The sequence below is a fragment of the Profundibacter sp. genome, assembly GCF_965277155.1.
Taxonomy (GTDB): domain Bacteria; phylum Pseudomonadota; class Alphaproteobacteria; order Rhodobacterales; family Rhodobacteraceae; genus Profundibacter.
Window position 1 is genome coordinate 865,222 of sequence record NZ_CBDIBV010000013.1, and the last position, 57,471, is coordinate 922,692.

Annotated in this window: 54 protein-coding genes and 3 pseudogenes (1 of these 57 only partly in view); 25 read left to right on the forward strand and 32 right to left on the reverse strand. The window is 57.7% G+C overall.

Annotated elements, in window-relative coordinates; all coding sequences use genetic code 11:
* On the reverse strand, positions 1-62 hold the start of the coding sequence (locus ACQY4M_RS19580; RefSeq protein ID WP_428547670.1) for a phosphate acyltransferase. It extends 790 nt beyond the left edge of the window; the window shows 62 of its 852 coding nt (coding positions 1-62); the start codon lies at positions 60-62; its stop codon lies off the left edge, out of view.
* Between the two features lie 39 nt (positions 63-101).
* Between ACQY4M_RS19580 and ACQY4M_RS19585 the strand changes: the two genes are divergently transcribed.
* From ACQY4M_RS19585 to ACQY4M_RS19600, 4 genes are all read left to right on the forward strand, one after another.
* Positions 102-1,235: a citrate/2-methylcitrate synthase gene (locus tag ACQY4M_RS19585; protein ID WP_428547673.1), complete on the forward strand. Its 1,134-nt coding sequence runs from the start codon at positions 102-104 to the stop codon at positions 1,233-1,235.
* A 113-nt stretch (positions 1,236-1,348) separates the two neighbouring features.
* On the forward strand, positions 1,349-4,174 hold the full coding sequence (locus ACQY4M_RS19590; RefSeq protein WP_428547676.1) for a molybdopterin oxidoreductase family protein: 2,826 nt from the start codon (positions 1,349-1,351) through the stop codon (positions 4,172-4,174).
* On the forward strand, positions 4,171-4,920 hold the full coding sequence (locus tag ACQY4M_RS19595) for a 4Fe-4S dicluster domain-containing protein (protein WP_428547679.1): 750 nt from the start codon (positions 4,171-4,173) through the stop codon (positions 4,918-4,920). The genes ACQY4M_RS19590 and ACQY4M_RS19595 overlap by 4 nt, the downstream gene beginning before the upstream one ends.
* 1 nt (position 4,921) lies before the next feature.
* Positions 4,922-5,797: a dimethyl sulfoxide reductase anchor subunit family protein gene (locus ACQY4M_RS19600; protein WP_428547682.1), complete on the forward strand. Its 876-nt coding sequence runs from the start codon at positions 4,922-4,924 to the stop codon at positions 5,795-5,797.
* A 90-nt stretch (positions 5,798-5,887) separates the two neighbouring features.
* Here the strand turns inward: ACQY4M_RS19600 and ACQY4M_RS19605 are convergent, their stop codons facing one another.
* The 4 genes from ACQY4M_RS19605 to ACQY4M_RS19620 form a co-directional block, all read right to left on the reverse strand.
* Positions 5,888-6,658, reverse strand: a complete 771-nt coding sequence (locus tag ACQY4M_RS19605) for a metal ABC transporter permease (RefSeq protein ID WP_428547685.1) — start codon at positions 6,656-6,658, stop codon at positions 5,888-5,890.
* Positions 6,659-6,665: 7 nt separating this feature from the next.
* The gene (locus ACQY4M_RS19610) at positions 6,666-7,406 is read right to left on the reverse strand and encodes a metal ABC transporter ATP-binding protein (RefSeq protein ID WP_428547688.1); all 741 of its coding nucleotides are present in this window, start codon (positions 7,404-7,406) and stop codon (positions 6,666-6,668) included.
* Entirely contained in the window at positions 7,403-7,885 is a 483-nt protein-coding gene (locus tag ACQY4M_RS19615) for a Fur family transcriptional regulator (RefSeq protein ID WP_428547691.1), read from the reverse strand. The genes ACQY4M_RS19610 and ACQY4M_RS19615 overlap by 4 nt, the downstream gene beginning before the upstream one ends.
* Before the next feature lie 69 nt (positions 7,886-7,954).
* The gene (locus ACQY4M_RS19620) at positions 7,955-9,178 is read right to left on the reverse strand and encodes a urate hydroxylase PuuD (protein ID WP_428547694.1); all 1,224 of its coding nucleotides are present in this window, start codon (positions 9,176-9,178) and stop codon (positions 7,955-7,957) included.
* Between the two features lie 102 nt (positions 9,179-9,280).
* Between ACQY4M_RS19620 and ACQY4M_RS19625 the strand changes: the two genes are divergently transcribed.
* Entirely contained in the window at positions 9,281-10,195 is a 915-nt protein-coding gene (locus ACQY4M_RS19625; RefSeq protein ID WP_428547697.1) for a LysR substrate-binding domain-containing protein, read from the forward strand.
* 91 nt (positions 10,196-10,286) lie between these two features.
* On the opposite strand, the gene uraH is transcribed toward ACQY4M_RS19625, so the two are convergent.
* Positions 10,287-10,646, reverse strand: a complete 360-nt coding sequence (uraH, locus tag ACQY4M_RS19630; protein WP_428547700.1) for a hydroxyisourate hydrolase — start codon at positions 10,644-10,646, stop codon at positions 10,287-10,289.
* Between the two features lie 145 nt (positions 10,647-10,791).
* Here uraH and puuE point away from each other — a divergent pair, with 145 nt between their 5' ends.
* From puuE to ACQY4M_RS19645, 3 genes are read left to right on the forward strand one after another with little or no spacing between them, the layout of a single operon-like run.
* Positions 10,792-12,210 (forward strand): allantoinase PuuE, encoded by a 1,419-nt coding sequence (puuE, locus tag ACQY4M_RS19635; protein WP_428548320.1) that lies wholly within the window; start codon positions 10,792-10,794, stop codon positions 12,208-12,210.
* The gene (locus ACQY4M_RS19640) at positions 12,207-13,031 is read left to right on the forward strand and encodes a bifunctional allantoicase/(S)-ureidoglycine aminohydrolase (RefSeq protein WP_428547703.1); all 825 of its coding nucleotides are present in this window, start codon (positions 12,207-12,209) and stop codon (positions 13,029-13,031) included. Before puuE ends, ACQY4M_RS19640 begins: the two co-directional genes overlap by 4 nt.
* On the forward strand, positions 13,022-13,507 hold the full coding sequence (locus ACQY4M_RS19645; protein ID WP_428547706.1) for an ureidoglycolate lyase: 486 nt from the start codon (positions 13,022-13,024) through the stop codon (positions 13,505-13,507). Before ACQY4M_RS19640 ends, ACQY4M_RS19645 begins: the two co-directional genes overlap by 10 nt.
* Positions 13,508-13,549: 42 nt before the next feature.
* On the opposite strand, the gene ACQY4M_RS19650 is transcribed toward ACQY4M_RS19645, so the two are convergent.
* A complete protein-coding gene (locus ACQY4M_RS19650; RefSeq protein ID WP_428539609.1) occupies positions 13,550-14,206 on the reverse strand; it encodes an IS1595 family transposase in 657 nt (218 codons plus the stop codon).
* 80 nt (positions 14,207-14,286) lie between these two features.
* On the opposite strand from ACQY4M_RS19650, the gene ACQY4M_RS19655 reads away from it, so the two are divergent.
* The gene (locus tag ACQY4M_RS19655) at positions 14,287-15,666 is read left to right on the forward strand and encodes a uracil-xanthine permease family protein (RefSeq protein WP_428547709.1); all 1,380 of its coding nucleotides are present in this window, start codon (positions 14,287-14,289) and stop codon (positions 15,664-15,666) included.
* A 174-nt stretch (positions 15,667-15,840) separates the two neighbouring features.
* Here the strand turns inward: ACQY4M_RS19655 and ACQY4M_RS19660 are convergent, their stop codons facing one another.
* The 6 genes from ACQY4M_RS19660 to ACQY4M_RS19685 form a co-directional block, all read right to left on the reverse strand.
* Entirely contained in the window at positions 15,841-19,434 is a 3,594-nt protein-coding gene (locus tag ACQY4M_RS19660) for a hydantoinase B/oxoprolinase family protein (protein ID WP_428547712.1), read from the reverse strand.
* A 57-nt stretch (positions 19,435-19,491) separates the two neighbouring features.
* On the reverse strand, positions 19,492-20,169 hold the full coding sequence (pth, locus tag ACQY4M_RS19665; RefSeq protein WP_428547715.1) for an aminoacyl-tRNA hydrolase: 678 nt from the start codon (positions 20,167-20,169) through the stop codon (positions 19,492-19,494).
* Positions 20,170-20,285: 116 nt separating this feature from the next.
* A complete protein-coding gene (locus tag ACQY4M_RS19670) occupies positions 20,286-20,963 on the reverse strand; it encodes a 50S ribosomal protein L25/general stress protein Ctc (protein ID WP_428547718.1) in 678 nt (225 codons plus the stop codon).
* Between the two features lie 193 nt (positions 20,964-21,156).
* Positions 21,157-22,320, reverse strand: coding sequence for an alpha-hydroxy acid oxidase (locus ACQY4M_RS19675; protein ID WP_428547721.1), 1,164 nt, complete (start codon positions 22,318-22,320; stop codon positions 21,157-21,159).
* Between the two features lie 199 nt (positions 22,321-22,519).
* Entirely contained in the window at positions 22,520-24,073 is a 1,554-nt protein-coding gene (locus ACQY4M_RS19680; protein ID WP_428547724.1) for a trimethylamine methyltransferase family protein, read from the reverse strand.
* Positions 24,074-24,196: 123 nt separating this feature from the next.
* Entirely contained in the window at positions 24,197-24,616 is a 420-nt protein-coding gene (locus ACQY4M_RS19685; RefSeq protein WP_428547727.1) for a MerR family transcriptional regulator, read from the reverse strand.
* 73 nt (positions 24,617-24,689) lie between these two features.
* On the opposite strand from ACQY4M_RS19685, the gene ACQY4M_RS19690 reads away from it, so the two are divergent.
* From ACQY4M_RS19690 to merA, 4 genes are read left to right on the forward strand one after another with little or no spacing between them, the layout of a single operon-like run.
* Entirely contained in the window at positions 24,690-25,094 is a 405-nt protein-coding gene (locus ACQY4M_RS19690; protein ID WP_428547730.1) for a mercuric transporter MerT family protein, read from the forward strand.
* Between the two features lie 11 nt (positions 25,095-25,105).
* Positions 25,106-25,396, forward strand: a complete 291-nt coding sequence (locus ACQY4M_RS19695) for a cation transporter (RefSeq protein WP_428547733.1) — start codon at positions 25,106-25,108, stop codon at positions 25,394-25,396.
* A gap of 4 nt (positions 25,397-25,400) precedes the next feature.
* Positions 25,401-25,619: a mercury resistance system transport protein MerF gene (gene merF / locus ACQY4M_RS19700; protein ID WP_428547736.1), complete on the forward strand. Its 219-nt coding sequence runs from the start codon at positions 25,401-25,403 to the stop codon at positions 25,617-25,619.
* An 11-nt stretch (positions 25,620-25,630) separates the two neighbouring features.
* Positions 25,631-27,061, forward strand: a complete 1,431-nt coding sequence (merA, locus tag ACQY4M_RS19705) for a mercury(II) reductase (RefSeq protein ID WP_428547739.1) — start codon at positions 25,631-25,633, stop codon at positions 27,059-27,061.
* 7 nt (positions 27,062-27,068) lie between these two features.
* On the opposite strand, the gene ACQY4M_RS19710 is transcribed toward merA, so the two are convergent.
* From ACQY4M_RS19710 to ACQY4M_RS19730, 5 genes and pseudogenes are all read right to left on the reverse strand, one after another.
* Positions 27,069-28,160 carry a phosphagen kinase gene (locus ACQY4M_RS19710; protein WP_428547742.1) on the reverse strand — a complete coding sequence of 364 codons (1,092 nt, stop codon included), beginning with the start codon at positions 28,158-28,160 and terminating at the stop codon, positions 27,069-27,071.
* A gap of 206 nt (positions 28,161-28,366) precedes the next feature.
* Entirely contained in the window at positions 28,367-29,158 is a 792-nt protein-coding gene (gene trpA / locus ACQY4M_RS19715; RefSeq protein ID WP_428547745.1) for a tryptophan synthase subunit alpha, read from the reverse strand.
* Positions 29,159-29,248: 90 nt separating this feature from the next.
* Positions 29,249-29,737: an acyloxyacyl hydrolase gene (locus ACQY4M_RS19720; protein ID WP_428547748.1), complete on the reverse strand. Its 489-nt coding sequence runs from the start codon at positions 29,735-29,737 to the stop codon at positions 29,249-29,251.
* Between the two features lie 305 nt (positions 29,738-30,042).
* Positions 30,043-31,269: pseudogene (locus tag ACQY4M_RS19725) on the reverse strand (IS256 family transposase).
* Between the two features lie 853 nt (positions 31,270-32,122).
* A protein-coding gene (locus ACQY4M_RS19730) for an IS3 family transposase (protein ID WP_428539245.1) occupies positions 32,123-33,255 on the reverse strand; the annotation gives its coding sequence in 2 pieces (ribosomal slippage) (positions 32,123-33,003 and positions 33,003-33,255; 1,134 coding nt in all).
* Positions 33,256-33,828: 573 nt separating this feature from the next.
* Here ACQY4M_RS19730 and ychF point away from each other — a divergent pair.
* The 3 genes from ychF (at position 33,829) to ACQY4M_RS19745 (ending at position 35,857) form a co-directional block, all read left to right on the forward strand.
* Positions 33,829-34,926 (forward strand): redox-regulated ATPase YchF, encoded by a 1,098-nt coding sequence (gene ychF, locus ACQY4M_RS19735; RefSeq protein ID WP_428547751.1) that lies wholly within the window; start codon positions 33,829-33,831, stop codon positions 34,924-34,926.
* A gap of 110 nt (positions 34,927-35,036) precedes the next feature.
* Positions 35,037-35,567: an adenine phosphoribosyltransferase gene (locus ACQY4M_RS19740; protein ID WP_428547754.1), complete on the forward strand. Its 531-nt coding sequence runs from the start codon at positions 35,037-35,039 to the stop codon at positions 35,565-35,567.
* A gap of 101 nt (positions 35,568-35,668) precedes the next feature.
* A complete protein-coding gene (locus tag ACQY4M_RS19745) occupies positions 35,669-35,857 on the forward strand; it encodes a TetR family transcriptional regulator (protein ID WP_428547757.1) in 189 nt (62 codons plus the stop codon).
* 12 nt (positions 35,858-35,869) lie between these two features.
* Here ACQY4M_RS19745 and ACQY4M_RS19750 read toward each other — a convergent pair whose 3' ends face one another.
* Positions 35,870-37,096, reverse strand: a complete 1,227-nt coding sequence (locus ACQY4M_RS19750) for an IS256 family transposase (RefSeq protein WP_428542083.1) — start codon at positions 37,094-37,096, stop codon at positions 35,870-35,872.
* 45 nt (positions 37,097-37,141) lie between these two features.
* Between ACQY4M_RS19750 and ACQY4M_RS19755 the strand changes: the two genes are divergently transcribed.
* From ACQY4M_RS19755 to ACQY4M_RS19775, 5 genes are all read left to right on the forward strand, one after another.
* A complete protein-coding gene (locus tag ACQY4M_RS19755) occupies positions 37,142-37,297 on the forward strand; it encodes a TetR/AcrR family transcriptional regulator (protein ID WP_428545565.1) in 156 nt (51 codons plus the stop codon).
* Between the two features lie 88 nt (positions 37,298-37,385).
* Positions 37,386-38,636: an IS256 family transposase gene (locus tag ACQY4M_RS19760; RefSeq protein ID WP_428539230.1), complete on the forward strand. Its 1,251-nt coding sequence runs from the start codon at positions 37,386-37,388 to the stop codon at positions 38,634-38,636.
* A 73-nt stretch (positions 38,637-38,709) separates the two neighbouring features.
* Positions 38,710-39,069 (forward strand): hypothetical protein, encoded by a 360-nt coding sequence (locus tag ACQY4M_RS19765; RefSeq protein ID WP_428547760.1) that lies wholly within the window; start codon positions 38,710-38,712, stop codon positions 39,067-39,069.
* 48 nt (positions 39,070-39,117) lie between these two features.
* Entirely contained in the window at positions 39,118-39,795 is a 678-nt protein-coding gene (locus ACQY4M_RS19770; protein ID WP_428547763.1) for a hypothetical protein, read from the forward strand.
* Between the two features lie 236 nt (positions 39,796-40,031).
* Positions 40,032-40,613, forward strand: coding sequence for a hypothetical protein (locus tag ACQY4M_RS19775; protein ID WP_428547766.1), 582 nt, complete (start codon positions 40,032-40,034; stop codon positions 40,611-40,613).
* A 38-nt stretch (positions 40,614-40,651) separates the two neighbouring features.
* Here the strand turns inward: ACQY4M_RS19775 and ACQY4M_RS19780 are convergent, their stop codons facing one another.
* The 10 genes from ACQY4M_RS19780 to coxB all read right to left on the reverse strand — a co-directional run bounded on the left by ACQY4M_RS19780 (position 40,652) and on the right by coxB (position 49,632).
* Positions 40,652-42,058 carry an FAD-binding oxidoreductase gene (locus tag ACQY4M_RS19780; RefSeq protein ID WP_428547769.1) on the reverse strand — a complete coding sequence of 469 codons (1,407 nt, stop codon included), beginning with the start codon at positions 42,056-42,058 and terminating at the stop codon, positions 40,652-40,654.
* A gap of 74 nt (positions 42,059-42,132) precedes the next feature.
* Complete coding sequence (locus ACQY4M_RS19785; protein WP_428547772.1) at positions 42,133-42,717, reverse strand: GNAT family N-acetyltransferase; 585 nt, start codon at positions 42,715-42,717, stop codon at positions 42,133-42,135.
* On the reverse strand, positions 42,717-43,979 hold the full coding sequence (locus ACQY4M_RS19790) for a M16 family metallopeptidase (RefSeq protein WP_428547775.1): 1,263 nt from the start codon (positions 43,977-43,979) through the stop codon (positions 42,717-42,719). The genes ACQY4M_RS19785 and ACQY4M_RS19790 overlap by 1 nt, the downstream gene beginning before the upstream one ends.
* Positions 43,976-45,364, reverse strand: coding sequence for a threonine synthase (gene thrC / locus ACQY4M_RS19795; RefSeq protein WP_428547778.1), 1,389 nt, complete (start codon positions 45,362-45,364; stop codon positions 43,976-43,978). The genes ACQY4M_RS19790 and thrC overlap by 4 nt, the downstream gene beginning before the upstream one ends.
* A gap of 12 nt (positions 45,365-45,376) precedes the next feature.
* Positions 45,377-46,054, reverse strand: coding sequence for an SURF1 family protein (locus tag ACQY4M_RS19800; protein ID WP_428547781.1), 678 nt, complete (start codon positions 46,052-46,054; stop codon positions 45,377-45,379).
* A gap of 110 nt (positions 46,055-46,164) precedes the next feature.
* Positions 46,165-46,965 carry a cytochrome c oxidase subunit 3 gene (locus ACQY4M_RS19805; RefSeq protein ID WP_428547783.1) on the reverse strand — a complete coding sequence of 267 codons (801 nt, stop codon included), beginning with the start codon at positions 46,963-46,965 and terminating at the stop codon, positions 46,165-46,167.
* Positions 46,966-46,995: 30 nt separating this feature from the next.
* Positions 46,996-47,568, reverse strand: coding sequence for a cytochrome c oxidase assembly protein (locus tag ACQY4M_RS19810; RefSeq protein ID WP_428547785.1), 573 nt, complete (start codon positions 47,566-47,568; stop codon positions 46,996-46,998).
* Positions 47,565-47,756, reverse strand: coding sequence for a hypothetical protein (locus tag ACQY4M_RS19815; protein WP_428547788.1), 192 nt, complete (start codon positions 47,754-47,756; stop codon positions 47,565-47,567). Before ACQY4M_RS19815 ends, ACQY4M_RS19810 begins: the two co-directional genes overlap by 4 nt.
* Before the next feature lies 1 nt (position 47,757).
* Positions 47,758-48,696 carry a heme o synthase gene (cyoE, locus tag ACQY4M_RS19820; RefSeq protein ID WP_428547791.1) on the reverse strand — a complete coding sequence of 313 codons (939 nt, stop codon included), beginning with the start codon at positions 48,694-48,696 and terminating at the stop codon, positions 47,758-47,760.
* Between the two features lie 75 nt (positions 48,697-48,771).
* Positions 48,772-49,632 (reverse strand): cytochrome c oxidase subunit II, encoded by an 861-nt coding sequence (gene coxB, locus ACQY4M_RS19825; protein ID WP_428547794.1) that lies wholly within the window; start codon positions 49,630-49,632, stop codon positions 48,772-48,774.
* A 182-nt stretch (positions 49,633-49,814) separates the two neighbouring features.
* Between coxB and tldD the strand changes: the two genes are divergently transcribed.
* Complete coding sequence (gene tldD / locus ACQY4M_RS19830; protein ID WP_428547797.1) at positions 49,815-51,233, forward strand: metalloprotease TldD; 1,419 nt, start codon at positions 49,815-49,817, stop codon at positions 51,231-51,233.
* 384 nt (positions 51,234-51,617) lie between these two features.
* Here the strand turns inward: tldD and ACQY4M_RS19835 are convergent, their stop codons facing one another.
* The 3 genes from ACQY4M_RS19835 to ACQY4M_RS19845 all read right to left on the reverse strand — a co-directional run bounded on the left by ACQY4M_RS19835 (position 51,618) and on the right by ACQY4M_RS19845 (position 54,290).
* Entirely contained in the window at positions 51,618-52,868 is a 1,251-nt protein-coding gene (locus ACQY4M_RS19835; RefSeq protein WP_428539230.1) for an IS256 family transposase, read from the reverse strand.
* Positions 52,869-52,939: 71 nt separating this feature from the next.
* Positions 52,940-53,101 carry a hypothetical protein gene (locus tag ACQY4M_RS19840; RefSeq protein ID WP_428547800.1) on the reverse strand — a complete coding sequence of 54 codons (162 nt, stop codon included), beginning with the start codon at positions 53,099-53,101 and terminating at the stop codon, positions 52,940-52,942.
* 118 nt (positions 53,102-53,219) lie between these two features.
* A complete protein-coding gene (locus ACQY4M_RS19845; RefSeq protein WP_428547803.1) occupies positions 53,220-54,290 on the reverse strand; it encodes a pentapeptide repeat-containing protein in 1,071 nt (356 codons plus the stop codon).
* On the opposite strand from ACQY4M_RS19845, the pseudogene ACQY4M_RS19850 reads away from it, so the two are divergent.
* From ACQY4M_RS19850 to ACQY4M_RS19860, 3 genes and pseudogenes are all read left to right on the forward strand, one after another.
* Positions 54,267-54,908 (forward strand): annotated as a pseudogene (locus ACQY4M_RS19850) (IS1595 family transposase); the annotation flags it as partial. The gene ACQY4M_RS19845 and the pseudogene ACQY4M_RS19850 sit on opposite strands and share 24 nt — an antisense overlap.
* Before the next feature lie 75 nt (positions 54,909-54,983).
* Complete coding sequence (locus ACQY4M_RS19855) at positions 54,984-56,210, forward strand: IS256 family transposase (protein ID WP_428539582.1); 1,227 nt, start codon at positions 54,984-54,986, stop codon at positions 56,208-56,210.
* 310 nt (positions 56,211-56,520) lie between these two features.
* A pseudogene (locus ACQY4M_RS19860) lies at positions 56,521-57,120 on the forward strand (IS5 family transposase); the annotation flags it as partial.
* Between the last annotated feature and the right edge of the window lie 351 nt (positions 57,121-57,471).

Consider the following 57,471-nt stretch of genomic DNA (forward strand, 5'->3'; position numbering starts at 1 on the left):
GGGAATACCACCCGCAGGTTCCGCGCCTTCGCCACAGCATATGCATTTTCCAATACCGGCATTTTTGCCACTCCTTCTATTCCCCATGAAAGGACACCGATATGAGCGATACCGTCAAGATCAATCGCGGCCTGAAAGGCATCTATTTCGAACGCTCCGCCAGCAGCCACATCGACGGCGCAAAGGGCGAGCTGTCCTACTGCGGATATTCGATCCACGATCTGGCCACCCGGTCCACTTTCGAGGAAGTCGCCTATCTGCTGATCCACGGTGAATTGCCCAATGAAACCGAATTGGCCGATTTCGATGCCCGCCTGAAAGCGGCCCGCCACCTGCCCGATGAAATCTACACCGTGATCGAACAGATCAAGGGCGGGCACCCCATGGACGTGCTGCGCACCGCCACCTCGGCCCTTGCGGCGCTGGACGAGGGCAGCAGCGACATTTCCGAGGAAGGCTTCATCCGCAACGGCATCAACCTGACCGCGCAGGTGCCGATGATCGTCGCCGCCCATCACGCCATCCGTAACGGACGCACGCCGGTCGCGCCCGATCCCGCCCTTGGTCACGCCGCCAACTGGCTGTGGATGCTAAAGGGGGAAAAGCCCAGCGCGGACGCCGCCCGTCTGGCCGATGTCGATTTCATCCTGCACGCCGAACATGGCTCCAATGCCTCCAGCTTTGCCGCGCGGGTGACCATCGGCACCGATGCCAACCTGCACGGCGCCATCGTGACCGCCCTGTCTACCCTTGCCGGTCCGGCCCACGGCGGGGCGGCCGAGGACGTGATGAAAATGGTGGCCGAAATCGGCAGCGCTGATAACGCCGCCGCTTACGTCAAAGCCAAGCGCAAAAACCGCGAGCCCGTCACCGGCTTTGGCCACCGCGTTTACCGCGCCGAAGACCCGCGCGCGCGCCACATGCGCGACGGGGTGAAAAAGCTGTCACAGGAAATGGGGCAACCGGAGTGGTATGACATCCTGCAAGCGGTGGTTGACGCAATGCACCCCTATGCGCGCCACGGCCTGAACGTGAATGTCGATTTCTATTCCGGCGTGATTTACCAGTTGCATGGTATTCCGATGGACCTTTATGTGCCAATTTTCGCCATCGGGCGCGTGCCCGGCTGGGTGATTCAATGCCTTGAGCAACGGCGCAGCAATATCCTGATCCGGCCCCTGACCCTGTATAACGGCCCCGAAATGCGCCCTTATGTGCCGATAAAGGAACGATGAATCCGCAACATTCGTATCAATACATACAAATTATTGCATGTTAGGCGCGGATTTTGTAAACCGGCTGGAATAACACCGGAGCCGAATCCGGCCCACAAACAACAGGGACGCGCATGACGCATCATCAGCCTGCGATTGAGACATCGCCAAAGGTCTCGGACGAAATCCGCAAAACGACGTGCTATATGTGCGCCTGCCGCTGCGGCATCAACGTGCATATGAAGGACGGTAAGGTCGCCTATATCGAAGGCAACCGCGACCACCCGGTGAACAAGGGTGTTCTCTGCGCCAAAGGCTCCTCCGGCATCATGCAGGTCAACGCGCCTTCGCGTCTGAAAAATCCGATGCTGCGGGTCGGCCCGCGCGGGTCGGGCGAATTCAAGGATATCAGCTGGGAAGAGGCGTTGACGATCGCCACCGACTGGATGAAGCCGCTGCGCGAAACCGCGCCGGAAAAGCTGGCGTTTTTCACCGGCCGCGACCAATCCCAAAGTTTTACCGGCATGTGGGCGCAGGCCTATGGCACCCCGAACTATGCGGCCCACGGCGGGTTCTGCTCGGTCAACATGGCCGCTGGCGGCATCTACACCATGGGCGGTGCGTTCTGGGAATTCGGTCAACCCGACTGGGACCGCGCCAAACTGTTCATGATTTTCGGCGTTGCCGAAGACCACGATTCAAACCCGATCAAGATGGGCATTGGGCGGCTAAAGGCGAATGGCGGCAAAATTTATGGCGTGAACCCGATCCGCTCGGGCTATAACGCGGTGGCGGACGAATGGGTCGGCATCACACCGGGGACTGATGGTCTGTTCATCCTTGCGCTGGTGCATGAACTGCTGAAGGCAGGCAAGGTTGATCTGAATTATCTGGCGCAATTCACCAATTCGCCGGTGCTGGTCAATGACGATCCGAAATCGGACGACTACGGCCTGTTCCTGCGCAACAAATCCGGCAAGATGCAGGTGATCGACCGCAAAACCGGCAAGCTGGCCGCGTTTGACAAAAAGGGCGTAAAGCCCGATCTGGCTGCCACGCATAAGGTTGGCAAAACCCCCTACCGCACTGTATTCCAGTTGATGGCGGAAAAATATCTGTCCGACGAATACACCCCCGATGCCGTGGCCGAACGTTGCGGAATTTCCGCCGGTCGCATCCGCGCCATCGCCGCCGACATCGCCCACGCGGCATTTGATGAAGCGTTTGAACTGGACATCCCATGGACCGATTTTCGCGGTGACAAACACAAGACGATGCAGGGGCGCCCCGTCGCGTTCCACTCGATGCGCGGTATTTCGGCCCATGCAAACGGTTTCCAGACCGCCCGCGCGTTGCACATGCTGCAAATCATCCTTGGAAGTGTCGAGGCACCGGGTGGCTTCCGCTTTAAACCGCCCTACCCGAAACCCGTCGAAGGCCACCCGAAACCCCATTTCGGCGTCACCCCCGGTAAGCCGCTGAACGGCCCGCATCTGGGCTATCCGCAAGGGCCCGAGGATCTGGGCCTGAAAGAAGACGGCACCGCGGTTCGTATCGACAAGGCGTTCACATGGGAAAACCCGCTGTCGGCCCACGGGTTGATGCATATGGTGATTTCCAACGCCCATGCGGGTGACCCCTATAAAATCGACACACTGTTCATGTTCATGGCAAACATGTCGTGGAATTCCTCGATGAACGCTTCTGGCGTGATGGATATGCTGACCGACAAAGACGAGGATGGCGAATATGTGATCCCGCGGATCATCTATTCCGATGCCTATTCCTCCGAAATGGTCGCCTATGCCGACCTGATCCTGCCCGACACCACATACCTTGAGCGGCACGACTGTATCAGCCTGCTGGATCGCCCGATCTGCGAGGCCGATGCGATGGCCGACAGCATCCGCTGGCCGGTGATCGAGCCTGACCGTGATGTGCGTGGCTTCCAGTCCGTGCTGATTGATCTGGGCGTGCGCCTTGGCCTGCCCGGTTTTGTCGACGAAAACGGCGATGCGGTCTACAAGGACTACGCCGATTACATCGTCAACCACCAGCGCCGCCCCGGCGTCGGTCCGCTGGCGGGTTTTCGTGGCAAAGATGGCAAAGGGGTTGGCCGTGGTGAGCCGAACCCGAACCAGTTGCAGGCCTATATCGACAACGGCGGGTTCTTTGAATCGCACATCCCCGAGGATGCGTCTTATTTCAAACCGTGGAATGCCGCCTATCAGAAATGGGCGGTCGAGGTGGGTCTGTTCGACCATGAACAACCCTATCTGTTCTCGATCTATTCGGAACCGCTGCGCAAATTCCAGCGCGCCGCCGAAGGGATTGGCGAACATCAGCCGCCCGAACACCTGCGCGAACAGCTAAAGGTATCCATGGACCCGCTGCCGGTCTGGTATTCTCCGAATGTCGAGGAAAACGAGGCGGGCGGCGAATATACCGTCACCGCCCTGACCCAGCGGCCAATGGCGATGTATCACAGCTGGGGCACGCAAAACGCATGGCTGCGCCAGTTGCACGGCCTTAACCCGCTGTATGTCCCGACCAAAATCTGGGAGGCGCAAGGGTTCAAGGATGGCGACTGGGCCAAAGTTTCCTCGCCACACGGGTCTATCACCGTGCCGGTGTCCCATCAGGCAGGCCTGAACGACAACACTGTCTGGACATGGAACGCCATTGGCAAACGCAAGGGCACATGGGCGCTGGACGAAGGCGCGCCCGAGGCGACCAAAGGGTTCCTGCTGAATCACATTATCCACGAACTGCTGCCCAGCAAAGGCGACGGGTTACGCTGGAACAATTCCGATCCCGTCACAGGACAGGCCGCGTGGTTCGACCTGAAGGTGAAAATCGAAAAGGTCGCACCGCCGGATGAAGTGCAGCCAAACTTCCCGCCGATAAAATCCCCCGTTGGCAAAGGGCCGAAAAATCTGGCATGGAAGGTGGGCAAATGACACAGCTACCACAATCTACCGACAAAAAACTGGGCCTTGTGATTGATCTGGACACTTGCGTGGGCTGTCATGCCTGCGTGATTTCCTGCAAGGGCTGGAACACTGAAAACTATGGCGCACCGCTATCGGATGTCGATGCCTACGGGTCTGACCCGCACGGCACCTTCCTGAACCGCGTGCACAGTTTCGAGGTCCAGCCCGATACCGGCGGCTGTTCGCAAACCATCCACTTTCCCAAATCATGCCTGCATTGCGAGGACGCGCCCTGCGTCACCGTTTGCCCCACCGGCGCCAGCTATAAGCGGGTCGAGGACGGCATCGTTCTGGTGAACGAAGACGACTGCATTGGTTGCGGTTTGTGCGCATGGGCCTGCCCATATGGCGCACGCGAACTGGACCAACTGGCAGGTGTGATGAAGAAATGCACCCTGTGCATCGACCGCATCTACAACGAAAACCTGCCCGAAGTGGACCGCATCCCGTCCTGCGTGCGCACCTGCCCTGCCGGCGCGCGGCACTTTGGTGATTTCGCGGACCCGGACAGTAATGTTTCCAAACTGGTCGCGGAACGCGGCGGGATTGACCTGATGCCAGAACAAGGCACCAAACCGGTCAACAAATACCTGCCGCCGCGCCCCAAGGATACGCTGGAAGATGTAGATGCCTCTGCACCGGCCATGAAACCCGTTGCCGATACGCCCAAGGGCTTTCTCGGTTGGCTCGATAAAGCACTGGAGGCCCTGTAAGATGCATCCCGCACCATCCGTAATCTTTTTCACCGTCTTTTCCGGCCTTGGCTTTGGCTTTCTGGCCTGGCTGGGCATCGCCATTCCCAACCCGCAGGGCTGGGCGGCTTTCCCTTACTTCTTTATCGCCTATCTGCTGGCGGTGGGCGGGCTGATTGCCTCGACCTTCCACCTTGGCAATCCAAAGAACGCGATCAAGGCGTTCACCCAATGGCGCACCAGTTGGCTGTCGCGCGAGGCATGGATGGCCGTTGGCACCCTGTCGGTGATGGGCATTTTCGCAGCCGCCAATATATTCCTGAATATCCGGATGCCCCCCTTGGGCTGGCTGGGCGCGATCATGGCGCTTGTCACGGTCTACACCACCTCGATGATGTATGCACAGTTGAAAACCGTGCCGCGCTGGAACCACTGGTCCACTTCGGCGCTGTTTATCCTGCTGGCACTGGGGGGCGGCGCGATCCTTGCCGGTGATACATTGGGCACGCTGATCTTTCTGACACTGGCCCTTGTGGTGCAGCTTTATGTCTGGATTGCGGGTGATCAACGCTTTGCCGCCCGTGGCCATACGCTGGAAACGGCAACCGGCCTTGGCACCATCGGCAAGGTGCGCCTGTATGAGCCACCACACACCGGCACCAACTATCTGCTGAACGAAATGGTGCATATTGTGGCGCGTAAACATATTCTGAAGCTGCGCCTGATTGCCTTGCTGATGGGGTATCTGTTGCCGCTGCTGCTGGCAGGCCTTTCCGGTCGATTGTTCGATCTGCAAATCACTGCACTGGTTTCGCACATTATTGGCATCCTGACACAACGCTGGTTGTTATTTGCCGAGGCCGAACATGTTGTGGGCCTCTATTACGACAAACGCTAAAATCTACGGGCTGGCGAAAACAAAATCGCCAGCCCGTCAAACGCTCGGCGCTCCCTTGCGGGCGCTTCTCGCTTTTTGCGAAGAAAGCCGTCAGGCTTGATGAGCACGCCCGAATATTACACTTCCTGCAAAACCCAAAACGGCGGCCACCACAATCCCCGGTCCTGCCGGTATCCCCCATTGCACCGCAGCCAATATCCCGCCGCTGCCCGCCAGCACACCGACCAGCACAGCCACCAGCGCCATACCCTCGGGGGTGCGCACAAATCCGCGGGCCGCTGCCGCCGGTATCAGCAACATCGCCCCGATCAGCAACGCGCCGACCACCTTGATCCCTGCCGCCACGACCACTGCCAAGGCCAGCGTCAGCACCAGTTGTTCGCGCTTGGGGTTCAGACCCGAGGCCACCGCCAGATCCTCGTTCAGGGTGGCCGTCAACAGCGGCGACCAACGCCAGACCAGACCGGCCACCACCGCCAGGGCACCGCCCCAAATTACGGCAACATCACCGCCGGTTACCGCCATGATGTCCCCGAACAGGAAATCATGGAGTTCCAGATCGGGCTGATCCGTCAACGAAATAGCCACCAGCCCCAGCGACAACCCGCCATAGGCCATCACGCCCAGCGTGGAATCCATCGTATGCCCGCGCCCGAACAGCGCGCTGACCACCAGCGCCATCACCAGCGCCACCACGAAAACCGCTAGATACAGCGGCAGCGAAAACCCGATTGCCAACGCCACGCCCAGAATACTGGCGTGCGCCGTTGCATCCCCGAAATAGGCCATCCGTCGCCAGATCACAAAAGACCCCAGCGGCCCCGTGGCCAGTGCCAGACCGGTTGCCGCCAATATTGGCATCCACAGATTATCCATGATCGTGCCCTCCGCTGTGGTCGTGGTCACATTCCCCGGCATGGGCATGCTGATACAGGGCCATCGTGCCATGCGTGCCTGCGCCAAACAGGGCGCGGTATTCGGGGGCCTCGGACACCACATTCGGGGTGCCCTGACAGCAGATATGCCCGTTCAGGCAAATCACCATGTCCGAGGTGCTCATCACCACATGCAGATCGTGGCTGACCAGCAGCACCGCGCAACCCATGCTTTGGCGCACATCCTCAAGCAGTTGGTAGAATGATGCGATCCCCGGTTGGTCCAGCCCCTGCGTTGGCTCGTCCAACATCAGGATTTCGGGATTGCCCAACAGCGCGCGCGCCAGCAAAGCCCGCTGGAATTGCCCGCCCGACAGATCGGCCAATTGCCGATCACCAAAACCGGCCACGCCAACGCGTTCCAGCATCTCGCTTGCCTCGGCATCGGAATGGCGCGCGGGCAGTGACAGGAAGCGGCGCACGGTCAGCGGCATATGGCCCTCGACCATCAGTCGCTGTGGCACATAGCCGACCCGCAGGCCCGCTTTGCGCATGATCTGCCCTGTGGCCGGTTGTTTGGCCCCGATCAGGGCGCGCAACAGGGTGGATTTGCCCGAGCCGTTCGGGCCGATCACCGTCACGATCTCGCCCGGCTCGATGCTGAAATCCACATGCTCCAGAATGGGCGTGGCGCCATATTTCAGAGTAACATCTTTGGCTGTGATCAGGCTCATACCGCGCCCTCCCGACAATTTGGGCACAGGCCCAGAACTTCGACATTCACCCGTTCAACCGCGAACCCTGCCGCATCTGCCACTGCACGCACCGCGCCGCGCACATTTGGCGCGGGGGCTTCGGCCATGGCATCGCAACTGCGGCAGATCATGAACAGTGGTGCGTGGTCGGTTTCGGGGTGCATACAGGCGGCATAGGCGTTCAGGCGGCGGATGCGATGGGCCAGTCCGTTCTCCACCAGAAAATCCAGCGCGCGGTAGGCCACCGGCGGCTGATCGCCAAACCCGTCCGCCGCCAGCCGTTCCAGCACGTCATAGGCCCCCATCGCACGGTGGTTTTCCAGCAGGATTTCCAGCGCTCGGCGGCGCACCGGTGTCAGACGCAGACCCCCCTCGCGGGCGCGTGTATCGGCAAAGGTCATCACATCACCGGCACAATGGCTGTGGTCATGGGTGTGAAAAGCAACAGGGGCAGGCATGGGCAACGTCCTTTTGTTATGCTATCACATGATATAGTATAACATCTCAGAACTGCAACCCGTTTTCATTCAGCCGCCGGTGGCGTTGCGATACCACGCCACCAGAACCGCGCGGTCCTCGGGCTCCAGATAAGACGCACTGGGCGGCGGCATGGCGTGGGTCACGCCGGCCTGCAGGTAAATCCGCTTGGCCGCAAAGGCCACTTGGGCTTCGGTTTCCAGATGCACGCCCTTGGGCGCAAAGGCGATGCCGTCATAGCTGGGCTGATCCGCGTGGCACATGGTGCAATTGCCCGACACGATGTCGTAAGCGTCCTGAAACCCCTCGGCCTGAACAAATTTCTGAATCGCGGGATTCATTGCCGCGTTATCGGTTTCAGCGGTTGGCGCGGTCAGACTGGACAGCCAGATGATCACCAGAAACAGCACAACAGTGGCCCCCCATGTCCAGACTGGGTTGCCCTTGTTTGCGTGGCGGGTGTTGAAATAATGCCGGATCGTCACGCCCATCAGGAACACCAGCGAGGCGATCAACCAGTTGTATTGCGAGGCAAACGCCAGCGGGTAGTGGTTCGACAACATCAGGAAAATCACCGGCAGAGTCAGGTAATTGTTGTGGGTCGAACGCTGCTTGGCGATCTTGCCGTATTTCGGATCGGGCGTGCGACCGGCCCGCAGATCGGCTACCACCACACGCTGGTTCGGCATGATGATAAAAAACACATTCCCCGTCATGATCGAGGCGGTGAAGGCCCCCAGATGCAGCAACGCCGCGCGGCCGGTGAACACCTGCGTATAACCCCAGGCCATCGCCACAAGGATGATATACAGCAGCACCATCAAGCGGGTGTTATTATCGCCGAATTTGCTTTTACAGATCAGGTCGTAAATGATCCAGCCAAAGGCAAGGGACGCCAGCGAAATCAGGATCGCCTGCCATATGGGTATGTCCATCACATTGGGATCGACCAGATACAGTTCAGCGCCCATGTAATAGACAAGGATCAGCATGGTGAAACCGGACAGCCATGTCGAATAGCTTTCCCATTTGAACCAGATCAGGTGTTCGGGCAAACGGTCGGGCGCAACCAGATATTTCTGGACGTGGTAAAAGCCGCCACCGTGGACCTGCCATTCCTCGCCATGCACATCCTTGCGCCGGTCATTGGATTTGCGCAGGCCCAGATCAAGCGCAATGAAATAAAAGGACGAGCCGATCCAGGCGATGCCGGTGATCACATGCACCCAGCGCACGGCAAATTCCAGCCACGATTCGAGTATTGCGTAATCCATGTTGCGCCTTCTTGTTGTTTTTCCCTGTCAGGCTATACCAAAACCATCTTTTTTGTTAATCCGTTTAATAGCACATCACTTTCAAGTGGAATTTGAAAATACATGGCATATGTGAACAATATCAGAATGTTCGTGCGGGTTTATGAACTTGGCTCGATGTCGGCAGCGGCGCGGGATCAACGCACCTCGCCCGCTGTGGCCTCGAGCCGGATTGCGGAATTGGAGAAGCACCTTGGCGTGCGCCTGTTCAACCGCACCACACGCGCCCTGCAACCCACGGAAAACGGTAAGGTTTTCTATGACGGCGCGCGCAATGTCCTGGCCGCGATTGCCGAGGCCGAGGCGGATATCATCGACGCTGACAAAAACCCGCGCGGCACGGTTTTTGTGGCGGCCCCTTTGGGCGTGGGGCGGCGGTTCATCGCGCCCTTTGTGCCGGCGTTCAAGGATGAATACCCGCAAATCGACGTGCGGTTGCGCCTGTCGGACCGTCTGGTGGATGTCACCAGCGAGGGGCTGGATGTGGCGTTTCACATGGGGCCGCTGGCCGACAGCACCCTGAAAATGCGCGTGATTGCCGACTGCCCGCGGATTTTATGTGCCGCGCCGACCTATATTGCCAAGCACGGCAATCCTGCGGATGGCGAGGCATTGAAGGACCACGCCTGCCTGAACCTGCGCTATCCCGGCGCGCAGGAATTCCAGTGGGCCTTGCAAATGCCGGACGGGGTAAAGCGGTATGATGTGACGGGGCCGTTTGAAAGTGATGATGGCGATGTGCTGACCGGTTGGGCGCTGGAAGGGCACGGCATTATCCTGAAACCTGTGTTCGAGGTGGCCGAGCATCTGCGATCCGGTGCGCTGGTGCCGGTGGCGGCGAACAGCCCGCCGTTGCCGACGCAACTGGTCTGCCTTTACCCGCCGCACAAGCTGAAGGACACCAAGGTGCAACTGTTTGTGGATTTCATCACCAGCCGTTGCAAGGCCGAGATGCTGCGCCAGACAGACGGTTTGTAAGAAATGAGGCCCCTTGCGGGGCCGCTTTATATCTCGGACCCTGCGGGCCCTCGGGATGCCTGCGGCGCGGATATTTGGGCCATTTGGAAGATCAGCTACCGCGATAGGTCGAATAGCCAAACGGCGAGAGCAGAAGCGGGACGTGGTAATGCGAGTTGGCATCCGAAATGCCGAACCGGATCGGGATGATGTCAAGGAAACGGGGAGTTTCGGGCGGGGTGCCGGTGGCGCTCAGGTAATCGCCGGCGTGGAAGACAAGTTCGTAGGTGCCGGTGGCGAATTCATCGGCAGGCAGGATTTGACTGTCGGTACGCCCGTCCGCGTTGGTGGTCAGGCTGCGGATATGGTTGCGGGTTTCGCCGGTGATGCGGAACAGGTCAATCGCCAGACCGGCGGCGGGGATGCCACGGGCGGTGTCCAGAACATGGGTTGTCAGAAATCCTTTGGCCATTGTGCCCTCCTCGTTGCCCTGCACCCTGCCTGTTATCGCGGCAAAAATCGAGGGGGTTTGTTTGCGATAAGACTTTCAGGAATATTTTGAAAATCTATCAGGATTATCTGTAATATACTAAGGCAAGTTTGAAGGAGCCGGAATGATGAAACGCTACCCACGGGATATGCAGGGTTACGGGGCCACGCCACCCGATCCGAAATGGCCGGACGGGGCCAGAATTGCGGTGCAATTCGTGGTGAACTTTGAAGAAGGTGGCGAGAACAACATCCTGCATGGCGATGCGGCTTCGGAGGCGTTTTTGTCCGAGATCGTTGGTGCCGCCGCATGGCCCGGTCAGCGGCACTGGAACATGGAGAGCATCTATGAATACGGCGCGCGGGCCGGATTCTGGCGGTTGCACCGGTTGTTCACGGGCGCGGGGATTCCGGTGACGGTTTACGGCGTGGCCACCGCTTTGGCGCGCGCGCCCGTTCAGGTGGCAGCAATGAAGGACGCGGGCTGGGAGGTTGCCAGCCACGGGCTGAAGTGGATCGAATACAAGGATTACGAGGCCGAGGACGAGCGGACAGATATAGAAGAGGCCATCCGCCTGCACACTGAAGTGGTGGGCGCACCACCGCGCGGCTGGTATACGGGGCGCTGTTCGGTCAATACTGAGCGATTGGTGGCCGAGCAGGGCATGCTGGATTATGTGTCGGATTCCTATGCCGATGATCTGCCCTATTGGGTGTGTTATGGTGATCGGGACCAGTTGGTCATTCCTTATACGCTGGATGCCAACGACATGCGGTTTGCCACGCCACAAGGGTTCAATTCGGGCGATCAATTCTTTGCCTATCTCAAGGACAGTTTCGATGCGCTTTATGCCGAAGGTGTCGAGGGGCAGGCGAAAATGATGTCGATCGGGCTGCATTGCCGCCTTGTCGGGCGGCCCGGACGGGTGCAGGCGTTACGCCGGTTCATCGAGTATATTCAGGGGTTCGAGGGGGTCTGGACCCCGCGCCGGATTGATATTGCCAAGCATTGGCAGGAACATCACCCCGCCCCTGCACCGTGGCCGCGCCCCTCGGAAATGGACCGCGAGACATTCGTGGACACCTATGGTGGCATATTCGAGCATTCCCCTTGGATTGCCGAAGGCGCGCACGCACTGGAGCTGGGACCAGCGCATGACACCGCCATCGGGCTGCACAACGCCCTGTGTCGCGTATTCCGAAGTGCGCCACAGGATGCCCGCCTTGAGGTGCTCAAGGCCCACCCCGATCTGGCCGGTAAACTGGCGGCGGCCAAACGGTTAACCGCCGAAAGCACAAACGAGCAGGCCAGTGCCGGACTGGACGCGCTGACAGATGCGGAACGCAAGACGTTTCAGCGGCTGAACACGGCCTATGTGGAAAAGCACGGCTTCCCCTTCATCATCGCGGTGCGGGATCACGACAAGGCAGGGATCATGTCCGCCTTCCAGACCCGTATCGACAATGACACTGACACCGAATTTGCCGAGGCCTGCAAACAGGTCGAACGCATCGCCCATTACCGGCTAAAGGATATCCTGCCATGAGCTATGCCTTCCCCACCGGCGGATTGCCAGATCAGGCCGACAGCCCCGAAAGCAGTGCCATTTTCACAAGCGCCTATGCCGTGATCCCCGCCAGCACCATGCGCGATATCGTAACCAGTGCGCTGCCGGGCTGGAGCGGCACACGCGCCTGGATACTGGCCCGCCCGATGACCGGCTTTGCCGAAACCTTTGCGCAATATGCGGTCGAGGTTGCCGCGGGCGGTGGCTCGAACGCCCCCGAACCGGATGCGGGGGCCGAAGCGGGGCTGTTTGTGGCCAAGGGTGCGATGACGCTGACGGTGGACGGGGTGCAAAGCACGCTGATGGCGGGCGGCTATGCCTATGTGCCTGCGGGCGCGTCATGGTCCGTGAAAAACGACAGCGACGATCTGCTGGGGTTCCACTGGATCCGCAAACGCTATCAACCCGTCGCAGGGCTGGCCGCGCCGGACCATTTCACCACATCGGATGCCGCAACCCCGATGACCCATATGCCCGATTGCGATGGCAAATGGGCCACCACACGGTTTGTCGATCCTGCTGATCTGCGCCACGACATGCACGTCAATATCGTCACCTTCCAGCCGGGCGGACGCATTCCGTTTGCCGAAACCCACATCATGGAACACGGGCTCTATGTGCTGGAAGGCACGGCGGAATACCTGCTGAACAAGGATTGGGTCAGGGTCGGGCCGGGCGATTTCATGTGGCTGCGCGCCTTTTGCCCCCAGGCCTGTATTGCCACCGGCACCATCCCGTTCCGGTATCTGCTCTACAAAGACGTGAACCGCCACCCCGATCTGGTGCTGCCATGGCCGTGATCAAGGCCCAGCCGCTGACCGCCGATGCCTTCGCCCCCTTTGGCGATGTGCTTCAGGCCGTGGGCAAGCCCGACAAAATCATTAACAACGGCTTTTGCGGCCGCTACCATGACCGCGCCAGACTGGATTTCGACCCCGATGGACGCGCCGGGATCAGCGTGTTCAAGGCCGAACCCCGTGCCCTGCCCTATACGCTTGACATGCTGGAACGCCATCCGGATGGCGCACAGGCCTTCATACCGATGAGCCTTGACGCCTATCTGGTCACCGTGGCCGAGGACGAAAACGGCAGACCTGTCAACATCCGCGCCTTTATCGCGGGGCCGGGTCAGGGCATCAATTACCACCGCAACACCTGGCACGGGGTGCTGACACCGCTGTCCGCCCCGGGCTTGTTTGCGGTTGTTGACCGCATCGGAGAAACCCCGAACCTGGAGGAGCACCACCTGAAAACACCGCTGACGATCACCCAATAAAACCAACAGCGCGAATATAATAAAAGGGGCTGACCCAGATAACTACTTCAAGTAACGCTTAACCCATTGTCTTAGCTGCAATAACTGAGCTGAAGGGTCACTGTTGTTGAAACGCCACTCGCATTCCTTCAAATATAGCCCAAATTGGGCCTTGGGGACACCGTTAAATCGGCGCATGTGGCGCTTGGCTTGGTTCCAGAAATTCTCGATGCCATTGATGTGGTTGTGACGGTCTGCAAAGAGCTTGGAATGGTTGATGCGAAAGTGGTGGAAGTCTGACACATCCAGCACATTATAACCGCGCCAACAATCGGAATAGACGATGGAATCCGGCACGACTTTGCGCTCTATGATCGGGATCAGAGTGGCGGATTTGGCGTCCGGGATGATCTTGGTGTAAACCTTCCCACCCCTTTTTAATATACCAAAAACGGGAATTTTACCTGCCGCACCACGCCCGCGTTTACCTTTGCGTTTGCCGCCAAAGTAGCTTTCGTCCACTTCTATTTCTCCGCCGAACATAGCTTGGCTTTCCGCCTCCAGCTCATAGGCGATTATCTCGCGCAGGCGTAGAAAATAAAACGCTGCGGTCTTGCGGTTTACACCACACAAACTGGCTGCTGTTCGTGCTGTCGATCCCGAAACAAAATGCTCCGTAAGACGGTCTTGCTTGTAGTGGCTCAGGCGACTCTTTCTCATGCTTCCCATCATAACCTCTTTTTAGGTTATCTGGGTCAGCCCCTAATAAAAACAGCGCGAAAACAACTGGAGAGGGACCCATGTCCAATTCATCAATCGGGACGCCGGAACAACTGCGCGATCCCAACTATACACCACCATTAACGCAGGCCATACCGCTGGGTATCCAGCACGTCATGGCCATGTTTGCCAGCAACATCACCCCGGCTATCATCGTTGCAGGGGCCGCCGGTTTCGGCTTTGGCTCGCCCAATGCCGACATACCGACCCTCAACTACATGATCCAGATGTCGATCCTGTTCGCAGGTGTCGCCACACTGATCCAGACCATCGGCATGGGGCCAATCGGCGGGCGCCTGCCCATCGTTCAGGGCACCAGCTTTGCCTTTCTGCCGGTGATGATTCCGGCGGTTGCGGGCGCTGGCGTCGCCGGCATGCCCGGCCTTGCCACAGGCGTGGTCATTGGTGGCTTGTTCCACTTCTGCCTTGGCTTTTTCATTCGCAGAATCCGCTTTGCCTTACCCCCGCTTGTCACCGGCCTGATCGTGCTGATGATCGGCCTGCTGTTGATCAAAGTGGGCATTCAATATGCCGCTGGCGGTGCGGGTAGCTTCAACATGTCCAAACCCACTTGGGGTGGCGGCGCCAACTGGACGATGGCCTTTACAGTGATCATCGTCACCCTTGCAGTCAAATTCTTCTTCAAGGGGTTTCTGTCCGCGGCCGCTGTACTAATCGGCCTGGTTGCCGGTTATCTCGTGGCACACTTCGGCTTTGGTCTGGTGGATTTCTCCAAAGTCGGTTTTGCCGCCAACTTCGGCGTGCCCGTTCCCTTCAAATTCGGCTGGGAAATCAACTGGGCTATCGTCATCGGCATGTGCCTCATGGCCTTTGTCTCCGCCGTTGAAACCGTGGGCGATGTCTCGGGCATCACCAAAGGTGGTGCCGGCCGCGAAGCCACGAACGAGGAAATCACCGGTGCCACCTTTGCCGACGGTCTTGGCACGGCAATTGCCGGTGTGTTCGGCGCCCTGCCAAATACCTCGTTTTCGCAAAACGTCGGCCTTGTCGCCATGACCGGCATCATGAGCCGCCATGTCGTCACCATCGGTGCGATCTTCCTTGTGCTCTGCGGTCTCAGCCCGAAAATCGCGGCCTACGTCAACACCATCCCCTATCCGGTTCTGGGTGGCGGTGTGATTGTAATGTTCGGCATGGTTGCTGCTGCTGGCATCAACATGCTGTCGGATGTGCACTGGAACAAACGCAACATGATCATCTTTGCCGTTTCCCTGACCTTCGGTATCGGTCTGCAACAGGTGCCTGACGCGATGCGCTTCCTTGGTGAATCCAACGCAGGCAAAACCGTCAGCATGCTGCTGGGCACCGGCCTGCTTCCGGCAGCGATCATCGCCATCGTGTTAAACCTGATCCTGCCACACGAAGGCCTCGAGGACTGATCCAATCCCAAATACATCAAAGCCCCTGACCAACAATCGGGGGCTTTTCTTTTGCCTTCTTCTTTTCCCAAATACCTTCGGGGGGAATTGCCGCAGGCAAGGGGGGCTGACAGCCCCCGTCCCCGAGCATCAGCGAGATATCAAGCGTTGCTTTAAAGCGCTGTAGCAACTCCGCTAAGCAGCACCCCAACCACCGCCACCGGGTGTTTGCATCTCGAACACCCCGCCAGCGGGTAAATCGATCTCGTCATTGCCCTTTAGTTCCAGCCGCGTTCCGTCCGGCATCACGGCCACATTCACACCCACTGCCCCGTCCGCACCGCCATCCACACCGAAGGGTGCCACGACGCGGCGCGAACACAGGGTAGTCACCTTAACCGGCTCCAAAAACCGCATCACCCGCACAGCGCCATTGCCGCCGGACCAGTGATCAGCGCCGCCTGATCCTGCCCGTATCCCGAACGCCTCAAGCCGCACCGGAAAGCGTTTTTCCAGAATTTCGGGGTCGGTCATCAGCGTGTTGGTCATATGGCTTTGTACCGCATCACAACCGTCAAACCCCGGCCCGGCACCCGTGCCACCGGCAATGGTCTCGTAATTCTGGAACACCTCGTTGCCCCAGATAAAATTGTTCATCGTTGCTTGCGAACAGGCCATCACATGCAGCGCGCCGTATAGGGCGTTACAGGTTGCCTGCGACACCTCGGTATTGCCCGCAATCACCGCCGCCGGATATTCAGGGTTCAGAAATGTGCCCTTGGGCGCTATGATCTTCAGCGGTTTCAAACACCCCTGATTCAGCGGAATATCCGCCCCCACCATGGTGCGAAACACATAGAGCACCACCGCCGAGCAGACCGCGAAAGGTGCATTGTAATTGCCCGTATCCTGCGGCGAGGTGCCGGTGAAATCTATCACCGCCTCGCGCGCGCCCTGATCCACTGTCACCTTGACCTTGATCACGGCACCGCTGTCCATCGGATAGGTGAATTCCCCGTCCTTCAGCCGTCCGATCACCTGACGCACAGATTCTTCGGCGTTGTCCTGCACATGGCCCATATAGGCCCGCACCACTGGCAAGCTGAATTGTTCAACCACCCCCAGCAATGCCTGGCGTCCGGTTTCATTCGCAGCCACCTGCGCCTTCAGATCGGCCATGTTCTGGGCGATGTTGCGGCAGGGATACCGGCCCGAAGCCAAAACCGCTTCGGCCTCGGCCTCCAGCAGCTTGCCGCGTGACATCAGGCGCACGTTGTCGATCAGCACGCCTTCTTCATCAATATGTGTGCTGTCGGGCGGGGCCGACCCCGGCGTGCGCCCGCCGATATCGGCATGATGCCCGCGTGATCCCAGCCAGAACACAATCTCCCCTGACACGAACACAGGAGTCACCACCGTGACATCAGGCAGATGCGTGCCGCCGTTATAGGGTGAATTCAGCATAAAGGCGTCACCCTCGTGAATATCGCCCGCGTTTTCCCGCATCACGGTTTTGATGCTGTCGGCCATCGACCCCAGATGCACCGGCACATGCGGCGCGTTGGCCACCAGATCGCCGTTCACATCGAAAATCGCACAGGAAAAATCCAGCCGTTCCTTGATGTTCACCGACCACGAGGTATTGGCCAAGGTCGCGCCCATCTGGTCGGCCACCGACATGAACAGGTTGTTGAATACTTCCAGCAGCACGGGGTCCGCATCGGTTCCGGCGGCCGCTGCGCGCTGTTTCTTTTGCCCGCGCTCGATCACCAGATTGCCCAGCGCATCGACCTGCGCCACCCAGCCCGCTTCGATGATATTCGTGCCGGTGGGTTCGGTGATAATCGCGGGGCCGGTTACCTTGGCCCCCTGCCCCAAATCCTCGCGATTAAACAACGGAGCCTCTTGCGCCGCGCCACCCGCATAGAACGGCACATGCGCCACCGGATTGGCCACATCGCCCTTATGTCCCAAGGCTTTGGGCGCTTCGCCGGTATCGCCCACCGCCTCGGCGCTGACCATATCGAACAGGATTGCCCGCTTTGGCGACACAAATCCGAACCGCTGTTTATGCGCGGCCTCGAACGCCGCCTGCATGTCATCCGCAGTGCCAAACGGCACTTCAAGCGCCTGATGCGAACCGTCATAGCGCAAATATGCCATCTGGATGCACAACACCTGCGCCACCCCTTGCGCCAGCACCTCGGCTTCGGCCTCGGCCCGAATGTCTGCCAGCACCTTGCCCGCCTGCGCCACCTGTTCCAGCGGCACATCCACCTGCCGTTCGCGCAGCGCGCGGATTTCGGCCAGTCCCATGCCATAGGCCGACAACACCCCCGCATAAGGGTGCACGAACACGCGGCGCATGCCCAAGGCATCGGCTACCAGGCAGGCATGTTGCCCGCCCGCACCACCAAAACATTGCAGAGTATAGCCGGTCACATCATGGCCGCGCTGCACGCTGATCTTCTTGATCGCATTGGCCATGTTATCAACCGCAATCCGCAGGAAACCTTCGGCCACCGCCTCGGGCGTTTGCACCGGCAGACCCGTGGCGGCAGCAATTTGCGCAGCCATTTCTGAGAACTTGCGGCGCACTACCTCGACATCCAGCGGCAAGTCGCCATCGGGGCCAAACACATGCGGGAAATGGTCCGCGTTCAGCTTGCCCAGCATCACGTTGCAATCGGTCACCGTCAACGGCCCGCCGCGCCGGTAACAGGCCGGACCGGGATCAGCCCCCGCGCTTTCAGGCCCCACCTGATAACGCCCATCCGCAAACGTCAGGATCGAGCCACCACCAGCGGCCACCGTATGAATATCCATCATCGGCGCGCGCATCCGCACACCAGCCACTTCGGTTTCAAACGACCGCTCGTAAGCGCCAGCATAGTGGCTGACGTCGGTCGATGTCCCGCCCATGTCAAAGCCGATCAACCGCTGATACCCCGCCACCTCGCCGGTTTTGACCATGCCGACAATCCCGCCCGCCGGTCCCGACAGGATCGCATCCTTGCCCTGAAACAGCGCGGCATCGGTCAGCCCGCCATTGGACTGCATGAACAACAATCGCTCGCAACCACCCTTACCCACATCCAGCGCATCTGCCACCAGTGAAACATAGCGCCGCAGGATGGGCGACAGATAGGCATCCACCACCGTGGTATCCCCGCGCCCGACCAGTTTGGCCAGACGCGAAACCTCGTGACTGACCGAAACCTGCGTAAAGCCAACCTCGTGCGCGATCTTTGCAACGCGGGCCTCGTGCGCGGGGTTCAGATAGCCGTGCAAAAACGCAATCGCCACCGCGCGGATCCCGCTGTCATAGCCCGCCTGCAACGCCACCCGCGCTGCATCCTCGTCCAGCGGGGTCACCACCTCGCCATCCGCATCCAGTCGCTCGGGCACTTCGGCCACGTTTTCATACAGCAAGTCAGGGCGTTTGATTTCCAGATCGAATAGTTTGGGGCGGGTCTGATACCCGATCAGCAGCAGGTCGCGAAACCCATGGGTGATCAACAACAGCGTGCGTTCACCTTTGCGTTCCAGCAGGGCATTGGTGGCCACCGTGGTCCCCATCTTAACCGCCGAAATCCCCCCTTCGGGCAACGGATCATCCGCCCCCAGCCCCAGCAATTCACGGATACCCTGCACCGCCGCATCCCTATAGCGTTCGGGGTTCTCGGACAGCAGTTTATGCGTCACCACCCCGCCATCGGGGCGCCGCGCCACCACGTCGGTAAAGGTGCCACCACGGTCGATCCAGAATTCCCATTGCGATTGATTCATGCCCACTCCTTTTGTCGGAACAAGGCTTTGCGAAACCGGCAAGGGATGTCAACGCAACTACTTGAATTTATCCATCAGTTTTTGCATCGGATTGCGATCATCCACCGGATCAGCCTTTGGCGCATCCTTCGCTGCCGATGGTTTTTCTGCCTTCTTTGCCTTGACCGGCGGCTTCATCCGCAAACCAATCGCGTTCAAAAACTTTGCACTGTCCCCTTCGGCCAGATCAATCGCCCCGTCACCAATCCCGCGCAACAGATCGTCCAGCCATTCGGCATCCGCACGGGCGAAATCATGCAGCACATAGCCCGATACGCGGTCCTTGTGCCCCGGATGGCCGATGCCGATCCGCACCCGGCCATAGTCCGGCCCGATATGCTGATGGATCGAGCGCAAACCGTTGTGGCCCGCGTGCCCGCCGCCCTGTTTGACACGGATTTTACCGGGTGCCAGATCCAGTTCGTCATGGAATACCATCACATCCTCGGGCGCCAGCTTGTAGAACCGCATTGCCTCGCCCACCGACTGGCCCGTCAGGTTCATGAAAGTTTCCGGTTTCAGCAAGATCACTTTTTCGCGCCCCAGCCGTCCCTCTGTAACGCTGCCCTGAAATTTGCCCCGCCACGGGCCAAAACCGTGGTCCGAGGCAATATGGTCAACAGCCATGAAACCAACGTTATGCCGGTTATGCACATATTTCGCACCGGGGTTTCCAAGGCCGACAAACAATCGCATCGTGATTTCCTTTTCCTTGCAGGTCGCCGGACCCTACCCACAGCCCCTTGAAAACGCAAACGCGGGGCCGAATGGCCCCGCGTTCAAACTCTAGCAAATACAAATAAGGGTAAGGATTATTCCTCGCCGCCCTCTTCGGTTGCTTCTTCTTCGCCCTCGGCTGCTTCGCCTTCAGCGGATTCGGCTGCTTCTGCGTCGGCAGCTTCGTCTTCAGCGGTTGCAACTGTCGGCGCTTGCACGTTGGCAATCACGAAATCACGATCGGTGATTGTCGGCGTTACACCTTCAGGCAGTTCGATGCTGGAAATGGTGATCGTATCGCCAACGTCCAGACCGGCCAGATCCACTGTGATGTGATCCGGAATATCACCAGCCATCACGTTCAGTTCCACTTCGGGGCGCACAACGGTCAGAACGCCACCTTTGGCCAGGCCAACGCATTCTTCTTCGTTGATAAAATCGACGTGGATCGCAAGATCGATGCGGCTGTCGCGGTGCAGACGCAGGAAATCAACGTGGATCGGAAGGTCTTTGACAACATCGCGCTGGATGTCGCGGCAAATGACGCGCACGTCGTCATGGCCTTCAACTTTCAGGTTGAACAGGGTCGACAGAAAGCCGCCCGCGCGCAGGTATTTGATCAGCACGTTGAAAGGGATGTTGATCGCAACCGGATCAGCGCTCCCGCCATATGCGACACCGGGCACCATGCCCTCACGGCGTGCTTGACGGGCGGCCCCCTTGCCTGTCCCCGCGCGTGCCGTGGCAATAAGATCTGGAATCTTGCCAGCCATTGTAATTCTCCTAGGTTAGTGCGGGCTCCTCCAAGGGTGTAGTCCCGCGTGAAGTCGCGCGTATAGACGGGAATCGCGGGGATGTGAAGGGAAAATTCATGCGAAAACACTGCCCTTCACATTACGCACATTTGCCTTACGCAAAGCAGACCCAAATCATACGCATTTCAGGCAACCCGGATTGGCGGGATTATTACTCCCACTCCCCCGCAAACCCTTTGGGCACCAGCAGCATATCGCGGTCCAGTTCGTCAATCCTCCGGCGCCCGCACAGCCCCATCGTCAGGTCCATTTCGCGGTGGATCACCTCAAGCGCCTTGGTCACACCCGCCTGCCCCATCGCGCCCAGACCATAGGTGTAGGCCCGCCCGATATAGGTGCCCTTGGCCCCCATCGCCATCGCCTTCAGCACGTCCTGACCGCTGCGAATGCCGCTGTCCAGATGCACCTCGACCTTGTCGCCAACGGCCTCCAGAATTGGCCCCAGCGCGCGGATCGCGCTAAGTGCGCCATCCAGTTGCCGCCCGCCGTGGTTGGACACGATAATCGCATCCACCCCGACATTGGCGGCCTTTTTTGCGTCCTCGACATCCAGTATCCCTTTCAGGATCACCTTGCCGCCCCACATCTTTTTGAATTGCTTGATCCGCTCCCAATCCAGCGTCTGATCAAACGCGGATGCAGTCCATTCCGACAGGCTGGACGGGTCAGTCACACCGGCGGCATGGCCAACAATATTGCCGAAAAACCGCCGCTTGGTGCCCAGCATCCCAAGGCCCCACTGCACCTTGGTCATCATATTGGCGATGGATTTTACCGTCAGTTTGGGCGGGGCGGACAGGCCGTTTTTCAGATCCTTGTGGCGCTGGCCCAGCAGTTGCAGATCAACCGTAATCACGATGGCCGAACAATTTGCCGCCCGCGCCCGATCAAACAGGCGGGTCATGAAATCGTCATCCTTCAGGGTGTAGACCTGAAACCAAAAGGGTTTCGTGGTGTTCTCGGCCACATCCTCGATCGAGCAGATCGACATGGTGGACAAGGTAAACGACACGCCGAAATCCTCGGCCGCTTTGGCCGCCTTGATCTCGCCATCCGCGCATTGCATGCCGGTCAGGCCCACAGGGGCCAAGGCAACGGGCATGGTGACATCCTCGCCAATCATCTTTGTCGCAGTGCTGCGGCCGGTCATATCCACCGCCACCCGTTGGCGCAGGCGGATTTTATCAAAATCCGTGACGTTTTCGCGAAAGGTTTGTTCCGTCCAGCTACCGCTTTCGGCATAGTCGTAAAACATCTTGGGCACACGTCGGCGGTAAATCTGTTTCAGATCGTCAATATTGGTGATCACGGCCATCGGGTATCCTTTCACAACTCAAAACTGCGCGTATTGGTCAAACCTTGTGACCAATACGCAGCAAAACTCAAGCCCAAATCCGCCCTTATAGCGTTCCGACTTAATATTGGATCATGCCCTGCCAATGAACGTCATTGCTGCGCAATCACTGCCTCACTGGCAGGGCATGACAAGTGTTTCAACAAAAAGTCAAAACGCATTAAACCGTTTCGACCCGCCCCGAGTAGACCTGCACGATATGTTCATCGGCCTTGGCGGCCAGTTCGGCAATCTCGCGGGTTTGATCCTCGTCCAGCATCCCGCCCTCTGGCGCCGCCGCGATTGATGCCAGTGCCGCATCCCGCGCAGCCTCGAACGCGCCGTGCCTTTCTTTCTTCTCGTAGTCATCCCGTCCATCCCGCTGGAACACCGTAGGAATAAACTGATCACGGCACTGGGCAACCGTGTGGTCGCTGTCCAGAAAATGCCAACCAACGCGTATTGACGACAGTTCGTCCCAATTCAGACTGGAATCATCAATCGCGGGGCTGCGTAGGAACCGCCGCACCATCGCGCCGATTTCATTGTCCAGCACCGCCTGCACTGGCGAAAACACCGTGGCGCATTCCAACTGCCCCACGCCACCCAGAATATCGGCCCCCGCAAGTGCCACGTTCTGCATCAGCATCGCCCTTTCCGCCATTGATTGATGATCGGCATCGGGCGTATCCGAGCCCGAGCCATAGGTATGCGTCATCATGCCAAAGCTTTTCATCAACTGGATCGACATATTCGCCGCCTGCATCGCCTCGACACTGGATTGCAGCGCACTGCCCGTGCGCATGTCCAGTGCGAACATCAAAGGCGTGGCGATCACCGGTGTGCCCGGCGCAAGGATATGCGCCATCGTCATCATCCCCAGAATTTCCGCTGCGGCCATCAGCGCAAGGGACGGCACCGACAGCGGGGCCGTGCCACCGGCGGATGGCAACGAGCACGCATGGATCGGCACGCCGTATTGACCGGCCTGAATGATCACCTCGGTGTCCATGTATTTGAATTCCAGCGGGGTGAAGGAGCAGGTGATCACGGATGTTGAGGGCCGCGCCCGCAGCACATCTTCGCCCCCCGCCGCAATCGCCGCGATCTTCATCAGGTATTCGATGTTTTCCTTTTGATAGGGCTGCATCCAGACGTGTTTATGGGTGTTCGCGGTGATCGCCGCATAGGCGTGGATATCCGCTGTGACCTCGGGCACGCCATGCACGAACGGATGCGCAATAAACCCGATCTGGTCCAGATCATTGGCCACCGCCGCAATTTCCCGCGCCGCCTGCACATCCATATTGCGATAGCTGGCATCCCGCGGGTCAACATAGCCGTGCCCGCCGGTGCCGGTGCGCAGGATGAACCCTTTGTCTGGACGCGGCACCTGCATGTCGAATTCCGGTTTGCGGCCTGCAAACAGTGCGGATTTCGGCGTGGCCGCCAATGTTTCCTCAACCAGTTTACGGGGCAAACGGATGCGTCCGGCTTCGGTTCCTTCTGTAGCACCCGCCTTTAGAAACGCGGCTTTGGCGGCGGGATGCACCACCATCACACCGTAATCTTCCAGCAAGGCAAAAGCGCGGGATTGCATGAATTCCAGCCGGTCGGCATCCAAGAAGCCGAACCCCGGTCGGGCGGCAAACACACGGTCGATGGAAAAAGCGTCGGCGGGTTTTACGGATTGTGGCGGAGATTTACGGCCACGGCGTTTTGGTCTTTGTGTCATGTCATACCTTTCTGACGAACAGATTTGATATGGCACACACCGATTACGCTCACTGCCTGCCGACTTGAGCGGGGTCAGGTTAGCAAAGCCGGATTGCCCTGGCAAATGCGATCTATCCGGCCATTAGTCGACCTCGAACAACGCATCCAGAATCGGGCATTCGGGCACATCCCCGCGGCTGCATTGGGAAACCATATCCGACAACATATTTTCCAGCTTTTTCAGGTTGGCGATCTTGTCCCGAACCGAGGCCAGATGATCAACCGTCAGATCATGCACCTCGCTACAGGAGTAATCCTGCCGATCCGCCATTTCGAACAGGCCCCGGATTTCATCCAGCGCAAACCCCAGCCCGCGTGCCCGCCGGATAAAGAACAACCGCTTTAGCTGATCATGATTATATTGCCGGTTGCCCCCTGCAGTCCGATCCGGTTTTGGCATCAACCCGATCCGCTCATAATAGCGGATCGTTTCGATATTGACGCCGGTTTCGCGCGACATCTGGCCAATCGGATAGGCTCGCGTGTTCGTGATCCCGTTCATCGGAAAACCTCTTGCATCTGTAGTAGCTACAGATCGTATATATCATCCCGCAGCAACAATCGCGAGAGATATAATGACTGAAACGACTGATCTACCGGGGCAGCAATCCACCAGCCAAAGCCGCAAACACCGCATGATTGCGGCAGGCGGTATCCTGGGGGCGATTGCCGCCTCAAGCTGTTGCATCATTCCACTGATCCTGTTCAGCCTCGGTGTGTCCGGAGCGTGGGTTGGCAATCTGACTGCCCTTGCCCCCTTTAAACCGTTCTTCATTGTGATCACGCTTGGGTTTCTGGGCTACGGGTACTGGCTGGTTTATCGCAAACCCCAAGACTGCTGCGATGGCGAGGTCTGCGCCCGGCCTTTGCCAAACAGGTTGGTCAAAGGAGCGCTGTTTGGATCAACTTTTCTAATCATTCTGGCGCTTTTCTGGAAATGGATCGCCCCAATTGTTGCCCCCATCATGCTTGGACTTTGAAAGGAAACCCGATGAAACTGAAAACCTCTGCTATTGCCTTGATCGGCCTGCTTGCCGCCGCTCCGCTTTGGGCTGCTGAACAAACCGTAAAATTTGCCGTCCCCGGCATGTATTGCGCCAGTTGCCCCTTTATTGTCGAATCCGCAATGGGCGGTGTTGATGGCGTCATATCGGTGGCGGCCGATTCAGACACAAGAACAGCCCTCGTTGTTTTTGACGACGAGATCGCCACGGTTGACGATATCGCCGCCGCTTCGGCTTCGGCCGGATATGAAGCGACTGTGACAGAAGGCGAATCCTGATCCCATGAATGATAAATCATTATTGAAAGTCGGCATCATCGGCACCATCACGGCTGCGCTGTGCTGCTTTACTCCGGTTCTGGTGGTGCTGTTTGGCATCGTTGGTCTGTCGGCCTTGGTCGGCTATCTGGATTATGTGCTGTTTCCGGCGCTTGGACTATTCATCCTGCTGACGATCTATGCGCTTTGGCGCAAACGTGGCCAATCTGGAACAGCCCAATAAGGAATATCAAAATGAAAGATTGTTGTAGCGACAAGAAACCGGATGGCAGTTTTGACCTGCTGGTCATCGGGGCGGGATCTGCCGGATTTTCCGCTGCCATCACCGCGGCCGAGGACGGAGCCAATGTTGCTTTGGTCGGGCATGGCACCATTGGCGGGACATGCGTCAATGTCGGTTGCGTGCCTTCAAAGGCGATGATCCGTGCGGTCGAAATCATGCATTCCGCCACAGCGGCCAACCGGTTTGACGGGATCAAAGCGACGGCAAAAGTAACCGACTGGGCCGCCATTGTGCGCCAGAAACAGGCGTTGGTCGATGATCTGCGGGCGGCGAAATACATCGACGTTCTGCCGAATTACGATGCCGTGACCTATATCGAGGGGGCCGCCCGGTTTCAGGCCGATGGAAGTGTTTCGGTCAACGGTCAAACGATCAAGGCATCCAAGGTGATCATCGCCACAGGGTCACGCCCGCATGTGCCCGATATTGCCGGTCTGGATGGCATCGACTGGCTGGACAGCACCACCGCGCTGGAGTTGGACACTCTGCCGCAATCGCTGATGATCATGGGCGGGGGATATATCGGGGTGGAACTGGCCCAGATATTCGCGCGGGCGGGGGTGAAAGTGACCATTGTCACCCGTCATGGACTGTTGCCGAATGCCGAGCCGGAAGTCAGTGCCGCGTTGACAGGCTATTTCGCCGACGAGGGGATTACGGTTCTGGACGGGCTGACATATAACAGGTTCGGGCAAACGGGCGGGCAGGTCACGTTGCAGACCACACAGGCGGGAAAGCCGCTTGCCGTGACAGCCGAACGCCTGTTGCTGACCACGGGGCGCGTGCCCAACACGGATGCTTTGGCACTGGACGTGGCGGGGATAAAGACCGACCCGCGTGGCGGCATTGTGACCGATGCACAGATGCGCAGCAGCCTTGCCCATGTCTATGCCGCAGGGGATGTCACAGGACGGGACCAGTTCGTGTACATGGCCGCTTACGGGGCCAAAATTGCCGCCAAAAATGCAATCCTTGATGCGGGGCTGTCTTATGACAATTCGACCATGCCCGCCGTGGTATTTTCCGACCCGCAAGTTGCCAGCGTTGGCCTGACCCAAGCCGCGGCCGAGGCGCAAGGCATCGAAACTGTCACCTCGGTACTACCGCTGGAACACGTGCCACGCGCACTGGCTGCACGGGATACGCGCGGGTTGATCAAACTGGTGGCGGACAAAGGCAGCAAGAAACTGTTGGGCGCGCATATCCTTGCACCTGATGGGGCGGACAGCATCCAGACCGTCGCTATGGCGCTAAAGGCGGGCATGACCTATGATGACCTTGGCGCGATGATTTTTCCCTATCTGACAACGGTTGAAGGGCTGAAACTGGCCGCGCAAACCTTCGAGAAAGATGTGGCAAAGCTGAGCTGTTGTGCGGGATAACCGTTGACTACCCCGCCGTCTCCATCTCCCACAGCTTCGCCGCCCCGTCATACAGCCGTCGCATGATCTGCATTTCCGACACCCCCAGCCGTGCCGAGGGGGAGACGTCGACCAACCCGTCCGCGCCTGCGTCCGAGTGCTCGCCCCCTGCCCCGCGCACCGCCAGGCCAAGGTCTTTGGCTGCATTGGTTACGGTCGACAGATCGGTGCCTCCCTTGGTCAGTTTAGGCAGTTTCATATGCAGGCTGGCCCGCATCCCTGCGCCCAGATTGGTCGGGCAGGAGGCAACCGCGCCGTATTTGTCGGACATGGCGAATTCGGGCAGCAGCCCCTCCAGCACCTTCAGCCCCGTGTGCAACCGGTCAAACAGCGCGTTCAGGTTGCCACCCTTTTGCATCGCCATAATGCGCAGGTGGTCTTCTTCGCCGACCCAGACCAGAAAATCCTGATCTTCGGACACATACATGCCGCGCCCATAGGGCCAGTCGCCGGAAATACCCGCGACGTTCAGGAACCGGTCGTTGCTCATGTCTTTGAACATCTGGTGGGCGGCAACGCGGCGGTCGTATTCGTCCGCGCTGATCTCGTGCGTTGAACCGGGGGTGATCGACAGGTATTGCCCGCCGAACGCGGGGATCTCGGCCAGTTTGGCAAAGGCATCCGCCGCAAGGGTTTCAAACGCCACCCGCTGATCCCTGTTCATAGCGCCGGGCAAGGGGAAGGACGCTGCATTTCGCGCCACCCGCACCCGCATGGAAACGTCTTTCAGCGCCGGATCAATTGCGCCCAGATCACAAGCCGCCTGCGTGGTGTCCCAATCATGCGGCTGGGCAATCGGGGTATCATCAGGGATGCCGTGGAAATCATGGATCAGCTTATCAAAGAAAGGCGCGAAATCGGCATAATCCTGCGCGTCCATCGCATAGGCCCCCATCGAGCTGTCGGGGTTGGCAATGCCTGAGGCGATGATTTTCAGCAGGCGCTGTTGCAGGGCGGGGTCCAGAACACGGAAATATTCCATGTCGAAATGCCGCGCCATCAGGTTGTTCGGATGGGATTGCTTGATTTTGGCGATCTGTGCGATTGGGTCTTGTTTCATGGTTTTTCCCTTAAACTCGTATATTTATCATTACATCAGGTATCGCCGTGACGCGCCCGACCCTGGGTGGGCGCCGCAACAGCTATCACATTTGAAAACGCCGCATTCCACCATGACCGGCACACAGAAAACAACGCTGCTATGCGCCCTCCCGTGGGGAAGGTCGGGCGCGTCGCGGCGATGCCGCTCCGGTGCTTTACAAAACCCTAGGCCCGATGCGCCCCGTCCGCCAGCGTTTTCACAAACGCCAGAACATCTGCCACGCTGTCCCCCGCCGCGATCCGGCTGACGATGGCCGAGCCAACAACGGCCCCGTCCGCCACCTTGGCCACCGCTTCGGCCTTGTCCGGTGTGTTAATGCCAAAGCCCACGATCACCGGAATATCGGTCTGGGCCTTGATCCGCGCCACTTCGGGGCCAACGTCGGCGGCTTCGGCTTCGGCCGCACCGGTGATGCCGTTGATCGAAACGTAATAAAGAAATCCCGAGGTATTCTGCAGCACCTTGGGCAGGCGCACATCATCGGTGGTCGGCGTTGCCAGACGGATGAAATTCAACCCCGCCGCCTGCGCCGGTATGCACAATTCGCTGTCTTCCTCGGGTGGCAGATCAACCACAATCATCCCGTCGATCCCGGCCTCTTTGGCGTCCACCAGAAACCGGTCCACCCCGCGATTGTAAATCGGGTTGTAATAGCCCATCAGCACGATCGGCGTTGTGTCATCGGTTTTGCGAAATTCCCGTGCCATATCCAACGTGCGTTGCAAGGTCATCCCCGCCGCCAGCGCCCGTTGACCGGCCAGCTGGATCGTCGGGCCATCGGCCATCGGATCGGTAAAGGGCAGACCCAGTTCAATCACATCCACCCCCGCCGCTGGCAGGCCTTTGACGATTTCCAGAGAGGTATCAAAATCCGGATCCCCCGCCATAATGTAGGACACAAAGGCCTTCTTGCCTTTGGCTTGCAGTTCGGCGAATTTGCGGTCGATCCGTGTCATCTGGGCATCCCTTATATTGAATACGCCCTGATGTGCCCAAATTCCCGCCGAATTGCAATCCTTCAGCGGGGTTTGCCGGCTGGTATGAGGCTAAAACCGGTGATGATAGCGTAATAAAACCCCGTTCACCCCCGGATTTTGCGATGCGGTCGAGGCATTGGATTTATGCATCGCCGCAAAGGAAATACTGTCACCCGAGTTCAATTCATACCCCAGCCCAAGCAACAGCCGGATTTCAAACGGGCTTCCCAAATCATTGCCGAGACTGGATTCATTGAAATACCCCGGCGCTATGCTGCCCTCAATATACCAGCGATTATCGAAATCATATACGCTGGACAGGCCAACTCCGACGAAAACGTCACCCGTGGCATGACCCGTGACAACCCCCATATAACGCAGGCTGAATCGATTACGGGTAAAGAAAGGCTCGCTGTGCAACTCAAAAGATACGATCGAGCCGCTTTGTGAATCGGCATCATGAAACAGGCTGCTGCCCGCCCCCAGCACCCACTCCCCCGCCGATGCGGTGCTGGCGATTGATGCGATAAATGCCGACAGTGCTAGAAGTTTTCTCATGGTGACCTCCGGGGTTGCGTGTGCAACTCCAGCCTAGAAGGCCACAATCCGGCAAACAATCCACCCTACCCCGAACGTGTTGACGGGTGATTTTCCGTTATTAACAAGTGAGTTACCAAACTGTGATCGATACAGGAGATATGAGGCGAATTATTGAAATCCTTGGGTGAAACACACATCCTCTATGGCGTTTCCAGGCACTGGTTTTACCATCAGGAAAAGTTCAATGGCTTACACTGGGTTGTGTCTCGAAAGTGGTGGAAATTGATTTCAGGCACCTCCGAGCGGGTTGAGTTATGCGCCGGTCAGGCGGCTTGGTCAAGGGTTGCGTCGGCGACGGGCTGAGCGAGCGTTTCCCAGCCATCGACCTTTCGCATGACGATCTGCCCCGAGGCCATCAGAGCCCAAAGCAGCATCGGCACGGTCTCGGCGCATGGCAGCACGGTCTGGGTCTTGATGCGGCGGCGGAATTCCTCGTTCAGGCGTTCGATCGCATTTGTCGTTCTGGCCGATTTCCACTGGCCTTGTGGCAGACGCGTGAAGGTGAAAAGCTTATCTCCTGCTTCTTCCAAGCTGTCAGCGACGGCCTTGCATTTCAGCCGCCATTTTCGCAGAAATGCCTTGCGGCGGGTGGCGATTTCCTCGGGTGTTTTGGCGTAGATCATGTCGCGGTAATCTTCTGTCAACTCATCATGCATACGCTTGGGTGCCTTGGCCAGAAGGTTGCGGTGCTTGTGCACCGTGCACCTCTGGATCGGCAGATCTTCACCCCAGAGGGCAATGAGAGCGACCTCAAGTCCCGGTGCCCCGTCCACGATGACAAATTCGGGCCGTTTCAACCCGCGCGCATCCAGATCGTTGATGAACTGACGCTAGGCGGAGGTGCTTTCGCCGCCCATGTTCATCAGTGATAACAAGACCTTCTGCCCATCCCGGCGCACGCCAATCGCGGCCAGAACCGAGATATTGGTGGCCTTCCTGTCAATCCGCGTTTTGATCACGGTGCCGTCCAGGATCAGCCGCACGATGTCTTCATCCGCAAGGCTGCGGGCGCACCACGCCTGCCAGTCCACCTTCACCTTGCGCCAGGCGCGGCTCACCACATCCTTGCTGACCGCCCCCTGAAACAGGCCGAACAGGGCGCGTTTTACCCGCCGTGTGTTGGTGCCCGAAAGGTAGACAGCAGCGATCAGCGCCTCGGCCTTCTTCGTCAGCCGCTGGTAGCGGGGCAATGCCTTCGAGCGCCATTCTCTGGCCTTGCCGGCCTCGCCTGTGATCCGCGCACGCGGCACGCGCACCGTTTCGGTTCCAAATGTTCCGACCAGTTGCCGCTCGCGATGCCCGTGGCGGTATCCGGCCTTTGCCCCGCCGCTGCGGCCATACCGGCAACGGCCCAGAAACTGCTCCAGCTCCTCTTCGAAAACCGCCTCGATCGTCGCGCGGATGTTCTGGCGCAGCCGGTCTTCAATCGGGTCATAGCCTGCTTCATTGGCCAGTAGCGCGGATGTCGATGTTGCTGTATTCTTTGTCATGGCGTGATCTCCTTGGCGGTTCCAGCCGCCGGTTGGGTGGCTTCGATGCACCCGGAGATTACGCCGTCCTCGAATTTCCACCAAACTCGCGACACTACCAACAGCTATCTCAAACGAGTCTTCAACATATTGAATCACCACGCCATCTATGAGAATTCTATGGGCTCGGTAGTCATCGCTATCAGGGTCAGATTCAACAACACTATACGGCAATGGTGGCGAAAAACGCGCATAAAACAAATCTGCATCAACAAAATGGCCGCGCTCTTCAAACTTTACACGATAACTCTCGGTGAACTTATCTTGGTGAGATGTGCAAATGGAGCGAGCCACTTGCTCGATTCCCCATAAATCATTAGGGCTTTCATCTTCACGCATCAACAACCATCTTTGGTATGGCTTGCTTTCCAGGGCACTCCAAGATTTGGTTATAAGATCAAATTCCCATGTTGATAGGTTTGCAACTGTCATCTTCGTAGGAAGGTGTCTGGCCTGCCCGCCAGTACAGATAATCCTTTGGCCATCTTTATCCAGTTCGGCATTGTGTTCAAAGAGCCCTGGCGGCTGATCTCCATGCGTTGCTAAACGGTGGATAGAAAAATCGGCTAGTTGCAGGCGATAGACCCATGTCTCTTTGTCACTGCGGTCTTTGGGATACCGCAACCCGCCGATGATAAGTACTTTGTCACCAATCTGGGTTGCGCTGTGAAAGTCGGTCGGTGGGAACACATCGGCCGGATATCCGTAAATTTCAACGGACGAATCCGGTCGCACGACGATAACGTCGTTGTAGAGAGGTGGTCCCACTTTTTTGACCAGTCAGCAGCCAGTTTAAGATGGATCAGGGTTTCATTTAGGCTGCCAAACTCATTGGTTTTGTTTTTCTGTCATAGGCTTCATCCGGGGTCAATATTCCGTGGGTGGAATGCGGGCGCTCGGTGTTGTAGTAAGCCAACCATTTCCCGATCCCGGCGCGGGTCTGCGAACCCGTTTCAAATGCGTTGAGGTAAATGCATTCGTATTTCAAGGATCGCCAAAGCCGCTCGATCATCCGGTTATCGACCCAGCGACCTTTGCCATCCATCGAGATTTTCACGTCGGCTTCTTTCAGCGCCTGCGTCCATTCAAACCCGGTGAACTGGCTGCCCTGGTCGCTGTTCATGATATCGGGCTTGCCGTATTTGGCCATAGCCTCTTTCAGGGCTTCAACGCAAAAATCTGCCTCCATGCTGTTTGACAATCTCCAGCTCAAAACCTTGCGGCTGTGCCAGTCCATGATCGCGACCAAATAGAGGAACCCGCGCTGCATCGGAATGTAGGTGATATCTACGCACCACACATGGTTTGGACGATCAATCGTCAGGTCTCGCAGCAGATACGGGTAGATCTTATGCTGCGGATGTTTCTTGCTCGTGTTGGGCGTCTGGTAGATCGGAACCAACCGCATCAGCCGCATCAAACGGCGGACCCTGTGGCGACCACACTTGTAACCTTGGCGCTGCATGTGCCGGGCCATTTGCCGTGATCCATACCACGGCGTCTGCAAGAATTGCTTGTCGATTATTGTCATGAACCGCAAATTTTCAGCACTTTCGCCTTTTGGCTGGTAATACAGGTTCGAGCGCGCCAGAGAAAGTAGCCCGCATTGTCGTCGCACACTCAGATCATGCTCACGGCTCACCATTTTTTGCCTCGCTTCCCGAGCAACTGTTGCGAGGCGTTGGCTAAAAAATCCCGTTCCACGACCAGCTGACCAATCTTGGAGTGCAGCTTCTCAATCTGGGCTTCATCAACCCGATCAGGATCACGGCCCCGTCTGGAAAATGCCGTGGCCATGTTTTCAATCGCTGCTCGTTTCCATGTGCCAATCTGGGTTGGATGCACACCATACTTCTTCGACAGCTCCGCCATCGTCATTTCCTCGCGGATTGCTTCAAGCGCAACGCGGGCTTTGAATTCGGGAGAATGGTTCTTTCGTTTCGTCATTTTGAATCGTCTTTCTCATAAGTCGATCCACCTTAACAACTGGTCCGAATTTCCGCGACCACCTCTTAGATGTAGAAATCCGGAGCGTAATGATCTTCATGCTCTCCACCTATATAGATTATTGTACCATCGGAAAGCAGTGTATTCGATTGGCCAAATCTGTCAAAACACCAGCCCGGATATTGTCTTTCACTAGCTCCGGCTGACTCATGTGCTGCACTTGGCCATGCCCGCGTCTGGATTAGCCATGACCAAACATCATTCGTTTGGTTTTCAGGATTTGCCGTGCCTCTTTTGGGAACGCACCAGTTGGAAAATTGGGTGACAACCGTAGTTGCCGCTTGAAGCTTGTTATTCATTAAATCTGTCGGCTATCCCGACCATATATTAGAACAATGCAGCATCCCTAGTCTATTTCCGGTGTTCGTTCAACTTGGTTCAGGGTTAAAGGAAAGCCCCAAACACCCCCGACATCCCACAAGACACCAAACCAACCACTCCATAACCCCCGCTGGCTTGCGTCTGTTTGTCTGACCGACTAGAAGCAGCGGAAACTGGATCAAGGATCAAACCATGGGCTTTAAGATGGGTATCGTGGGCTTGCCGAATGTCGGTAAATCCACATTGTTTAACGCGCTGACAAAAACCGCTGCTGCGCAGGCTGCGAATTTTCCGTTCTGCACGATTGAGCCCAATGTCGGCGAAGTGGCGGTGCCCGACGCGCGGCTGGACAAGCTGGCCGAAGTTGCTGGCTCCAAGCAAATCCTGCCCACCCGCATGACATTTGTTGACATCGCCGGTCTGGTCAAAGGTGCGTCCAAGGGCGAAGGGCTGGGCAACCAGTTTCTGGCCAATATCCGCGAAGTAGACGCCATCGCCCATGTGTTGCGCTGCTTTGAGGATGGCGATGTCACCCACGTCGAAGGGCGTGTTGATCCCGTGGCCGATGCCGCCACGATCGAAACCGAACTGATGCTGGCCGATATGGAATCGATCGAAAAGCGCCTGCAGGGGCTGGTGCGCAAGGTGCGCGGCGGTGACAAGGACGCGGTGCAGCAGGAACGCCTGCTAAAGGACGCATTGGCGATGCTGGAAAGCGGCAAACCCGCCCGTCTGGTCAACGTGGACGAAGAAGACGCTAAAGCGTGGAAAATGCTGCAACTGCTGACCACCAAGCCGATCCTTTACGTATGCAACGTCGAAGAGGATGCCTCGGCCACCGGCAATGCCCATTCTGCTGCCGTCGCCGAAATGGCCGCCGCCGAGGGAAACGCGCATGTGATCATTTCCGCCGCGATTGAAGAAGAGATCAGCCAGCTTGAGCCGGAAGAGGCCGAGATGTTCCTGTCCGAAATGGGGCTGGAAGAACCGGGGCTGGATCGCCTGATCCGCGCCGGCTACGAATTGCTGCATCTGGAAACCTATTTCACCGTTGGCCCGAAAGAGGCCCGCGCCTGGACCATCAAGCAAGGCACCCTTGCCCCGCAGGCCGCGGGCGTGATCCATGGTGATTTTGAAAAAGGCTTTATCCGCGCCGAAACCATCGCCTATGAGGATTTTGTGGCCCTTGGTGGTGAAGTTGGCGCCAAAGAAGCCGGTAAAATGCGGGTCGAGGGCAAAACCTACGAGGTGCAGGACGGCGACGTGATGCACTTTTTGCACAGCAGCTAGCGCCAACCACCCTATATTCTGCCACTTTGCGACAATAATGCCGTTGTTTGCGCGCTTTGGCTCGCCTATCAATCATCCTGAAAAGATGTGATCACCAAAGGGGACTCCAGATGAAATCCGTCAAAGACTATATCCGCACCATCGTGGATTTCCCGCACGAGGGGATCATGTTTCGCGATGTCACGACCCTGTTTGCCGACCCGCGCGGGTTTCGCATGGCGATCGACCAGATGTTGCACCCCTATGCCGGTATGCAGATCGACAAGGTTGTGGGTTTGGAAGCGCGCGGGTTTATCCTTGGCGGGGCGATTGCCCACCAGTTGACTGTCGGTTTTGTTCCAATCCGCAAAAAGGGCAAATTGCCCGGCGCGGTGATTTCCCAAGCCTATACGCTGGAATACGGCGAAGCGGTGATGGAAATGCATGACGATGCAATCAAGGCTGGCGAACGTATTCTGGTGGTCGACGACCTGCTGGCCACCGGCGGAACCGCAGCGGCGGGAATCAAACTGATCGAACGACTGGGCGGCGAAATCGTCAGCACATCCTTCATCATTGATCTGCCGGAACTGGGCGGGCGCAAGGTGCTGGAAGACATGGGCATGGATGTGCATGTGTTGTGTGAATTCGAAGGGGCGTAACCGTTAGTAAAGCGCCAATGCCAGCGTGAGCTTGCATCGCCTTCAATCTGATTGACTCTCAGTCAGTCGAGGGGTAAACTCCTTGCCGAAAGGACCCTCCTATGGCAACGCAGCGCCCCCGCATTTCCAAACCAACCGATGAGCGTCGGGCAGAAATCGTCGAATGCGCACGACGCTTGTTCGCCGAACGCGGCTTTACCGCCACCAAGATCAGCGCCATCGTGCGGGAACTCGGCGGTTGTGTCTCGAAAGTGGTGGAAATTGATTTCAGGCACCTCCGAGCGGGTTGAGTTATGCGCCGGTCAGGCGGCTTGGTCAAGGGTTGCGTCGGCGACGGGCTGAGCGAGCGTTTCCCAGCCATCGACCTTTCGCATGACGATCTGCCCCGAGGCCATCAGAGCCCAAAGCAGCATCGGCACGGTCTCGGCGCCTGGCAGCACGGTCTGGGTCTTGATGCGGCGGCGGAATTCCTCGTTCAGGCGTTCGATCGCATTTGTCGTTCTGGCCGATTTCCACTGGCCTTGTGGCAGACGCGTGAAGGTGAAAAGCTTATCTCCTGCTTCTTCCAAGCTGTCAGCGACGGCCTTGCATTTCAGCCGCCATTTTCGCAGAAATGCCTTGCGGCGGGTGGCGATTTCCTCGGGTGTTTTGGCGTAGATCATGTCGCGGTAATCTTCTGTCAACTCATCATGCATACGCTTGGGTGCCTTGGCCAGAAGGTTGCGGTGCTTGTGCACCGTGCACCTCTGGATCGGCAGATCTTCACCCCAGAGGGCAATGAGAGCGACCTCAAGTCCCGGTGCCCCGTCCACGATGACAAATTCGGGCCGTTTCAACCCGCGCGCATCCAGATCGTTGATGAACTGACGCCAGGCGGAGGTGCTTTCGCCGCCCATGTTCATCAGTGATAACAAGACCTTCTGCCCATCCCGGCGCACGCCAATCGCGGCCAGAACCGAGATATTGGTGGCCTTCCTGTCAATCCGCGTTTTGATCACGGTGCCGTCCAGGATCAGCCGCACGATGTCTTCATCCGCAAGGCTGCGGGCGCACCACGCCTGCCAGTCCACCTTCACCTTGCGCCAGGCGCGGCTCACCACATCCTTGCTGACCGCCCCCTGAAACAGGCCGAACAGGGCGCGTTTTACCCGCCGTGTGTTGGTGCCCGAAAGGTAGACAGCAGCGATCAGCGCCTCGGCCTTCTTCGTCAGCCGCTGGTAGCGGGGCAATGCCTTCGAGCGCCATTCTCTGGCCTTGCCGGCCTCGCCTGTGATCCGCGCACGCGGCACGCGCACCGTTTCGGTTCCAAATGTTCCGACCAGTTGCCGCTCGCGATGCCCGTGGCGGTATCCGGCCTTTGCCCCGCCGCTGCGGCCATACCGGCAACGGCCCAGAAACTGCTCCAGCTCCTCTTCGAAAACCGCCTCGATCGTCGCGCGGATGTTCTGGCGCAGCCGGTCTTCAATCGGGTCATAGCCTGCTTCATTGGCCAGTAGCGCGGATGTCGATGTTGCTGTATTCTTTGTCATGGCGTGATCTCCTTGGCGGTTCCAGCCGCCGGTTGGGTGGCTTCGATGCACCCGGAGATTACGCCGTCCTCGAATTTCCACCAAACTCGCGACACTACCGAACTCGGCGTCTCTCAGGGTGTGTTCTATTATTACTTTGAATCAAAGGAATCTGTGGTCGAAGCAATCGTCGAAACCCACATCGCCGCACTAGAAGAGTAATGCCCGAAAGTTGGTGATGGGGTGATTGGGTGGCATATCATGGCGGTGTTGACGCGCCGCGATTCTCAGAGAGAAAAGGATATGCCACATGGAAGACGATACTATTTTGGAGTTTACCGATCCAGCCGGAATTTCACCTGATCCGCTGACGGATATCTTGCGCAAAGGCGCGCGGGATCTGTTGGCACAGGCGGTCGAGGCCGAGGTTTGTGATCTGATGGCGCAACACGCGCATTTGAGGGATTCGGCCGGTCGCCAGCGCCTTGTTCGCCACGGATACCTGCCGGAGCGCGAGGTGATGACGGGGATCGGCCCTGTCCCGGTGAATGTGCCTCGGGTGCGTGATCGTGGCACGGGGGCGGAGAAGATCAGGTTCACCTCGACGCTTCTGCCGCCGTATCTGCGCCGGGCAAAGTCGGTCGAGGAGTTGTTGCCCTGGCTCTATCTCAAAGGTATTTCCACGGGTGATTTCGGCGAAGCACTGGCGGCCCTTCTGGGGCCTGATGCGGGTGGTTTGACATCGAGCACGATTTCGCGCCTGAAGGCGGAGTGGTGGGCAGAATACGAGCGTTGGAACCGGCGTGACCTGTCGGCCAAACGCTATGTGTATTTCTGGGCCGACGGGGTTTATTTCAAGCCGCGCACGGATGCTGACAAGCAATGCATGCTGGTGATCATCGGCGCGGACGAGTGGGGTAACAAGGATGTTCTGGGCCTCGTGGACGGGTATCGAGAAAGCAGCCAGAGCTGGCGTGAACTGCTGCTGGACTTGCAACGTCGTGGCCTCAGAAAAGCCCCTGATCTGGCCGTTGGTGATGGCGCGCTCGGCTTCTGGAACGCCTTGCGGGAGGTGTTCGGTGAGACCCGGGAGCAGCGCTGCTGGGTGCATAAAACCGGCAACGTCCTGAATGCCATGCCGAAGTCGCTGCAAGCCAAAGCCAAGGGCCATCTACAGGACATCTGGATGGCCGAGAACAAACGGGACGCCGAGGCCGCGTTCAATTTCTTCATCGAAGCCTATGGCGTGAAATACGAGCGTGCCGTGGGGAAGCTGACCAAGGACCGAGACGTGCTGCTGACCTTCTACGACTTCCCTGCCGAGCACTGGAAACACATCCGCACATCCAACCCCATCGAAAGCATATTTGCCACCGTGCGGCACCGAACGAAGAAGACCAAAGGCTGCCTCGGGCGCAAGACCGCCTTGGCAATGACCTTCCGCCTGATGATGTCGGCAAAGAAGAAATGGCGTAAACTCGACGGCGCATTCCGATTGCCGGAAATCATCGAAGGGGTTGAATTTAAGGACGGGATCAAGCAGGAAAAACATGCCGCCTGATTACTGCGTCACCAACTTTTGGGCATAGCTCGCACTAGAAACCAAAGGACGCGAGATCATTGCCCGCCCTGATATGGACCCACTCGAGAAGATCGAGGCGCTGGCAGATTTGCAATGGCACCAGAATCAAGCCGATGCGGCCGGAATACACGCGATCAAAGGCGTCGATATTCACGAACGCCTGCTATCAGCCATGATCACCCGCTATGTGCCCCTGATGCAGGAAGCATGGGGCGGAAAAACCAACGATGGCTACAACTTCGAGATATTCCTTACGGCGGGCATGATGCTATTCGATCCGGGGATATTCCCTTGGTCGGATGTGATGCGCAACGCCCGTATCGAACACCTGATCGCAACAATGGAAACCGCTATGGACCAACCGCCCGGCACGTTCGCCTTTTACCGCCGTGTTATGGGCCATAGAGGGTAATTTTTTTACCAAAATACTGACTGATAGTCAGTCATAAAGGAGAAAGAAATGACAACCATAACCACAACCCGCCCCCCCACTTATTTCCCTTTGGAAACAGGCATTACCGCCGTCGCCCTTATCCTGTTTCCGCTGTTTTTCGTTTCTGCCCAGTTACTCCATCCGGACCCCTTTGCAACAGGGATACCAAAGACCGGAATGGAATATGCGATTCACATCAATGGCGCCCACTGGATGCATATCGCCCATCTTCTGGAATTCTTTTGCGCGCCGCTTTTGCTGGTTCTCGCATTGCATTTTTATGCAAGATTAAAACCAGACCTCCCCCGACTTGCCTTCACAGCATTGGTGATGGCCACAATCGGCACTTTCATGCTCGCCGGCAATAAAGCAGCACTTTGCCTGACCGCCAGTGCCTTTGACACATTAAGCGACGCGGATCTTTTCGCCATGGCACCGGGGTTGGAGGTTCTGATCCATCGTCGCGCATTGATGGCTGTGCTGTGGGGCATCCCGCTATTGCCGCTTGGTTTTGCGCTATTTGCAACGGGATTGCTAAAGGCTGGCGTGACCCCGAAATGGCAAGCCGCGTTCATCCTTGCCGGTTCTCTGCTTCTCGCCAATCCTGAAATTCAGGCAATCAACACCGTTGCCTCCTTGTTTTTTGCTATCGGTTTCCCAAGCTATGCATGGACGTACTTCCATTCGCAAACCAGTGTGGCATAAACCCTTCCTTAATCAGAATCACAATAAACAGGGTTTGTCTGTTTGGGAGCAGACCTCTGTTTGCAAGACTAGATGAACGTCCCGTCGCCCCCCGACGGGACGTTCGTTTTTGCTGCAGCTCACCCCATTGTGACCCAACAAATCCATGCCTGCCATACCTCGATCTGGACAAGCTATTCCCAACCCGCTACCCCTAGAAAACTTGGTATCAAAACACGATTGAAGAAGGCTTGGGAATGTTTGGTAAATTTGCTTTTCGGCTGTCGCTGATGGTGGTCCTTTTCCTTGGGGCTTGCGGGAAATATTCAAGTGGCCCACCCACCCCCGGCAACAACCAAATCGCGGAACTGGCGCAGGCGATCCAAGCGCTTGGCCCGAATGTTGATCCCGAAGAAGCGCAGCGTGCGGCATATGTGGCGTTTACCTATCCGCTACAGCTGGCCAAGGAATACCAGATCACCGATCCGCCCATCATCCATAATATCAAGGTCAACCAAGGCCTGCGCCCGCGCGGGCTGTGCTGGCATTGGGCACAGGATATGGAAACCCGTCTGGCGCAGGAACATTTCAAAACGCTGGACCTTCACCGCGCTATTGGCAATTCCGAAAAGGCCCTGCGGATCGACCACAGCACCGTTGTGATCAGCGCCAAGGGCGATGGCATGTATGACGGGTTGGTGCTGGACCCGTGGCGCTGGGGCGGCAAACTGTTCTGGGGGGATCCCAAGCTGGACCACAAATACGAATGGATCCCGCGACAGAAAGTGTTTGAATTGAAACGTGGGCGCAGTGGCAGGCGACTGCTGGCTGCAGGCTAGAGCGTATCGGGCCTGAATACAATTCGGCGCGACATGTCCTAAAGAATCGCCCCCGGGTTCATTATCCCGGCAGGATCCAGCGCGGATTTTACCGCCCGCATGGCCGCCAGTTTCACCGGATCGCCATAGCGGGCCAGATCGCCCACTTTCATCCGCCCCACCCCGTGTTCGGCGGAAAACGAGCCATCATATTCATGCACCAGATCATGCACCGCGTCCTTGATGGCACTGCGCAACGGGTCGTATTCGGACCGGTCACGCCCTGCCTGCGGGAACATGTTGTAATGCAGGTTGCCATCGCCCAGATGGCCAAAACAGTTGATCCGGAAATCGCCGATCTGCGCCAGCACCCGCGCCCCGCGCTCGATGAATTCCGGTATCACCGACAGCGGCAGTGAAATGTCGTGCGAGGCGATTGATCCGATACGTTTATTGGCCTCGGGGATGGTTTCGCGCACCGCCCAGAAATCGGCCCGCTGTCCCACTGATTGCGCGATCACCCCGTCACTGACCAGCCCGCGCTCAAACCCGTCGGCAAACAGCCCTTCCAGCATATCGCTGGCCGATTGCCCCCGCGCCACGCCCAGATCTACCAGCACCATCCATTCGGGGATGGTGTCAAACGGCAGGCGCACGTCGGGCATGGTTTCGGTCAAAAATTGCAGGCCCATGCCGTTGATCAGTTCGAATGCCGAAACCGTTTCGCCGCAATGTTCCTGTGCCAGCGCCAGCAGGTCAAGCGCATCGGCGGGTGATCCCACCACCATCAGCGCCGCGCCATCTTCGGCCGGGCGCGGGAACAGGCGCAAGGAAGTGGCAGTGATCACCCCCAACGTCCCCTCGGCCCCGATCAGCAGGTCACGCAGGTCATAGCCGGTATTATCCTTGCGCAGCCGTTTCAGCCCGTGCCAGATATCACCATTCGGCAACACCGCCTCCAGCCCCAGACACAGCGCGCGGGCATTGCCATAGCGCAACACATTCACCCCGCCCGCGTTGGTCGCCAGATTGCCGCCGATCTGGCAAGATCCCTGTGCTGCCAGTGTCAGCGGGAACAGACGGTTCGCATCCTCGGCGGCGGTCTGGATATCCTGCAAAATCACCCCTGCCTCGGCCACCAGCACGTTTTCGGCGGGCCATATGTTGCGGATGGATTTCATGCGCTCCAGCGACAGGATCACGGGCGCCGACCCTTCGGGCAACACCTGCCCCCCGACCAACCCTGTGCCCCCGCCATATGGCACCACGCCCACATGCGCGACCACGCAGGCACGGATCACGGTTGCCACTTGCTCCACCGTTTCGGGCGCCACCAGCAGCCCCGCCACACCCTGATAGCGGCCACGCGGCTCTTCCAGATATTTCGCGGAAAGGGGGCGAAACGCGGCATCTGGCAGGTTCCCGCGCAGGGCGGTTTCAAATACGGTGTCAGCAGGGTTCAGCATTTGATATCCCGTCCTCGTTTTACAGTCCGAACGCTGCCCCGGACCTGATCCGGGGCCTCTTTCCTCAAGCCCCATCACCCGACAGTGGTCTTCCCCCGCCGGTCCCCGCGCAGATTGGCATAGAGCACATGATTGCGCCAGCGCCCGTCGATCTGAAGGTAACTCTGCGCCACCCCTTCGTATTTAAACCCCGCCTTCTCAAGCACCCCGCGCGACGGGGTGTTTTCCGGCAGACAGGCGGCCTCGATCCGGCTCAGGTCCAACGTGGTAAAAGCGTAATGCACAAGCGCCGCGATTGCCTCGCTCATATACCCCAGCCGCGCGTAAGGTTTACCAATCCAATACCCCAAAGTGCCCGCCTGCGCCGGTCCGCGCCGGATGTTGTCCAGCGTGATAGCCCCCAGCAACACACCATCCTCGCGCCGTTCCAGAAACACCGGCACCGCCGACCCCGCATTGATCGAGCGCTGCGACCAGTAAACGCGGTTGGAAAACCCCTTGCGGGTCAGGTGGTCCTTGCTCCAGGTCGGCTCCCACGGGGTTAGGAACTCGGCGCTGTGGCGTCGCAGGGCCGTCCAAGCGCGAAAATCCGAATGGTGTGGTGGGCGCAGAGTCATCCGTTCAGACTCGATCCGGATATTGCGGCGCCGTCGGAACATCAGGCCACCAATCGCGCTTTGATGTCGGCCAATGTCGGGGCGTCCTGAACCGGCCCGTATAACGCCAGCGCCGCGTTGGCATTTTCCGCCATCCCGCCGGCAAAATCCCGCACTTTGCGCATGTCTACCGCGTCGATCATCTCGACCGTCTCGGCCAGCGGCGGCACCCGATCCCAGATCGCCACCAGCCGCGCCAGACGTTCGGCGCGTCGTTCCGGGCTTTCCAGCCCCATCAACAGCCCCGCCTTCATCTGCGCCCGTGCGCGCGCCACTTCGGCATCCGACATATCATCCGCCGCACGTTTCATTTCATCCACCACCAGCAGGGCCAGTTCATGCACCTTGTCGCCGCTTGTGCCCGAATAGATCGTCATCAAACCGCTGTCCGAAAACGCACCGGCCTGTGCGAAAACCGAATAGCACAAGCCTCGCTTTTCCCGCGCTTCCTGAAACAGTCGCGAGGACATGCCGCCACCAAAGGTCGAGGCAAAAATCTGTGCGGTGTAGATATCGGGGTCGCGATAATCCGGCCCCTCCAACGCTAAAGTGAAATGCGCCTGTTCCAGGTCTTTGACCTCGCGCCGCTCGTCGCCAATGAAACGGGCCGAATCCGCCACGATACTGTCGCGACGGGGCAGATGGCCAAACAGACGTTCAGCCGTGCGCACAATCACATCATGGTCCACATCACCCGCCGCCGACAGGATCATTTGCGCAGGGCCATAGCGTTCCGCAACAAACCCTTTCAGATCATCGCGCCCGAAACCACGCACCCGTTCCGCCGGTCCAAGGATGGAACGGCCAATCGCCTGTTTCGGATAGGCCGCCTCTTGCAGCCAGTCAAAAACCACATCATCCGGCGTATCCAGCGCCTGCCCGATTTCCTGCAGGATCACCCCGCGTTCAACCTCGATTTCCGCAGGATCAAACACCGGATTCAGCAGGATATCCGAAATCACATCCAGCCCCAGCCCCACATCCGCGCCCAAAACGCGCACATAATAGGCCGTCATTTCGCGGCTGGTATAGGCGTTGATGAAACCGCCGACGTCTTCTATCGCCTCGGCTATATCCAGCGCACTTCGGGTTTTGGTCCCCTTGAATGCCATATGCTCCAGAAAATGCGCAATGCCGTTTTGCTCGATACGTTCATGCCGGCCACCGGCCATCACCCAGATGCCAAGCGACGCCGATTCAAGGCTGGGCATGTTTTCGGTGACGATGCGAAACCCGTTTGACAGGGTGTGGAATTTGACGCTCAAGAGGAAATCCGATCCGAAATAAGTTTGGTCAGCGCGGCCAGATCATTTTCGACCTCGGTAAACCGTTCTTTGCGTTCAAACAGATCCCCCATGCGGGCTGGCAATGGAGGATGGATACCGCAGGCTTCCTCGACCGCTGCGGGGAATTTCGCAGGGTGGGCGGTGGCAAGCGTGATCATCGGCTCAGGCCCCAAATGTTCCCCGGCCACTTTCACGGCAACGGCGGAATGGGGGCACAGAACCTCGCCGGTGCGGGCCAGCATGTCCTTGATCGTGACCATGGTTTCCTGTTCCGATGCACGTCCCGAAACAAAGGTTTCGCGCAGCATGTCGATTGCACCCTGACTGATAGTAAATTCGCCACTGTTCTTCAGTTCGTCCATCACCTGTGCCACGGCCCCGCCATCGCGCCCGTAGGCGTCATACAGCACCCGTTCGAAGTTCGACGACACCTGAATATCCATCGACGGGCTGATGCTGGGCGTTACGCCCTTGGTGGAGTAGGCGCCGGTTTGCAGGGTGCGGTGCAGAATGTCGTTCTGGTTGGTGGCAATCACCAGCCGGTCAATCGGCAGCCCCATCTTGCGGGCGATATATCCTGCAAAGATGTCACCAAAATTGCCGGTGGGCACGGTAAAGCTGACCGAGCGGTGTGGCGCGCCAAGTGCGGTCGCGGCGCTGAAATAGTAAACCACTTGCGCCAGCACACGGCCCCAGTTGATCGAATTGACACCTGCCAATTTCACCCGATCACGGAAGTCGAAATCGTTGAACATGTCCTTAAGGCGCGCCTGACAATCGTCAAAATCCCCGTGAACGGCCAGCGCATGAACATTGGCCTCATCCGGCGTGGTCATCTGCCGGCGCTGCACATCCGAGACGCGCCCATGCGGATACATGATGAACACATCCACCGCATCCAGACCGCGAAACGCCTCGATCGCTGCCGATCCGGTATCACCCGAGGTCGCACCGACAATCGTCACCCGCTCGCCCCGCTTGGCCAGCGCGCTTTGGAACATCTGGCCGATCAGCTGCATCGCGAAATCCTTAAACGCCAGTGTCGGGCCATGGAACAGTTCCAGCAGGAAATGGTTTGGCCCCAGCTGCACCAGCGGCGCGCGCGCATCATGGTCAAAGCCGTCATAGGCCCGTGCGATGATGTCGGCGAATTCCCGATCTGTGAAACTACCCTCGACAAAGGGGCGCATCACGCGGAATGCGATTTCCTCATATGGCAGCCCCGCCAGCGCCGCGATATCGCCCTTGGACATCACTGGAACCTCGGCAGGAACATACAAACCACCATCACGGGCCAGCCCTGTCAGCATCGCCTCTTCAAAGCTAAGTTCGGGGGCTTTTCCACGGGTCGAGATATATCGCATGACTAATCGCCTTTATTCGTTCCTGCGCCTGATACGCCAGATCAGATACGCTGTCATCCCCAACCATACAAGCGCAAGACCAAACCATGTGACAACATATTCCAGATGCCGGTTGGGAATGCCGGCGCTGGTGACCGGAAATGGCGTGGTTACAGGTTTTTTTTCCGAACTCAGCCGTTGCACCAGCAACACAGGCTCGGTATTCAACACGGTGGCCATCGCAGCCACATCACGGGCAAACCAGATATTCTTGTCTATCTCGGGATCAGGGATCGCCGCGCCCCCTTCGTCTGGCCACAACAGATTGCCAATGATCCGTGCCCGAATGGCTGGGCGTGGCGCGTCTTTGGCAGGGACGGCAACAAACCCACGATCCAGCATGATCCGCCGCCCGCCATCCGTTTCAAAAACACTGATAATCCGGTACCCCGGCCCCATATCCTTGGTGCTGGCCAGCACATGAATTTCATCCTGCGTGATCACGCCTTGCACATCCACGGGCAAAAACTGATCCGCCACCTCGTTTGGCATATCGGGCAAGGGCACGGGCTCTGCCGCAATCACCCTGTCGATTTCTGCCAGCATCGCGGTTTTCCACTGCAACCGCTGCAATTGCCATATCCCCAAGGACACCAGTATCGCCGCCCCGACCAGACCGAACAACAAAGGCACAAGGATAGGTTTCTTCAACACGTCTCTCCCAAACGAAAAGCGCGGCAAGGTACCCCTCCCCGCGCTTCATTACTGTTCTTGTAAATATCCTCGCCGAAGGCAAGAAAACTCTTTTTCACCTACGGGTCTCACCCACCCCAGATGTAAACGGCAGCAAACAAAAACAGCCAAACTACATCAACGAAATGCCAATACCATGCCGCCGCTTCAAACCCGACATGTTGTTCCGGCGTGAAATGTCCCTTTAACGCGCGGATCAGGATGATCGTCAGGAATATCGTGCCGATAATCACATGAAATCCGTGAAACCCTGTCGCCATATAGAATGTCGATGGATAAATCCCGTCGGTAAACCCGAATGCTGCGTGACTGTATTCATAAGCTTGAAAAAACGTAAACAACGCCCCCAACCCAATACCGATTGCCAGCCCTGTCACCATATCCTTGCGGTTATTTTCATGCACCAGTGCGTGGTGTGCCCATGTTACGGCAGTGCCCGACAACAGCAGGATTAGCGTGTTGATCAGCGGCAAATGCCACGGGTCAAAGGTTTCGATTCCTGCAGGGGGCCAAACGCCATCCACCTTGGGATACCCTTCGGTCATCGGGTAAAGCGCGCTTTTGAAAAATGCCCAGAACCATGCCGCAAAGAACATGATCTCGGACATGATGAACAACACAAAGCCATAGCGCAGACCAATCCGCACCACCGGCGTGTGATCGCCTGTTTGCCCTTCGTGCACCACCTCGGACCACCAGCCATACATAACGTATAGAACGCCCGCCAAACCGGCAAAGAACATCCACGGCCCGCCCTCGGCCAGATACAGCACCGCACCGCCCAGCATTATGATGGCGGACAAAGCCCCCAAAAGCGGCCAAATGGAAGGTTCAAGGATGTGATAATCGTGGTTCTTTTCGTGTGCCATATTGGCGTCCCCCTGTTCTTGGGATAGTTTCTATTGGCCCAGAACCGAAGGCAGCGCGCGCGCCTCGGTCTGTGGCAGTTCGGTTTCGTGGAACGTATAAGACAGCGTGATATGATTGATATATTTCGCATCACGGTCGTTTACGATTTCTGGATCGACATAGAATGTCACAGGCATTTGCGCCCGTTCCCCCGGCTGCAACACCTGTTCGGTAAAGCAAAAGCAGTCGATCTTGATAAAATAGGCCCCTGCATCATAAGGCACGACATTATAGCTGGCCGTGCCGGCAATTACGCGGTCGGTCGGGTTGTAGGCTTCAAAGAACGCCAGGCCGGTCTGGCCGATCTTCAGCTCCATCTCGCGCACCATAGGTTTGAATTCCCATGGCATGTCGCGATCTTTCGAGGCGTCAAAACGCACCGTGATCATCCGGTCCAAAACAATGTCAGATCCGGCTTCGGCCACACCTGTTGTGCCGCCAAATCCGGTGACACGGCAAAACCAGTTGTAAAAGGGAACCGAGGCCCAGGCCATCCCGCCCATGAACAACACAACGGCAACGGTTTGCAGTACAGTTTTGCTTTTCGAATCTATCCGGCTCATTCGCTGGGCACCTCGGGCGTCATACTGATGCGCGGAGAATGATCTGCCGCTTCCATCTCGTCGCCGCTTTGCATTTTGGCCACGGTCACCCCGTAGACCAGCACCACGAATGCCAACAACGCCAGCCCTACGCCGGCGTTGCGGCCAAAGCGGCGGCGGTGGATTTCATGCTCTTTTGCGATTGCCATCTTACCAGCCTCCCATGCCAATGGTGCGCAACACGCCCTCGGCCAGCAGCGCGCCGAAATGCAGGAACAGATAGAGCAGCGAAATGCGGAAAAACTTGCGCTCGGCGGCGTATTTGTCAGCCACTGCCGCCTCTTCGCTGCGCCGCCAGATTTTTACCGCCCCTGCAATGAACCACGCATTCAGCAACACTGAAGCCGTCAGGTAAACTGGTCCGCCAATGCTGGTGAACCCAGCGCTGACGGCCACAGGGGCCAGCAGCAATGTATAGACCAGAATATGTGCCCGCGTGACCCGCCGCCCGTGGGTGACAGGCAGCATCGGGATGCCGGCCTTGGTGTAATCATCGTTCATGAACAGCGCCAGCGACCAGAAATGCGGCGGTGTCCACATAAAGATAATGGAAAACATCAAAACGCTTTCGATAGAGATGCCGCCAGTTGCCACCGCCCAGCCGATCATCGGCGGAAAGGCCCCTGCCGCGCCGCCGATCACGATGTTCTGCGGCGTGCGACGCTTTAGGCCCATCGTGTAAACCACGACGTAAAAGAAAATGGTAAAGGCCAGCAATCCCGCCGCCACGAAATTTGCCGCCAGTCCCAGCATCACAACCGCCATCACCGACAGCGTCAGGCCGAAGGCCTTGGCCTCGCCCGCGGTTATCTTGCCTGCCGGGATGGGCCGCTTGCGGGTGCGTTTCATCAGCGCGTCCACATCGGCCTCCCACCACATGTTCAGGGCACCCGACGCCCCGCCGCCAATGGCGATAAACAGGATCGCGGCAAAACCGATGATGGGGTGCACCGGCACAGGGGCCACCAACAGGCCGACAAAAGCGGTAAACACCACCAGCGACATGACGCGCGGTTTTAGCAGGGCAAAGAAATCACCAAACCCGGCCTCGTTTTCGTATGAGGTGGTGTTCAGACTTGCATCGCTCATTTTGTTGCCTCCTGGCAGTTGGCGGAAAAGCATCCCGCCCCAAACCGTCACCGGTAGGGCGGGGTTTACCCCGTCTTAATTGGATGCAACCGCAATCGCGGATGGAACATTGGCATATTCCGCCTTGGCACCCTGCAACCATGCCTCGTATTTCTCGGGGCTGATGGCCTTGACCGTGATCGGCATATAGGCGTGGTCCTTGCCGCACAGCTCGGAACACTGGCCAAAATAAATGCCTTCCTTGTCAACATTGAACCACAGTTCCGCCAACCGGCCCGGTACGCCGTCCTGTTTCACACCAAAGGCGGGCATGGCCCAGGAATGGATCACATCCGATCCTGTAACCTGCATCACCACAATTTTGCCCACCGGCACGACAACCGCGTTATCGGTGGCCAGCAGGTATTCATCTTGTGTGTATCCTGCATCCTCCAATTCGTCCCGCGCCAATAGCATACTGTCGAATTCAAACCCGTTATCAACATATTCATAGGTCCAGAACCACTGGTTGCCCGTCACCTTGATGGTCAGATCCGCTTCGGGGATTTCCTGACTGTTGAACAGCACTGGCAGCGAAAACGCGCCGATGAACACCAGAATGATAATCGGGATCAGCGTCCATGCGATTTCCAGCGGTGAGTTATGGGTAAACCCGGCTGGCTCCGGATTGGCCTTGCGGTTATAACGGAAGATCACGATCAGCAGCAGCAGCGTCACAAAGATCGAAATTGCCGAAATAATCCACAGCACCATCCCGTCCAGCCATTGCAAATCCACAGCAACCGATGTGCTGGGTGGCTGCATATTTACGCCCCCCGGAACCGGTTTTCCGATAATCTCCAGCCCCTCAAGCGCGTCCTGCGCCGAAGCTGAAAAACCCATGAATATAACGGAAATTGTGGCCCACAGGCCGGTTAGAATAGTCTGTATTCGCATGTCTTGTCCCTGTTCGCATTATGGCAGCTGTTACCGCCCTGAAATCCCATGCGGCCCTCCAGCGGCCGGAATTCCATTGTTTCCTTTTCCCTTGAAACCATATTAAGCACAGTTAAATCAAGACAATCCTGCATCTGATATGCTGTTAATGTGATTAATGCCTGCCAACCCGAGGATGGAAAATGCCCGAAACTGGATTTCGCCCCTTAGAAAACACCCTTGATCGGGACCGTACCCTGGACCTGCTGAAACAGGCCACAGACGGGGCGGACGATGGCGAGTTGTTCCTTGAGCGTCGCCGCTCCGAAGCCTTGGTGTTTGATAATGGCCGGGTGAAAACCGCCAGTTATGACGCCGCCGAAGGGTTCGGCCTGCGTGCCGTGCATGGCGAAACCGCGGGTTATGCCCATTCCACAGAAATCACCGAAGCCGCGATCAAACGCGCCGTGAAAACCGCGCGTCTGGCTGTGGGCGACGGTGGCGGCACATGGGCCGACGCCCCCGCCCCCACCAACCAGCGCCTCTATACCGACCAGAACCCGATGGATGACGCCAGCTTCCCCGTCAAAATTGACACCCTGCGCGAGATCGACGACTTCACCCGTTCGCTCGACAAACGCGTCATTCAGGTGTCCGCCACCATCGCCGCCAGCATTCAGGAAATCGAAATCCTGCGCCCCGAAGGCCATATCATCCGCGATGTGCGCCCGATGTCCCGCGTCAATATCTCGGTGATCGTCGAGGAAAACGGCCGCCGCGAATCCGGCAGTATGGGTGGCGGCGGGCGTGCCGGTCTGACCATGTTGATCGACCGCGACCACTGGGAACCGGTGGCGCGCGAGGCCCTGCGCATCGCGCTGGTCAACCTAGAGGCAGTCCCCGCCCCCGCCGGCGCAATGGATGTGGTGCTGGGCAACGGCTGGCCCGGCATCCTGCTGCACGAAGCGGTCGGGCACGGGCTGGAAGGGGACTTCAACCGCAAAGGCACCTCGGCCTTTTCCGGCCTGATCGGCCAGCAGGTCGCCGCCAAAGGCGTGACCGTGGTGGATGACGGCACCATCCCTGACCGGCGCGGATCAATCAGCTTTGATGACGAAGGCACCGTATCGGGGCGCAATGTGCTGATCGAGGACGGTATTCTGGTGGGCTATATGCAAGACCGCCAGAACGCCCGCCTGATGGGGGTCGCCCCCACGGGTAACGGGCGGCGTGAAAGCTATGCCCACGCGCCAATGCCGCGCATGACCAACACCATCATGCAGGGCGGCACGACCGACCCGCAAGACATCATCGCCGAGCTGAAGGACGGCATCTATGCTGTCGGGTTCGGCGGCGGGCAGGTCGATATCACCAACGGCAAATTCGTGTTTTCCTGCACCGAGGCCTACCGTGTGCAAAACGGCAAAATCGGCGCGCCGGTCAAAGGCGCCACCCTGATCGGTGACGGCCCCGCCGCGATGAAACAGATCCGCGCCATCGGCAACGACATGGCGCTGGACCCCGGCATCGGCAACTGCGGCAAGGCCGGCCAATGGGTGCCGGTGGGTGTGGGCCAGCCAACGCTGCTGATCGGCGGGCTGACAGTTGGCGGCGCGGGTTAAGCATTTCGCAGAAATGGCAGCGCCCGCCCTTCGTGTTGGAAACACGCCTTCGGCATGATGGGGCGGATCGGGCGCTGCCATTTCTGCGAAATGACGGGAGTACCCCGCCACCACCGCCTATTTCTTAAGACGCGGCGCAAACCTGTTGCAATCATTGCCTTGATAATCGGCCGCAACCACCCGCCCCTTGGACAGAGTCGCGGTGAATTTGCAATGCAGCTCGACCCGCTCGTTGCGATATCCGGTCGTCACCCAGACCCCGTTCATATAATGGCTGATCGGTATCCGGTTAACCCTCGATGTATTGCTGATCCAGCGTGCTATATTGCGATCCCGAACCGTTGGCGGGCCAAGAGCTATGCCCAAAAGTTGGTGACGCAGTAATCAGGCGGCATGTTTTTCCTGCTTGATCCCGTCCTTAAATTCAACCCCTTCGATGATTTCCGGCAATCGGAATGCGCCGTCGAGTTTACGCCATTTCTTCTTTGCCGACATCATCAGGCGGAAGGTCATTGCCAAGGCGGTCTTGCGCCCGAGGCAGCCTTTGGTCTTCTTCGTTCGGTGCCGCACGGTGGCAAATATGCTTTCGATGGGGTTGGATGTGCGGATGTGTTTCCAGTGCTCGGCAGGGAAGTCGTAGAAGGTCAGCAGCACGTCCCGGTCCTTGGTCAGCTTCCCCACGGCACGCTCGTATTTCACGCCATAGGCTTCGATGAAGAAATTGAACGCGGCCTCGGCGTCCCGTTTGTTCTCGGCCATCCAGATGTCCTGTAGATGGCCCTTGGCTTTGGCTTGCAGCGACTTCGGCATGGCATTCAGGACGTTGCCGGTTTTATGCACCCAGCAGCGCTGCTCCCGGGTCTCACCGAACACCTCCCGCAAGGCGTTCCAGAAGCCGAGCGCGCCATCACCAACGGCCAGATCAGGGGCTTTTCTGAGGCCACGACGTTGCAAGTCCAGCAGCAGTTCACGCCAGCTCTGGCTGCTTTCTCGATACCCGTCCACGAGGCCCAGAACATCCTTGTTACCCCACTCGTCCGCGCCGATGATCACCAGCATGCATTGCTTGTCAGCATCCGTGCGCGGCTTGAAATAAACCCCGTCGGCCCAGAAATACACATAGCGTTTGGCCGACAGGTCACGCCGGTTCCAACGCTCGTATTCTGCCCACCACTCCGCCTTCAGGCGCGAAATCGTGCTCGATGTCAAACCACCCGCATCAGGCCCCAGAAGGGCCGCCAGTGCTTCGCCGAAATCACCCGTGGAAATACCTTTGAGATAGAGCCAGGGCAACAACTCCTCGACCGACTTTGCCCGGCGCAGATACGGCGGCAGAAGCGTCGAGGTGAACCTGATCTTCTCCGCCCCCGTGCCACGATCACGCACCCGAGGCACATTCACCGGGACAGGGCCGATCCCCGTCATCACCTCGCGCTCCGGCAGGTATCCGTGGCGAACAAGGCGCTGGCGACCGGCCGAATCCCTCAAATGCGCGTGTTGCGCCATCAGATCACAAACCTCGGCCTCGACCGCCTGTGCCAACAGATCCCGCGCGCCTTTGCGCAAGATATCCGTCAGCGGATCAGGTGAAATTCCGGCTGGATCGGTAAACTCCAAAATAGTATCGTCTTCCATGTGGCATATCCTTTTCTCTCTGAGAATCGCGGCGCGTCAACACCGCCATGATATGCCACCCAATCACCCCATCACCAACTTTCGGGCATTACTCGCGGGCCAATCACAGCCGCAACTTCAGGCACGGTTTTGCCGATAAACTGGTTCTGGCGCGCGGCCATCTCTTCCGGTGTTTCAAAACACCCCGCCAGTAATACGGCCATGCCTAGCGCCAACACTGTATTGCGTATCATTTGTCTAAATCCTTTTCCCTTCAACAATAACAAACCGCTACCCTGAGTTGCGCCAATCCGCAACCCTGAAGAGAGACCTTTGCCCCGTAGGGCGGGGTTCACCCCGCCACCCAGCGCCCTACCGCAACCGGAACCGGTTCCGTAGGCCCAGACCAAGGAAAAACAGCAACACAAATCCGAATACCGTCTGCACCCCGCCGACCACCTTTAACGGCCACGCCAGCTTTGCCGCAAATTCCCCGCCATAATACAGCTTGCCAAACCCCAGAAACGGCAGCGTATTGGAGATACTCCACCCCGCCGCCTGACGCGGTTTGGTCCACGGGTCATCTTCGCCCAACAGCCCCAGCGTCCAGTCAAACCCCGCAGCGTCTTTGGGCAAAAAGGTAAACGCCTCTTGCCACCACAGCATGAACAACGCGCCGAACAGCATCACGGCGATTATCCCGAATAAAGGCCGCCACACCGAAATTCCGTAATCCGAAAACCACGAATAGAGCCAGTAAAACGGCTTGTGATACCAGCGCGCCAATTTGGTTTTACAGCGCATCTCTTGCCTGTGGAAAAACTGCTCCTCGTCGATCTGCAAGGATTTGTTCATAAATAGCCGTAACCTGTTATAAGCGCGTTTTTGTTGCTCAACAGGCATTATTCCGCTGCCTGATAACCGTGGCCAATTTTTTGTATAATCTGGAGGAAACGGAAAAATAACGTTTTCAAAAAGGCTAGCACCATAAAATTCTGGGACTTGTTTTTGAAATTCTGCATCATTAAATCTGGTTATCGATTGAAAGTTGGCAGAAGCAAAGTTGGCAAATCCACCAAATTGGGTTTCTCGAAACAACGCGTGATCAGAAAACATCGCAGATCTGAAAGCAGCATAATCTTTGAACGCAGCAGCCCTAAAAGAAGCCTTACGAAAAAACTTCGCGGACCTAAACTCCACTTTGTCCGAAAATTGAGCACGATTAAAAAAAACATCGTTAGAGAATGATACCCGATTAAAAATTGCCGGCGCATTCTCACTCCTATGCATTGGGTCTGGCACAAAATTACTATTTGAAAAATCAGCACCATGTAAAAAATGTGTATTTTCAAAAGACGCACCAGCAAAAAATAATGGGGGCTGACCCAGATAACCTAAAAAGAGGTTATGATGGGAAGCATGAGAAAGAGTCGCCTGAGCCACTACAAGCAAGACCGTCTTACGGAGCATTTTGTTTCGGGATCGACAGCACGAACAGCAGCCAGTTTGTGTGGTGTAAACCGCAAGACCGCAGCGTTTTATTTTCTACGCCTGCGCGAGATAATCGCCTATGAGCTGGAGGCGGAAAGCCAAGCTATGTTCGGCGGAGAAATAGAAGTGGACGAAAGCTACTTTGGCGGCAAACGCAAAGGTAAACGCGGGCGTGGTGCGGCAGGTAAAATTCCCGTTTTTGGTATATTAAAAAGGGGTGGGAAGGTTTACACCAAGATCATCCCGGACGCCAAATCCGCCACTCTGATCCCGATCATAGAGCGCAAAGTCGTGCCGGATTCCATCGTCTATTCCGATTGTTGGCGCGGTTATAATGTGCTGGATGTGTCAGACTTCCACCACTTTCGCATCAACCATTCCAAGCTCTTTGCAGACCGTCACAACCACATCAATGGCATCGAGAATTTCTGGAACCAAGCCAAGCGCCACATGCGCCGATTTAACGGTGTCCCCAAGGCCCAATTTGGGCTATATTTGAAGGAATGCGAGTGGCGTTTCAACAACAGTGACCCTTCAGCTCAGTTAGGTAGTGTCGCGAGTTTGGTGGAAATTCGAGGACGGCGTAATCTCCGGGTGCATCGATGCCACCCAACCGGCGGCTGGAACCGCCAAGGAGATCACGCCATGACAAAGAATACAGCAACATCGACATCCGCGCTACTGGCCAATGAAGCAGGCTATGACCCGATTGAAGACCGGCTGCGCCAGAACATCCGCGCGACGATCGAGGCGGTTTTCGAAGAGGAGCTGGAGCAGTTTCTGGGCCGTTGCCGGTATGGCCGCAGCGGCGGGGCAAAGGCCGGATACCGCCACGGGCATCGCGAGCGGCAACTGGTCGGAACATTTGGAACCGAAACGGTGCGCGTGCCGCGTGCGCGGATCACAGGCGAGGCCGGCAAGGCCAGAGAATGGCGCTCGAAGGCATTGCCCCGCTACCAGCGGCTGACGAAGAAGGCCGAGGCGCTGATCGCTGCTGTCTACCTTTCGGGCACCAACACACGGCGGGTAAAACGCGCCCTGTTCGGCCTGTTTCAGGGGGCGGTCAGCAAGGATGTGGTGAGCCGCGCCTGGCGCAAGGTGAAGGTGGACTGGCAGGCGTGGTGCGCCCGCAGCCTTGCGGATGAAGACATCGTGCGGCTGATCCTGGACGGCACCGTGATCAAAACGCGGATTGACAGGAAGGCCACCAATATCTCGGTTCTGGCCGCGATTGGCGTGCGCCGGGATGGGCAGAAGGTCTTGTTATCACTGATGAACATGGGCGGCGAAAGCACCTCCGCCTGGCGTCAGTTCATCAACGATCTGGATGCGCGCGGGTTGAAACGGCCCGAATTTGTCATCGTGGACGGGGCACCGGGACTTGAGGTCGCTCTCATTGCCCTCTGGGGTGAAGATCTGCCGATCCAGAGGTGCACGGTGCACAAGCACCGCAACCTTCTGGCCAAGGCACCCAAGCGTATGCATGATGAGTTGACAGAAGATTACCGCGACATGATCTACGCCAAAACACCCGAGGAAATCGCCACCCGCCGCAAGGCATTTCTGCGAAAATGGCGGCTGAAATGCAAGGCCGTCGCTGACAGCTTGGAAGAAGCAGGAGATAAGCTTTTCACCTTCACGCGTCTGCCACAAGGCCAGTGGAAATCGGCCAGAACGACAAATGCGATCGAACGCCTGAACGAGGAATTCCGCCGCCGCATCAAGACCCAGACCGTGCTGCCATGCGCCGAGACCGTGCCGATGCTGCTTTGGGCTCTGATGGCCTCGGGGCAGATCGTCATGCGAAAGGTCGATGGCTGGGAAACGCTCGCTCAGCCCGTCGCCGACGCAACCCTTGACCAAGCCGCCTGACCGGCGCATAACTCAACCCGCTCGGAGGTGCCTGAAATCAATTTCCACCACTTTCGAGACACAACCCACAGTTATTGCAGCTAAGACAATGGGTTAAGCGTTACTTGAAGTAGTTATCTGGGTCAGCCCCAAATAATGTCTTTGAAAAGCAAGCCTCATCCAAAAAAGACGAGTTGCTAAAACTAACCATGTCATCAAAAAGAAACCCGTTGAAATATATAGGGGGAACCTCTAAAAATCCCCCAAAATCCGGCCTGACGGGGTAGAATCGTCATCAGGATGAAAATGATTCGACCGACGGGGTTTTGTCATGGGTCAGATGGGATTTTTTGATCTTTCCAGCCGATACGCGGGACTGGACAAATCTGGTGATCCGCTGGTGTTGCTCAACGACATGGTGCCGTTCGAGGATTACCGGGACGAGCTGAAGGCCATATGGCGCACGCCGCCCGAACAGCGCAAATCCAACGCTGGCCGCCCGCCTTGGGATGAGGTGCTGATATTCAAGACGATGGTTTTGCAGCAGCTCTACAACCTCTCTGACGATCAGATCGAGTATCAGATCCGCGACCGCCTGTCGTTCATGCGGTTTCTCGGCCTTGGCATTGAAGACAGCGTACCTGACGCCAAGACCATCTGGGCCTACCGTGAAAGGCTGGCCGGGGCCGGGAAGATGAAGGAGCTGTTTGACAAGTTCGATGCCTTTCTGCGCGAAAAGGGCTATCTGGCGATGGGCGGGCAGATTGTTGATGCGAGCATCGTTCCGGCGCCGCGCCAGCACAACAAAAGGGACGAGAACGAGAAAATCAAGGCGGGCGAAACGCCTGAAGAGTGGGAGGAAAAACCCCACAAGAAGCGCCAGAAGGACGTGGATGCGCGCTGGACGAAGAAGCACGGCAAGAGCTATTATAGGCTTAGTAAAAAACAAATTGTTAAAATATTCAGCCTGCCAATATTCACCTATTTCGGGTTCTTCTTCATCACAGGGGACAAAGTGGCGTTTAGGTGGCTCAAGACCATTGTCAGTTCGTTGCAAGAACCGGCCCCTTATATCATCAAGTTCATCACTTGAAAGTCGCGCCACATCCTTTTCATCTAGCTCAAAGCCTTTTACAATTTTGGAAATATCTTGGTCAGTAAGGTTTTGGCAGAACCAGCCATTCCATGCCCGCCGATTTAGTGCTTGCAATCTATGATTACAATGAAACGAAGAACCGACAGATAAATTGCGCGGTGTTTCTGTATACTCCCCGTAAATCGT

Coding starts and splice junctions, on each gene's coding strand:
- ACQY4M_RS19585 (WP_428547673.1), top strand. CDS start 102: ATGAGCGATACCGTCAAGATCAATCGCGGCCTGAAAGGCATCTATTTC.
- ACQY4M_RS19590 (WP_428547676.1), top strand. CDS start 1,349: ATGACGCATCATCAGCCTGCGATTGAGACATCGCCAAAGGTCTCGGAC.
- ACQY4M_RS19595 (WP_428547679.1), top strand. CDS start 4,171: ATGACACAGCTACCACAATCTACCGACAAAAAACTGGGCCTTGTGATT.
- ACQY4M_RS19600 (WP_428547682.1), top strand. CDS start 4,922: ATGCATCCCGCACCATCCGTAATCTTTTTCACCGTCTTTTCCGGCCTT.
- ACQY4M_RS19605 (WP_428547685.1), bottom strand. CDS start 6,658: ATGCCAATATTGGCGGCAACCGGTCTGGCACTGGCCACGGGGCCGCTG.
- ACQY4M_RS19610 (WP_428547688.1), bottom strand. CDS start 7,406: ATGAGCCTGATCACAGCCAAAGATGTTACTCTGAAATATGGCGCCACG.
- ACQY4M_RS19615 (WP_428547691.1), bottom strand. CDS start 7,885: ATGCCTGCCCCTGTTGCTTTTCACACCCATGACCACAGCCATTGTGCC.
- ACQY4M_RS19620 (WP_428547694.1), bottom strand. CDS start 9,178: ATGGATTACGCAATACTCGAATCGTGGCTGGAATTTGCCGTGCGCTGG.
- ACQY4M_RS19625 (WP_428547697.1), top strand. CDS start 9,281: ATGGCATATGTGAACAATATCAGAATGTTCGTGCGGGTTTATGAACTT.
- uraH (WP_428547700.1), bottom strand. CDS start 10,646: ATGGCCAAAGGATTTCTGACAACCCATGTTCTGGACACCGCCCGTGGC.
- puuE (WP_428548320.1), top strand. CDS start 10,792: ATGAAACGCTACCCACGGGATATGCAGGGTTACGGGGCCACGCCACCC.
- ACQY4M_RS19640 (WP_428547703.1), top strand. CDS start 12,207: ATGAGCTATGCCTTCCCCACCGGCGGATTGCCAGATCAGGCCGACAGC.
- ACQY4M_RS19645 (WP_428547706.1), top strand. CDS start 13,022: ATGGCCGTGATCAAGGCCCAGCCGCTGACCGCCGATGCCTTCGCCCCC.
- ACQY4M_RS19650 (WP_428539609.1), bottom strand. CDS start 14,206: ATGAGAAAGAGTCGCCTGAGCCACTACAAGCAAGACCGTCTTACGGAG.
- ACQY4M_RS19655 (WP_428547709.1), top strand. CDS start 14,287: ATGTCCAATTCATCAATCGGGACGCCGGAACAACTGCGCGATCCCAAC.
- ACQY4M_RS19660 (WP_428547712.1), bottom strand. CDS start 19,434: ATGAATCAATCGCAATGGGAATTCTGGATCGACCGTGGTGGCACCTTT.
- pth (WP_428547715.1), bottom strand. CDS start 20,169: ATGCGATTGTTTGTCGGCCTTGGAAACCCCGGTGCGAAATATGTGCAT.
- ACQY4M_RS19670 (WP_428547718.1), bottom strand. CDS start 20,963: ATGGCTGGCAAGATTCCAGATCTTATTGCCACGGCACGCGCGGGGACA.
- ACQY4M_RS19675 (WP_428547721.1), bottom strand. CDS start 22,320: ATGGCCGTGATCACCAATATTGACGATCTGAAACAGATTTACCGCCGA.
- ACQY4M_RS19680 (WP_428547724.1), bottom strand. CDS start 24,073: ATGACACAAAGACCAAAACGCCGTGGCCGTAAATCTCCGCCACAATCC.
- ACQY4M_RS19685 (WP_428547727.1), bottom strand. CDS start 24,616: ATGAACGGGATCACGAACACGCGAGCCTATCCGATTGGCCAGATGTCG.
- ACQY4M_RS19690 (WP_428547730.1), top strand. CDS start 24,690: ATGACTGAAACGACTGATCTACCGGGGCAGCAATCCACCAGCCAAAGC.
- ACQY4M_RS19695 (WP_428547733.1), top strand. CDS start 25,106: ATGAAACTGAAAACCTCTGCTATTGCCTTGATCGGCCTGCTTGCCGCC.
- merF (WP_428547736.1), top strand. CDS start 25,401: ATGAATGATAAATCATTATTGAAAGTCGGCATCATCGGCACCATCACG.
- merA (WP_428547739.1), top strand. CDS start 25,631: ATGAAAGATTGTTGTAGCGACAAGAAACCGGATGGCAGTTTTGACCTG.
- ACQY4M_RS19710 (WP_428547742.1), bottom strand. CDS start 28,160: ATGAAACAAGACCCAATCGCACAGATCGCCAAAATCAAGCAATCCCAT.
- trpA (WP_428547745.1), bottom strand. CDS start 29,158: ATGACACGGATCGACCGCAAATTCGCCGAACTGCAAGCCAAAGGCAAG.
- ACQY4M_RS19720 (WP_428547748.1), bottom strand. CDS start 29,737: ATGAGAAAACTTCTAGCACTGTCGGCATTTATCGCATCAATCGCCAGC.
- ychF (WP_428547751.1), top strand. CDS start 33,829: ATGGGCTTTAAGATGGGTATCGTGGGCTTGCCGAATGTCGGTAAATCC.
- ACQY4M_RS19740 (WP_428547754.1), top strand. CDS start 35,037: ATGAAATCCGTCAAAGACTATATCCGCACCATCGTGGATTTCCCGCAC.
- ACQY4M_RS19745 (WP_428547757.1), top strand. CDS start 35,669: ATGGCAACGCAGCGCCCCCGCATTTCCAAACCAACCGATGAGCGTCGG.
- ACQY4M_RS19750 (WP_428542083.1), bottom strand. CDS start 37,096: ATGACAAAGAATACAGCAACATCGACATCCGCGCTACTGGCCAATGAA.
- ACQY4M_RS19755 (WP_428545565.1), top strand. CDS start 37,142: ATGCACCCGGAGATTACGCCGTCCTCGAATTTCCACCAAACTCGCGAC.
- ACQY4M_RS19760 (WP_428539230.1), top strand. CDS start 37,386: ATGGAAGACGATACTATTTTGGAGTTTACCGATCCAGCCGGAATTTCA.
- ACQY4M_RS19765 (WP_428547760.1), top strand. CDS start 38,710: ATGGACCCACTCGAGAAGATCGAGGCGCTGGCAGATTTGCAATGGCAC.
- ACQY4M_RS19770 (WP_428547763.1), top strand. CDS start 39,118: ATGACAACCATAACCACAACCCGCCCCCCCACTTATTTCCCTTTGGAA.
- ACQY4M_RS19775 (WP_428547766.1), top strand. CDS start 40,032: ATGTTTGGTAAATTTGCTTTTCGGCTGTCGCTGATGGTGGTCCTTTTC.
- ACQY4M_RS19780 (WP_428547769.1), bottom strand. CDS start 42,058: ATGCTGAACCCTGCTGACACCGTATTTGAAACCGCCCTGCGCGGGAAC.
- ACQY4M_RS19785 (WP_428547772.1), bottom strand. CDS start 42,717: ATGTTCCGACGGCGCCGCAATATCCGGATCGAGTCTGAACGGATGACT.
- thrC (WP_428547778.1), bottom strand. CDS start 45,364: ATGCGATATATCTCGACCCGTGGAAAAGCCCCCGAACTTAGCTTTGAA.
- ACQY4M_RS19805 (WP_428547783.1), bottom strand. CDS start 46,965: ATGGCACACGAAAAGAACCACGATTATCACATCCTTGAACCTTCCATT.
- ACQY4M_RS19810 (WP_428547785.1), bottom strand. CDS start 47,568: ATGAGCCGGATAGATTCGAAAAGCAAAACTGTACTGCAAACCGTTGCC.
- ACQY4M_RS19815 (WP_428547788.1), bottom strand. CDS start 47,756: ATGGCAATCGCAAAAGAGCATGAAATCCACCGCCGCCGCTTTGGCCGC.
- cyoE (WP_428547791.1), bottom strand. CDS start 48,696: ATGAGCGATGCAAGTCTGAACACCACCTCATACGAAAACGAGGCCGGG.
- coxB (WP_428547794.1), bottom strand. CDS start 49,632: ATGCGAATACAGACTATTCTAACCGGCCTGTGGGCCACAATTTCCGTT.
- tldD (WP_428547797.1), top strand. CDS start 49,815: ATGCCCGAAACTGGATTTCGCCCCTTAGAAAACACCCTTGATCGGGAC.
- ACQY4M_RS19835 (WP_428539230.1), bottom strand. CDS start 52,868: ATGGAAGACGATACTATTTTGGAGTTTACCGATCCAGCCGGAATTTCA.
- ACQY4M_RS19840 (WP_428547800.1), bottom strand. CDS start 53,101: ATGATACGCAATACAGTGTTGGCGCTAGGCATGGCCGTATTACTGGCG.
- ACQY4M_RS19855 (WP_428539582.1), top strand. CDS start 54,984: ATGACAAAGAATACAGCAACATCGACATCCGCGCTACTGGCCAATGAA.